At 60.4% G+C, this 56680-nt stretch carries 53 protein-coding genes and 2 tRNA genes; 30 read left to right on the plus strand and 25 right to left on the minus strand.

Annotation, left to right across the window (positions count from 1 at the left end):
* The 8 genes from BS300_RS07830 to BS300_RS07865 all read right to left on the minus strand — a co-directional run.
* The coding region (locus BS300_RS07830; RefSeq protein ID WP_071912430.1) for a metal-dependent hydrolase at positions 1 to 401 on the minus strand (401 nt) is incomplete at its 3' end.
* A gap of 190 nt (positions 402 to 591) precedes the next feature.
* A complete protein-coding gene (locus tag BS300_RS07835) occupies positions 592 to 1803 on the minus strand; it encodes a NupC/NupG family nucleoside CNT transporter (RefSeq protein ID WP_071911985.1) in 1212 nt (403 codons plus the stop codon).
* A gap of 358 nt (positions 1804 to 2161) precedes the next feature.
* Positions 2162 to 2587 carry a glutaredoxin-dependent arsenate reductase gene (gene arsC / locus BS300_RS07840; protein ID WP_081043504.1) on the minus strand — a complete coding sequence of 142 codons (426 nt, stop codon included), beginning with the start codon at positions 2585 to 2587 and terminating at the stop codon, positions 2162 to 2164.
* A gap of 61 nt (positions 2588 to 2648) precedes the next feature.
* Entirely contained in the window at positions 2649 to 3713 is a 1065-nt protein-coding gene (gene arsB / locus BS300_RS07845; RefSeq protein ID WP_071911987.1) for an ACR3 family arsenite efflux transporter, read from the minus strand.
* Positions 3714 to 3821: 108 nt separating this feature from the next.
* Entirely contained in the window at positions 3822 to 5585 is a 1764-nt protein-coding gene (gene arsA / locus BS300_RS07850; RefSeq protein ID WP_071911988.1) for an arsenical pump-driving ATPase, read from the minus strand.
* 27 nt (positions 5586 to 5612) lie between these two features.
* Positions 5613 to 5981, minus strand: a complete 369-nt coding sequence (arsD, locus tag BS300_RS07855) for an arsenite efflux transporter metallochaperone ArsD (RefSeq protein WP_071911990.1) — start codon at positions 5979 to 5981, stop codon at positions 5613 to 5615.
* A gap of 4 nt (positions 5982 to 5985) precedes the next feature.
* Positions 5986 to 6354 (minus strand): helix-turn-helix domain-containing protein, encoded by a 369-nt coding sequence (locus BS300_RS07860; RefSeq protein ID WP_071911992.1) that lies wholly within the window; start codon positions 6352 to 6354, stop codon positions 5986 to 5988.
* 197 nt (positions 6355 to 6551) lie between these two features.
* The gene (locus BS300_RS07865; RefSeq protein WP_071911994.1) at positions 6552 to 6950 is read right to left on the minus strand and encodes an META domain-containing protein; all 399 of its coding nucleotides are present in this window, start codon (positions 6948 to 6950) and stop codon (positions 6552 to 6554) included.
* 168 nt (positions 6951 to 7118) lie between these two features.
* Here BS300_RS07865 and BS300_RS07870 point away from each other — a divergent pair, with 168 nt between their 5' ends.
* Entirely contained in the window at positions 7119 to 7598 is a 480-nt protein-coding gene (locus BS300_RS07870; protein WP_071911996.1) for a hypothetical protein, read from the plus strand.
* A 1-nt stretch (position 7599) separates the two neighbouring features.
* Here BS300_RS07870 and BS300_RS07875 read toward each other — a convergent pair whose 3' ends face one another.
* Both BS300_RS07875 and BS300_RS07880 read right to left on the minus strand, forming a co-directional pair.
* Complete coding sequence (locus tag BS300_RS07875) at positions 7600 to 8079, minus strand: putative 4-hydroxy-4-methyl-2-oxoglutarate aldolase (protein ID WP_071911998.1); 480 nt, start codon at positions 8077 to 8079, stop codon at positions 7600 to 7602.
* Between the two features lie 42 nt (positions 8080 to 8121).
* Positions 8122 to 8529 (minus strand): DUF3293 domain-containing protein, encoded by a 408-nt coding sequence (locus BS300_RS07880; RefSeq protein ID WP_083593455.1) that lies wholly within the window; start codon positions 8527 to 8529, stop codon positions 8122 to 8124.
* Between the two features lie 395 nt (positions 8530 to 8924).
* Between BS300_RS07880 and arcA the strand changes: the two genes are divergently transcribed.
* Positions 8925 to 9644: a two-component system response regulator ArcA gene (gene arcA / locus BS300_RS07885; protein WP_005338193.1), complete on the plus strand. Its 720-nt coding sequence runs from the start codon at positions 8925 to 8927 to the stop codon at positions 9642 to 9644.
* Positions 9645 to 9790: 146 nt separating this feature from the next.
* On the opposite strand, the gene BS300_RS07890 is transcribed toward arcA, so the two are convergent.
* Positions 9791 to 9865, minus strand: a tRNA-Gly gene (locus BS300_RS07890).
* Positions 9866 to 9880: 15 nt separating this feature from the next.
* Positions 9881 to 9954: transfer RNA gene (locus BS300_RS07895), tRNA-Gly, on the minus strand.
* Positions 9955 to 10155: 201 nt separating this feature from the next.
* On the opposite strand from BS300_RS07895, the gene cydD reads away from it, so the two are divergent.
* The 4 genes from cydD to BS300_RS07915 all read left to right on the plus strand — a co-directional run bounded on the left by cydD (position 10156) and on the right by BS300_RS07915 (position 14575).
* Complete coding sequence (cydD, locus tag BS300_RS07900; protein ID WP_071912002.1) at positions 10156 to 11925, plus strand: cysteine/glutathione ABC transporter permease/ATP-binding protein CydD; 1770 nt, start codon at positions 10156 to 10158, stop codon at positions 11923 to 11925.
* Entirely contained in the window at positions 11918 to 13648 is a 1731-nt protein-coding gene (gene cydC, locus BS300_RS07905; protein ID WP_071912004.1) for a cysteine/glutathione ABC transporter ATP-binding protein/permease CydC, read from the plus strand. The genes cydD and cydC overlap by 8 nt, the downstream gene beginning before the upstream one ends.
* Positions 13649 to 13810: 162 nt before the next feature.
* Positions 13811 to 14182 (plus strand): Rcs stress response system protein RcsF, encoded by a 372-nt coding sequence (rcsF, locus tag BS300_RS07910; RefSeq protein ID WP_033113362.1) that lies wholly within the window; start codon positions 13811 to 13813, stop codon positions 14180 to 14182.
* Positions 14183 to 14188: 6 nt separating this feature from the next.
* The gene (locus BS300_RS07915) at positions 14189 to 14575 is read left to right on the plus strand and encodes a DUF488 family protein (protein ID WP_043851406.1); all 387 of its coding nucleotides are present in this window, start codon (positions 14189 to 14191) and stop codon (positions 14573 to 14575) included.
* Between the two features lie 91 nt (positions 14576 to 14666).
* Here the strand turns inward: BS300_RS07915 and BS300_RS07920 are convergent, their stop codons facing one another.
* The gene (locus BS300_RS07920; RefSeq protein WP_071912006.1) at positions 14667 to 15647 is read right to left on the minus strand and encodes an NAD-dependent epimerase/dehydratase family protein; all 981 of its coding nucleotides are present in this window, start codon (positions 15645 to 15647) and stop codon (positions 14667 to 14669) included.
* Positions 15648 to 15874: 227 nt separating this feature from the next.
* Here BS300_RS07920 and tsaA point away from each other — a divergent pair, with 227 nt between their 5' ends.
* Positions 15875 to 16579: a tRNA (N6-threonylcarbamoyladenosine(37)-N6)-methyltransferase TrmO gene (tsaA, locus tag BS300_RS07925; protein WP_043851404.1), complete on the plus strand. Its 705-nt coding sequence runs from the start codon at positions 15875 to 15877 to the stop codon at positions 16577 to 16579.
* Between the two features lie 282 nt (positions 16580 to 16861).
* Positions 16862 to 17410: a cytochrome b gene (locus BS300_RS07930; protein WP_071912008.1), complete on the plus strand. Its 549-nt coding sequence runs from the start codon at positions 16862 to 16864 to the stop codon at positions 17408 to 17410.
* Between the two features lie 60 nt (positions 17411 to 17470).
* Here BS300_RS07930 and BS300_RS07935 read toward each other — a convergent pair whose 3' ends face one another.
* Entirely contained in the window at positions 17471 to 18145 is a 675-nt protein-coding gene (locus BS300_RS07935; protein ID WP_071912010.1) for a polymer-forming cytoskeletal protein, read from the minus strand.
* 212 nt (positions 18146 to 18357) lie between these two features.
* On the opposite strand from BS300_RS07935, the gene BS300_RS07940 reads away from it, so the two are divergent.
* The 3 genes from BS300_RS07940 (at position 18358) to BS300_RS07950 (ending at position 21245) form a co-directional block, all read left to right on the plus strand.
* Positions 18358 to 19032, plus strand: a complete 675-nt coding sequence (locus BS300_RS07940) for a response regulator (RefSeq protein WP_033113361.1) — start codon at positions 18358 to 18360, stop codon at positions 19030 to 19032.
* Complete coding sequence (locus tag BS300_RS07945; RefSeq protein ID WP_071912012.1) at positions 19032 to 20417, plus strand: ATP-binding protein; 1386 nt, start codon at positions 19032 to 19034, stop codon at positions 20415 to 20417. The genes BS300_RS07940 and BS300_RS07945 overlap by 1 nt, the downstream gene beginning before the upstream one ends.
* Positions 20418 to 20564: 147 nt before the next feature.
* Positions 20565 to 21245, plus strand: coding sequence for a hypothetical protein (locus tag BS300_RS07950; protein ID WP_071912014.1), 681 nt, complete (start codon positions 20565 to 20567; stop codon positions 21243 to 21245).
* Between the two features lie 93 nt (positions 21246 to 21338).
* Here the strand turns inward: BS300_RS07950 and BS300_RS07955 are convergent, their stop codons facing one another.
* Positions 21339 to 21683 carry a DUF805 domain-containing protein gene (locus tag BS300_RS07955; RefSeq protein WP_071912016.1) on the minus strand — a complete coding sequence of 115 codons (345 nt, stop codon included), beginning with the start codon at positions 21681 to 21683 and terminating at the stop codon, positions 21339 to 21341.
* A 507-nt stretch (positions 21684 to 22190) separates the two neighbouring features.
* Between BS300_RS07955 and BS300_RS07960 the strand changes: the two genes are divergently transcribed.
* The 4 genes from BS300_RS07960 to BS300_RS07975 all read left to right on the plus strand — a co-directional run bounded on the left by BS300_RS07960 (position 22191) and on the right by BS300_RS07975 (position 23915).
* On the plus strand, positions 22191 to 22649 hold the full coding sequence (locus BS300_RS07960) for a hypothetical protein (RefSeq protein WP_083593437.1): 459 nt from the start codon (positions 22191 to 22193) through the stop codon (positions 22647 to 22649).
* 144 nt (positions 22650 to 22793) lie between these two features.
* A complete protein-coding gene (locus BS300_RS07965; protein ID WP_239693814.1) occupies positions 22794 to 23072 on the plus strand; it encodes an antibiotic biosynthesis monooxygenase in 279 nt (92 codons plus the stop codon).
* 45 nt (positions 23073 to 23117) lie between these two features.
* A complete protein-coding gene (locus BS300_RS07970) occupies positions 23118 to 23549 on the plus strand; it encodes an N-acetyltransferase (protein ID WP_071912018.1) in 432 nt (143 codons plus the stop codon).
* A gap of 117 nt (positions 23550 to 23666) precedes the next feature.
* Positions 23667 to 23915: a DUF3297 family protein gene (locus BS300_RS07975; RefSeq protein WP_005347440.1), complete on the plus strand. Its 249-nt coding sequence runs from the start codon at positions 23667 to 23669 to the stop codon at positions 23913 to 23915.
* Positions 23916 to 24009: 94 nt separating this feature from the next.
* Here the strand turns inward: BS300_RS07975 and BS300_RS07980 are convergent, their stop codons facing one another.
* Both BS300_RS07980 and puuR read right to left on the minus strand, forming a co-directional pair.
* On the minus strand, positions 24010 to 25287 hold the full coding sequence (locus tag BS300_RS07980) for an FAD-binding oxidoreductase (protein WP_071912020.1): 1278 nt from the start codon (positions 25285 to 25287) through the stop codon (positions 24010 to 24012).
* A 45-nt stretch (positions 25288 to 25332) separates the two neighbouring features.
* Entirely contained in the window at positions 25333 to 25935 is a 603-nt protein-coding gene (gene puuR / locus BS300_RS07985) for an HTH-type transcriptional regulator PuuR (RefSeq protein WP_041208438.1), read from the minus strand.
* A gap of 353 nt (positions 25936 to 26288) precedes the next feature.
* Between puuR and BS300_RS07990 the strand changes: the two genes are divergently transcribed.
* The 5 genes from BS300_RS07990 to BS300_RS08005 all read left to right on the plus strand — a co-directional run bounded on the left by BS300_RS07990 (position 26289) and on the right by BS300_RS08005 (position 33269).
* A complete protein-coding gene (locus BS300_RS07990; protein ID WP_071912022.1) occupies positions 26289 to 27752 on the plus strand; it encodes an NAD-dependent succinate-semialdehyde dehydrogenase in 1464 nt (487 codons plus the stop codon).
* Positions 27753 to 28006: 254 nt separating this feature from the next.
* Positions 28007 to 29296 carry a 4-aminobutyrate--2-oxoglutarate transaminase gene (gabT, locus tag BS300_RS07995; RefSeq protein ID WP_042033089.1) on the plus strand — a complete coding sequence of 430 codons (1290 nt, stop codon included), beginning with the start codon at positions 28007 to 28009 and terminating at the stop codon, positions 29294 to 29296.
* Between the two features lie 366 nt (positions 29297 to 29662).
* Positions 29663 to 31006 carry an APC family permease gene (locus BS300_RS08000; protein WP_071912436.1) on the plus strand — a complete coding sequence of 448 codons (1344 nt, stop codon included), beginning with the start codon at positions 29663 to 29665 and terminating at the stop codon, positions 31004 to 31006.
* Positions 31007 to 31782: 776 nt separating this feature from the next.
* Complete coding sequence (locus BS300_RS21370; protein ID WP_167334751.1) at positions 31783 to 31923, plus strand: hypothetical protein; 141 nt, start codon at positions 31783 to 31785, stop codon at positions 31921 to 31923.
* Positions 31923 to 33269, plus strand: a complete 1347-nt coding sequence (locus BS300_RS08005) for an APC family permease (protein WP_041208258.1) — start codon at positions 31923 to 31925, stop codon at positions 33267 to 33269. Before BS300_RS21370 ends, BS300_RS08005 begins: the two co-directional genes overlap by 1 nt.
* Positions 33270 to 33362: 93 nt before the next feature.
* On the opposite strand, the gene BS300_RS08010 is transcribed toward BS300_RS08005, so the two are convergent.
* On the minus strand, positions 33363 to 33737 hold the full coding sequence (locus tag BS300_RS08010) for a hypothetical protein (protein WP_225315422.1): 375 nt from the start codon (positions 33735 to 33737) through the stop codon (positions 33363 to 33365).
* Positions 33738 to 33987: 250 nt separating this feature from the next.
* Here BS300_RS08010 and BS300_RS08015 point away from each other — a divergent pair, with 250 nt between their 5' ends.
* Positions 33988 to 35136, plus strand: coding sequence for a sodium:phosphate symporter (locus tag BS300_RS08015; RefSeq protein ID WP_071912024.1), 1149 nt, complete (start codon positions 33988 to 33990; stop codon positions 35134 to 35136).
* A gap of 172 nt (positions 35137 to 35308) precedes the next feature.
* Entirely contained in the window at positions 35309 to 35779 is a 471-nt protein-coding gene (locus BS300_RS08020; protein ID WP_033113327.1) for an FKBP-type peptidyl-prolyl cis-trans isomerase, read from the plus strand.
* A gap of 154 nt (positions 35780 to 35933) precedes the next feature.
* Here the strand turns inward: BS300_RS08020 and rdgC are convergent, their stop codons facing one another.
* Positions 35934 to 36845: a recombination-associated protein RdgC gene (rdgC, locus tag BS300_RS08025; RefSeq protein ID WP_033113354.1), complete on the minus strand. Its 912-nt coding sequence runs from the start codon at positions 36843 to 36845 to the stop codon at positions 35934 to 35936.
* Positions 36846 to 37025: 180 nt separating this feature from the next.
* On the opposite strand from rdgC, the gene BS300_RS08030 reads away from it, so the two are divergent.
* From BS300_RS08030 to BS300_RS08040, 3 genes are all read left to right on the plus strand, one after another.
* Positions 37026 to 37454: a GNAT family N-acetyltransferase gene (locus BS300_RS08030; protein ID WP_071912026.1), complete on the plus strand. Its 429-nt coding sequence runs from the start codon at positions 37026 to 37028 to the stop codon at positions 37452 to 37454.
* A gap of 103 nt (positions 37455 to 37557) precedes the next feature.
* Complete coding sequence (locus BS300_RS08035) at positions 37558 to 38784, plus strand: exonuclease SbcCD subunit D C-terminal domain-containing protein (protein WP_071912028.1); 1227 nt, start codon at positions 37558 to 37560, stop codon at positions 38782 to 38784.
* Positions 38781 to 42533 carry an AAA family ATPase gene (locus BS300_RS08040; protein ID WP_071912029.1) on the plus strand — a complete coding sequence of 1251 codons (3753 nt, stop codon included), beginning with the start codon at positions 38781 to 38783 and terminating at the stop codon, positions 42531 to 42533. The genes BS300_RS08035 and BS300_RS08040 overlap by 4 nt, the downstream gene beginning before the upstream one ends.
* Before the next feature lie 65 nt (positions 42534 to 42598).
* Here the strand turns inward: BS300_RS08040 and BS300_RS08045 are convergent, their stop codons facing one another.
* Positions 42599 to 43363 carry a class III extradiol ring-cleavage dioxygenase gene (locus tag BS300_RS08045; RefSeq protein WP_071912032.1) on the minus strand — a complete coding sequence of 255 codons (765 nt, stop codon included), beginning with the start codon at positions 43361 to 43363 and terminating at the stop codon, positions 42599 to 42601.
* 218 nt (positions 43364 to 43581) lie between these two features.
* Positions 43582 to 43827 (minus strand): hypothetical protein, encoded by a 246-nt coding sequence (locus BS300_RS08050; RefSeq protein WP_071912034.1) that lies wholly within the window; start codon positions 43825 to 43827, stop codon positions 43582 to 43584.
* 308 nt (positions 43828 to 44135) lie between these two features.
* Here BS300_RS08050 and pykF point away from each other — a divergent pair, with 308 nt between their 5' ends.
* From pykF to BS300_RS08065, 3 genes are all read left to right on the plus strand, one after another.
* Complete coding sequence (gene pykF / locus BS300_RS08055; protein WP_042033075.1) at positions 44136 to 45548, plus strand: pyruvate kinase PykF; 1413 nt, start codon at positions 44136 to 44138, stop codon at positions 45546 to 45548.
* Between the two features lie 150 nt (positions 45549 to 45698).
* Positions 45699 to 49034, plus strand: a complete 3336-nt coding sequence (mscK, locus tag BS300_RS08060; protein ID WP_071912036.1) for a mechanosensitive channel MscK — start codon at positions 45699 to 45701, stop codon at positions 49032 to 49034.
* A 405-nt stretch (positions 49035 to 49439) separates the two neighbouring features.
* The gene (locus BS300_RS08065; RefSeq protein ID WP_071912038.1) at positions 49440 to 50378 is read left to right on the plus strand and encodes a sensor domain-containing diguanylate cyclase; all 939 of its coding nucleotides are present in this window, start codon (positions 49440 to 49442) and stop codon (positions 50376 to 50378) included.
* A gap of 104 nt (positions 50379 to 50482) precedes the next feature.
* Here the strand turns inward: BS300_RS08065 and crr are convergent, their stop codons facing one another.
* The 4 genes from crr to cysK form a co-directional block, all read right to left on the minus strand.
* Entirely contained in the window at positions 50483 to 50992 is a 510-nt protein-coding gene (gene crr, locus BS300_RS08070) for a PTS glucose transporter subunit IIA (protein WP_005303134.1), read from the minus strand.
* Between the two features lie 42 nt (positions 50993 to 51034).
* On the minus strand, positions 51035 to 52762 hold the full coding sequence (gene ptsI / locus BS300_RS08075) for a phosphoenolpyruvate-protein phosphotransferase PtsI (protein ID WP_041208245.1): 1728 nt from the start codon (positions 52760 to 52762) through the stop codon (positions 51035 to 51037).
* A gap of 44 nt (positions 52763 to 52806) precedes the next feature.
* Positions 52807 to 53064 carry an HPr family phosphocarrier protein gene (locus BS300_RS08080; protein ID WP_005303128.1) on the minus strand — a complete coding sequence of 86 codons (258 nt, stop codon included), beginning with the start codon at positions 53062 to 53064 and terminating at the stop codon, positions 52807 to 52809.
* 442 nt (positions 53065 to 53506) lie between these two features.
* Positions 53507 to 54475 (minus strand): cysteine synthase A, encoded by a 969-nt coding sequence (gene cysK / locus BS300_RS08085; RefSeq protein ID WP_005347490.1) that lies wholly within the window; start codon positions 54473 to 54475, stop codon positions 53507 to 53509.
* Positions 54476 to 54634: 159 nt separating this feature from the next.
* On the opposite strand from cysK, the gene BS300_RS08090 reads away from it, so the two are divergent.
* Both BS300_RS08090 and BS300_RS08095 read left to right on the plus strand, forming a co-directional pair.
* The gene (locus tag BS300_RS08090; protein WP_071912040.1) at positions 54635 to 55477 is read left to right on the plus strand and encodes a MoxR family ATPase; all 843 of its coding nucleotides are present in this window, start codon (positions 54635 to 54637) and stop codon (positions 55475 to 55477) included.
* 3 nt (positions 55478 to 55480) lie between these two features.
* Positions 55481 to 56644: a VWA domain-containing protein gene (locus BS300_RS08095; protein ID WP_071912042.1), complete on the plus strand. Its 1164-nt coding sequence runs from the start codon at positions 55481 to 55483 to the stop codon at positions 56642 to 56644.
* Positions 56645 to 56680 lie beyond the last annotated feature (36 nt).

Raw genomic sequence — 56680 nt, forward strand, 5'->3', positions numbered from 1 at the left:
GGGGCGACCCGGATCACCTGCCAGGGGGCGAAGAAGCGCTCGTCACGCCACGGCCAGAGCCAGCCAACCCCCTTGCCGCCGGTGGTGAGGGAATCGAGCAGGCTGTGGGAGAGCAGAGAGACCAGCAGAAACGACCAGACGGTGGCAGCGCTGGCCCTAAACTGGCGGTGAAACAGCATGGCCAGTGTGGGTAGAGCAAAGGCACACAGCAATGAGTGGGTAAAGCCGCGGTGGCCAAAGACATGGCCGTAGGCGACCCCCAGTTTAAAGGCGAGCACGTCGGCATCGGGCAGCATGGCGATGGCGACCCCGGCCAGCAGCAGGCGCGGCGGAATCATCCGGCTGCCAAGCCCCAGTCCAAGACAGAGAGGGACAGCGGCGTGAGTGACTATAGTGGGCATAGGATAAAGCTCCAACTGAAAACATTATCCTACCCTACCCCCACTCGGTGAAGTGAAGGTGAAGTGCACCACCACATCGATAGCGCCCTCTTGTCGCCATCAACCAGCCATAAAAAGACCCCCTCTTGCCAAGCGGCAAGAGGGGGTCTTTTGTTTGAACCGCCGGCTAACCGGCTATTGCCTCACGCTATCAAGCCAGCGAGACAAAGATCCCGGCCAGGGTGGCGCTCATCAGGTTGGCCAGGGTCGCCGCCAACACTGCCTTGAAGCCCATATTGGCCACATCGTGACGGCGTTCCGGCGCCATGGTGCCGATGGAGCCGAGCTGCACCGCAATAGAGCCCAAATTGGCGAAACCGCAGAGCGCGAAGGTTATGATGATCTGGGTGTGGGCGCTCAGATCCGCCTTGATATTGGCAAAATCCAGATAGGCGACGAACTCGTTCATGATCACCTTCTGACCAATCAGGGATCCTGCCGCCATCATCTCGCTGGCGGGCACACCAATCAGCCAGGCCACCGGAGCGAAGAGATAACCCAGCAACTGCTGCAGGGAGAGATCGGCCCAGCCGAACCACTCGCCAACCGTGGTGAGACCGGCGTTGATCATGGTGATAACGCTGACAAAGGCCAGCAGGATAGTGCCGATGGCCACAGCGATCTTCATGCCGCCCATGGCACCGCCCGCCAGTGCGTCGATGGCGTTGCTGTAGTCGCTCTTGTCGAGGGTGATCTCGGTCTGATCGCTCACCTGCTGCTGCTCCGGCACCAGCAGTTTGGCCATCAGCAGGCCACCCGGCGCAGCCATAAAGGAGGCGGCGATGAGGTATTTCAGATCCACACCCAGACCGGCGTAACCGCCCAGTACCGAGCCCGCTACCGAGGCCATGCCGCAGGTCATCACCGCGAAGAGTTCGGAGCGAGTCATACCAGCGAGGAAGGGACGAATAAGCAGCGGCGACTCCCCTTGCGACAGGAAGATATTGCCGGTGGCCACCAGTGACTCGGCGCGGCTGGTGCCGAGCAGACGATGAATGGCGCCGCCCAGTACCCGGATCACCCACTGCATGATGCCGAAGTGGTAGAGCACGGCGATCAGCGCGCTGATAAAGATCACCAGCGGCAGCACCCGCACGGCGAAGATAAAGCCGTTGCTGGCCAGATCGCCAAACACAAAACGGATGCCGCTGTCGGCAAAGCCGAGCAGGGCGGAGACGCCATTGCTCATGGCACCGAGCATGATTTGTCCGGGGGGGAAATAGAGCACCAGAGCAGCAAAACCGGTTTGCAGGGCGAGCGCCCCCAGCACGGTTCGCCAGCGGATGGCTCGGCGGTTTTCACTGGCCAGCCAGGCGATAAACATCAGGGCCAGCATACCGACCAGACTCAATAACAGTGTCATCTTGCACCTATGAAGAGAGGAGTTTCATATGGCAAGTCTGCAGACAGGCGTCGCGGGCGATCCGGCGGGAGAGGTGCCGACCCACGCGACACGCAGACCACAAACCTACAGGTTAGTGGCGGGTCCCATCCTGGGGTCATTCACGTTCCGGGTGACAGCATGTATCGGGTGACGCCAGCGCCATCGCAGGGGGAGATGCGGCTGGGTGGCAGGTCGGGCGGCGATGGTACAGTGATCCTCGTCACAGAAAAAGCGGTAAAACGATTGGCCGCAATAACTTTTTCAACTTGTTCACACAACGAAACAGGGCCAGCGTGAAGCTGGCCCTGTTTCAATCCGTACTTGAGTACTCAGATGATTACTTGAGGCGCTTGCCGCTCGCATCCACCACCTGCTCGCCATCTTCCTTGGCGAAGGCCCCTTTTTGCTGATCGGGCAATATATCGAGCACCACCTCGGATGGGCGGCACAGTTTGGTGCCGAGGGGGGTAACCACGATGGGACGGTTGATGAGGATGGGGTGGGCTAGCATGGCATCGATCAGTTCATCATCGCTGAAACGATCTTCCGCCAGACCGAGCGCCTCGTAGGGTGGCACGTTCTTGCGCAGCAGATCCCGCACCGGCATACCCATGGCAGCGATCAGCACCACCAGCTGGTCGCGGGAGGGTGGCGTCTCCAGATAGTGGATGACAGTGGGTTCCACGCCGCTGTTGCGGATCAGCTCCAGGGTGTTGCGGGAGGTACCACATTCCGGGTTGTGATAGATGGTGATTGCACTCATTTGCGTGTCTCTCATGAATCAAGTGAATAGAAAATCGATAGCATCAGTTGGCGGCCATCAGTTAACGGCTCAGCCCCGCTTCGTACCAGGGTTTGCTGGCGTTGACGATGCGCACCACCAGCAGCATGACCGGCACCTCGATCAGCACCCCGACCACGGTGGCAAGCGCCGCGCCTGAGTGAAAGCCGAACAAGCTGATGGCGGCGGCCACCGCCAGCTCGAAGAAGTTGGAGGCGCCGATCAGGGCGGAAGGACAGGCGACCGAGTGCTTCTCCCCCACCTTGCGGTTGAGCCAGTAAGCCAATCCCGAGTTGAACAGCACCTGGATCAGGATCGGCACCGCCAACAGGGCGATGACCAGCGGCTGCTCGATGATGGCGTTGCCCTGAAAGGCAAACAGCAGCACCAGAGTGAGCAGCAGGGCTGCCACCGACCAGGGCTGGATGCGGGTCATGACGCCGTCAAAATGTGCCTCTCCCTTTTTCAGCAAGGCCTTGCGCAGCAGCTGGGCAATGATGACCGGGATGACGATATAGAGCACCACAGAAGTGAGCAGGGTATCCCACGGCACTATGATGCTGGAGACCCCGAGCAGCAGCGCCACCAGCGGCGCGAAGGCAAACACCATGATGAGGTCATTCACCGCCACCTGCGACAGGGTGAAGTAGGGATCGCCGTTGGTGAGGCGACTCCAGACAAACACCATGGCGGTGCAGGGAGCCGCCGCCAGCAGGATCAGGCCCGCCACATAGCTGTCGAGCTGATCCGCCGGCAGCCAGTCGGCAAACAGCACGCGAATAAAGAGCCAGCCGAGGAAGGCCATGGAGAAGGGCTTGACCAGCCAGTTGATAAAGAGGGTGACCCCAATGCCCTTCAAATGGCCCTTCACCTGATGCAGGGCACCAAAGTCGATCTTGAGCAGCATGGGGATGATCATCACCCAGATCAGCAGCCCCACCGGCAGGTTGACCTTGGCCACCTCCATGGCGCCGATCGCCTTGAAGAGATCCGGTAATCCCTGCCCGAGGCCAATTCCCACCAGAATGCAGAGGGCGACCCAGGCGGTCAGATAACGTTCAAAAAAGCCGATGGCAGGCACGGCCTTGGCATCACATGTTGCAGACATCACAGCTCCCGATACGGCGCAATCCCGCATCTTCTATTGGTTCAAAACAAAGGGTTATAACAATAACGGCATATTCAAACCGCCCCGGCAGCAGGCCGGGGCGGCGACTCAATGGTGCTGGCAGAGGCGGCGCAGGGCATCGGGCCCCACCGGCTCCTCGGCGAGCAGCGGCACCACGGCGTAGCGGCTGGCGTGTTGCTGCTCGACCGCCTCGATATGAGGCAACTGGCGCTCAGCCCGCAGTTGCAGCAGCGGCGAGCTGACCGCGGCTTGCTGCAAGCTGTGGTTGATGAGCCAGCCCCAGGGCTCGATGCCGGCTCGGCGCAGGTCGGCCTGCAGATTGGCAGCCTCCTGCACCGGCGTCGGCTCGGGCAGGGTCACAATCAACACCTTGGTCTGCTTGGGATCCTGCAACTGCATCATGGGGGTGGTGAAGTGCAGCCCCTTGTTTCCCATCTGACGAGCGATCTCCCTGTGGTAGGCGCCGGTGGCGTCGAGCAGCAGCAGGGTGTGGCCGGTGGGGGCAGTATCCATCACCACGAAACGCTTGCCCGCCTCGCGAATAATGCGCGAGAAGGCCTGAAAAACGGCGATCTCCTCGGTACAGGGGGAGCGCAAGTCCTCCTCCAGCAGCGCCCGCCCCTGCTCGTCCAGCGCAGCCCCCTTGGTGGCCAGCACCTGGGCACGGTAACGCTCGGTCTCGGCGTGGGGGTCGATGCGGCTCACCTCCAGATGGGGCAAGCTACCGGCCAGGGTCTCGCTCAGGTGTGCGGCAGGATCCGAGGTGGTGAGGTGCACCGGCAAGCCGCGGCTGGCCAGCTCCACCGCCACGGCGGCCGCCAACGTGGTTTTGCCCACCCCGCCCTTGCCCATCAGCATGATGAGGCCGTGACCGTCGGCGGCCAGCTCGTCCACCAGCGAACTCAACTCGGGCTGGGCAGGCAGATGGGATGACGTTGTCAGTGATACCTGCGCACCAGCATCCTGTGGTTGCAGCAGCTGGCGCAAACTGTCGAGCCCCACCAGATTGGTGGCCAGCAGCGGGATATGATCCTGCGCCAGCCCCTTTATCCCCTGCGGCATCTGGGCGAGAGCCTGTTGCTCGCGCTGCCAGAGCGCTATTGCCAGCGGATCTCCGGCAATGGCGCCTTCGGGGAAGAGGCCATTGATCACCAACTGCTGATTCAACAAGCCGATGGCGGCCAGCTCCTCGTGGGTGCGGGCCACTTCCCGCAGAGTGGAGTGCTGGGCGCGTGCCACCAGCACCAAGCGGGTGCGGGCGGCATCGGCCAAGGCGGCAACCGCCTCGGCATACTGGCTGCGCTGTTTCTCCAGCCCCGCCAGCGGGCCGAGGCAGGAGGCATCCCCCTTGCCTTGCTCCAGAAATTCGCTCCAGGCTCCCGGCAGTTGCAGCAGCCGGATGGTGTGGCCGGTAGGGGCCGTATCAAAGACGATGTGGTCATACTCGGCCAGCAGCGTTTGGTCGGTCAGCAGCGCGGTGAATTCGTCAAAGGCGGCGATCTCGGTGGTACAGGCGCCGGAGAGCTGCTCCTCGATGCTGCGCACCACGCTCTCGGGCAACTTGCCGCGCACCGGCCCGACGATCCGCTCCCGATAGGCTTTGGCCGCCGCGGGGGGATCTATCTCCAGCGCCGACAAACCGGGCACCGCGGCGATGGCGGTGACGCGATTGCCGATCTCGGTGGCAAACACCTGCCCCACGTTGGAGGCAGGATCTGTGCTCACCAGCAGCACCCGCTTGCCGGCGTCACAGAGAGCCATCGCACTGGCGCAGGCCAGCGAGGTCTTGCCCACCCCGCCTTTGCCGGTGAAGAAGAGAAACGGCGGTGGATTGGTCAGAAAGTGGTACATAGTCTCTCCCGAGTGGTACGTCGCGACTCAGCAGCAACCGCTGCCAGAGCAGCAGCCACCCTTGACGATCCCCTTGATGGCCGCTTGCGGCGCAGGCAGCCCGGCATAACGGGCCAGCTCGCTGCGACTCGGATAACGACCGGTCAACACCACCAGCCCTTCCACCAGCACCAGCGGCAACCCCTCCTCCCCGGCGTGGGTCAGAAAAGCGCTGACGGCAGGTGTCTCGGCAAACTGCATCGGCTGCTGTGCCAGATTGAAACGCTCGATGGCTACCCCCTGCGCCTTGGCCCAGGCAAGGTCGGCTGCGAAGGTGACCAGTGCCTGATCAACCTCGGTACCGCAGACACCGCTGGAGCAGCAGAGGGCGGGATCAAAAATCTGAATGGCAGACATGGCATTACTCCTTGGTGCAGCAGGGCTGCGCAGGCAGAACATGGGGGGAGCAGGCTGACTCGGCACGCATCACGCCGCACGCCTCGGGATGACCGGCGCAGCACTCCTCGGTGAGGTAGGCGATCACATCAAGCATCAGGGGAATATTGGCGCGGTAGCGCAGAAAGCGCCCCTCCTGCTCCACTGACAACAGACCGGCATTGAGCATCGCCTTCAGGTGAAACGAGAGGGTATTGGGGGCAATATCGAGCTCGCTGGCTAGTTCACCCGCGACCCGCCCCTCCAGTCCGGCCTTCACCAGCAGCCGCCACACATCGAGCCGGATACCGGATGCCAGCGATTCAAAGACCTTGGTGGCCGTCTCTTTGTTCATAGTTGCCTCTCGTTGGATGCTCTTTTATTTCAACTATACAAGAATTATTGAAATGATCAATTTGCAGACTCTCATTTCGCCATCATCAGAAGTAAGAGCAAAAGTATCGGAAGGAAAAGCAGGAAGGGGATTGCATCGGATGAAACAGAGACGCCCTCCGGCAGGGAGGGCGCCAGCCAAGGGTCTGCAACAGACTCTTACTTGGTCACGGGAATGGCGTTGAAGGTGAGCAGGGCCGCCTTGTTGGCATCGCTCAGGGTCAGCTGGTTGCCGTTGATGGTGTAGGTGGCCACCTTCTCCAGCTTTTGCAGGAACTCGGTCTCTTTGTTCATGGCATCGCCGATGCACATCATGCGAGTGGAGCCCATGGCTCCCAGCGTCAAGACACCGTCACCCTGCTTGGTGATACCGCCAAAATAGCGGTTGCAGCCGCCTTTGCCCGCCACCTTGCCGTCGACAACTTGCAGGGTAAAGGTATCGCCGGTGGCACCTTGCAGTTGCCAGCCGGATGCCTGCAGTTGAGTCATGGTAGAACCGGTCGCCATGGCGCAGCCTCCCAGTGCCAGCGCGGCCAGCAGAGTCAGTTTCTTGTTCATGGATTCACCTCTTAATGATTGGACTCATCAATATGGCAGCCTGTTTAACATGCTCAGCGCCTCAGCCAAAGCGATTTATTGTGATCAGAGTTCACTTAACTCCGCTCTGGCATGTGCCATGCTTGTGCCATGCTTAAGCTCAGTTCCGGACCCAGGGAGGGGAAAAGAATGACCAAGGCGCTTCTCATCACACTGCTCGCATCCTGCACCAGCGTGGCCGCTCAGGCTGCCGACTGGGATCTCTTCAAGCAGCCAGCCGATCCCTCACTCTATGTCAAAAGTTACTCCGGGGTACTGCTCAACAGTCAGAGCCATCACAGCGACAGTTTTGATCTCTGGCTGGTCAACAGCGGCTATCAATATCCGGTGATGGATGATGTCAGCCTCTTTATGGAAGCGGGGCCGGCTGTTGCGGATCAGAACCGCCAATCAGGTTTCAATATGAGCTCGGGGGTACGCTATCAGCTCTCCCCCGCCTTCAATGTCGGCAGCCAGATCCGCCATCTGGAGCTCAATCAGGGCCGCACCCTGCTGGAGCTCAACTCTAGCCTGCTGCTGACGCCCAGACTCTCCCTTACTGCCAATTACGGCGTCAGCACCTTTAAAGCCGATCAGGCGCTGAGCCTGGGTGTTGGTTTCAACTTCTGAATCAGATCAGCGGCGTGGCACTCACCACCACGCCGTTGCGATCCGCGTAGATGTAATCCCCTTCATGAATGGTCACGCCGGCAAAGTTCACTACAGCGCCAAGCTCGCCCTGCCCCCGCTTCTCCGTCTTGACCGGGCAGGCCGCCAGCGCCTTGACCCCGAGCGCCAGCGTGGCCAAAGTGCCCACATCCCGCGCCGCGCCGTGGATCAGGATCCCCTCCCACCCCTGCTCCACCGCCTTGATGGCCAGTTGATCACCAAGCAGTGCCCGGCGCAGTGAACCACCACCGTCGATCACCATCACCTTGCCCTGGCCGGGTCGAGTGACCAGCTCCCGCACCAGACTGTTGTCCTCGTAGCAGGAGAGGGTCACGGCGCGACCGTAGAAGATGGCCTTGCCACCGAAATCGTGAAAACAGGGTTCAGCCACTTGCAGCATATCGCCGTGCTGATCGCAGAGGTCAGGCAGAAGATCCAGCATGATTTGATTCCTTTCAGATGCATGAAGATGTTCATTCTTTCATCAACAATTGGCTCTGACAATCCAGAAAGCAGCGATATCTCCCAGACAAACTGCTGATTTATCGCTTAATACCGGCACCAGCCAGAGTTGTCCCTTTTCGATCCAGTAGATGGCGTTCTGGCCAAAGCGGGCAGCCAGTGCGCAAGCCTCTGGCAGGGGCAGCGCCACAGCGAGCGAGGACTCGCGCCAGCTTTCGTCCGGTGCGGCTCCCCATACAGGGCCAGCCATATTGACGCCCGGCATGGACTCCAGATGACGCCAAAGTGCCAGCTCGCGACGCCGGTTGCGACGATCTCCGACCCATTGGCTGGCAGGATTCCAGGCTGTAACGATGGCAAATTCAGGCCAGGAAGGCATTCCAAATGGCGCTAAAAAGCAAATTTTCTTGTAGTTTTCCCACAAAATCATGTCAATCACATGTTACATTCCATTACATTTTATAGGGGCGAAAACCCGGTTAAGGCCAAGTATGATGCTGTTGTGCCACGGTTTGACCTATATCAAAACAGAGTTAAAAAGTTGCTATCTGACGGCAAAGGGTGTTGTTATGCTCCTGTTAACTGATAAAATGCGGCAACTTCGTAATGGATGACCTTTCCAGGCTTTGCTCGAGTAGTCTTCTCGGGAACCTATAAGTGGCACAGGGATATTTGCCGATACTGATGCCAAATTCACACTATGCCGACCTGACCTTCATACCCAGGATGACGTAATTAATTTTCAGGATCAGTCAGGAAATCGGCTTGAAACGCCAAGAAGTGTTAAATTTAAGATAATTAACTGATAAGAATCTGGGAATACTCATGCAAACACCACACATTCTGATCGTCGAAGACGAACTGGTCACTCGTAATACCCTGAAAAGCATTTTCGAGGCAGAAGGCTACATCGTACTCGAGGCCAACAACGGCGACGAGATGCATCAGGCCCTCACCTCTCACACCATCAATCTGGTGATCATGGACATCAACCTGCCGGGTAAAAACGGCCTGTTGCTGGCCCGCGAGCTGCGCGAGAACGACAACATTGCCCTGATGTTCCTGACCGGTCGCGACAACGAAGTGGACAAGATCCTGGGTCTGGAGATCGGCGCCGATGATTACATCACCAAGCCGTTCAACCCCCGTGAACTGACCATCCGTGCCCGCAACCTGCTGAGCCGCACCATGAATGTGGCTGCCGGTGGCGAAGAGAAGAAGCTGGTCGAACGTTACCTGTTCAACGGCTGGGCGCTGGATATCAACAGCCGCGCACTGGTCAGCCCCACCGGCGACATGTTCAAGCTGCCGCGCTCCGAGTTCCGTGCCATGCTGCATTTCTGCGAAAACCCGGGCCAGATCCAGACCCGTGCCGAACTGCTGAAGAAGATGACCGGCCGCGAGCTCAAGCCCCACGACCGTACCGTCGATGTGACCATCCGTCGTATCCGCAAGCACTTCGAAAGCGTCAACGATACCCCGGAGATCATCGCCACCATCCACGGCGAAGGTTACCGTTTCTGCGGCGAGCTGGAGCAGGAGTAATTCCGCACCGCTTACCCATCCGAAGAGGCGCCTGTGGCGCCTTTTCTTTTTTCCGGATTCCGGTGCGCCATGAAGAGTGGCAAAGAGAAGCAAATTGCGGACAAACAAAAAGCCCACTCGCAGGAGTGGGCTTTTTGCTTTGAAGCTGGAGCGGGCAGCGGGAATCGAACCCGCATCATCAGCTTGGAAGGCTGAGGTAATAGCCATTATACGATGCCCGCCTGGCATCTAAAATTTGGAGCGGGTGATGGGAATCGAACCCACGTATGCAGCTTGGGAAGCTACCGTTCTACCATTGAACTACACCCGCGTCAGGGCTCCTACTATATGCATTTTGCCGGTGAGCGCAATGCCGTCCTTGCCACTTTTTTCAATAAATCAATCTGTTCGGACAAGGATTGAACAGTCGGTTGCTTTTTCAAGCAAACATTTTCAACACAGATAATTTACAAGGTTGCCAAGACCAAACGGCGAGGATAGTCTTGCGCCACTCGACGCGAGGATGGTGGTAATGGATAAAAAAACGCAAAAACGTCTCTATGGCTGGTTGCGCACGCAATCGAGTCACGGTCGCCGCTGGATCACGATTTCCATCGCCTTTGGCCTGGGTCAGGGCATTCTGATGGTAGCGCAAGCCTGGCTGCTGGCGACCCTGCTCCACGGCTTCATCATTGAGGGCAAACAGCCGGAACAATCCATCCCCCTCTTTATTACTCTGCTGCTGGTAACCCTCGGCAAGGCGGCACTCGCCTATGGCCGCGAAGTGGCCAGCTTCAAGGCCGGCAGCGCGGTGCGCCAGACCATCCGCCAGCTGGTACTCACTCGCTTAAGCCGTCTCGGCCCTGCCTATATCCAGCGTCGCCCGGCCGGCAGCTGGGCCAGCCTGCTGCTGGAACAGATTGAAAACATGCAGGATTTCTTCTCCCGCTATCTGCCGCAGATGGCCATCGCGGTCTTTATTCCGGTGGTCATTCTGGTGGCCGTATTCCCGGTCAACTGGGCGGCGGGCCTGATCCTGCTCGGCACAGCACCGCTTATCCCCATCTTCATGATCCTGGTCGGTGTCGGCGCCGCCGATGCCAACCGCCGCAACTTTCAGGCGCTGGCTCGTCTCTCCGGCCACTTCCTCGATCGCCTGAAGGGGCTGCGCACCCTGCAACTCTTTATGCGTACCCAGGCTGAAGGCGATGCCATTCGCGACGCCTCGGAAGATTTTCGCGAGCGCACCATGGAAGTGCTGCGCCTAGCGTTTTTAAGCACCGCCGTACTGGAGTTCTTCGCCGCCATCTCGGTCGCGCTGGTCGCCGTCTACTTCGGCTTCTCCTATATCGATCACCTCGATTTTGGCCACTATGGCAGCAAAGTTACTCTCTTTACCGGCCTGTTCGTGCTCTTCCTTGCCCCCGAGTTCTACGCGCCTCTACGCGAACTGGGCGCCCACTACCATGCCAAGGCACAGGCCATCGGCGCGGCCGAACAGCTGCTCGAATTCCTCGAAGCCGAGGTGAGCGAGCCAGCCGCAGGCAACACCCCTTTCCACGCCGACAGCCCCATCAAGGTTGAAGCCAAAGGTCTGGAAGTGCTGAGCGCCGAGGGCAAGGTGCTGGTCGGCCCCATCGACTTCACTCTTGAAGCAGGCTCACGCACCGCCCTGGTCGGCATCAGTGGCGCAGGCAAAAGCTCGCTGGTCAACGCCCTGCTCGGCTTTGCCCCCTATCGCGGCGAGCTCAAGGTAAATGGTCAGGAGCTGGCCACCCTCGATATGAGTCAGTGGCGCCTGCAACTGGGCTGGCTCTCGCAAAACCCGCAACTGTTCCACGCCTCGCTGCGCGACAACCTGCTGCTGGCCAAGCCAACAGCCAGCGATGCCGAGCTGGAGGAGGCCCTGAAACGGGCGCAGGCATGGGAGTTTGCCATGGAGAAGGGGTTTGACTATCCGGTTGGCGATCAGGCAGGCGGCCTCTCGGTCGGTCAGGCCCAGCGCCTCGCACTGGCACGTACTCTGCTCAAGTCAACCCAGCTGATGGTGCTGGACGAGCCGACGGCCAGTCTGGATCGCCACTCGGAGCGGGCCATCATGGCCACCCTTGAAGAGGCGATGGCCAACCAGACCCTGCTGATGATCACCCACCGCCTCGACCAGCTCGGCCAGATGGATCAGATCCTGGTGCTGGAGCGCGGTCAGCTGGTGGAACAGGGCAACTTCCAGCAACTTTGTCAGGCAGAGGGGCCATTCGCCCGGCTGCTCTCCCAACGTTCCGAGGGCTCTCTCGATGACTGATCTCTTGCCGTTTCTGCGCCTCTACCGTCAGCACTGGCTCAGCCTCTCCCTCGGCCTGCTGCTGGCACTGGTCACCCTGATTGCAGGGATGGGGCTGCTGTCCCTCTCCGGCTGGTTCCTCTCTGCCGCCGCCGTTGCCGGGATGGCAGTCGCCAGTCGCGACAGCTTCAACTACATGACGCCGGCTGGCGGGGTGCGCTTCTTCTCCATCATCCGCACCGCAGGTCGCTGGGGTGAGCGAGTAGTGAGCCACGATGCCACCTTCCGGGTACTGACCCGGCTGCGGGTCTGGTTCTGGCAAAAGCTCTCGCCACTCTCCACCGGTACGCTGGCAGGCTTTCGCCAGGCGGATCTGCTCAACCGGCTGGTGGCAGATATTGACGCCATGGACCACGTCTACCTGCGCCTGCTCACCCCCATTGGTGCCGCGCTGCTGGGCACTGGCGCCATGGTGCTGTTCCTCTCCCTGTTCGACAGCCGTCTCGCCCTGACCCTTGGCGCCATTCTGCTGTTTGGCATGATCGCCCTGCCGCTGGTGTTCTACTTCCTCGGCCGTCGCCCCGGTCAGGCACTGATCGCCGAAAAGGCCAGCCTGCGCACCCGCATGGTGGACTATCTGGATGGTCAGGCCGAGTTGCAGATGTTTGCCGCCGCCCCCAAGGCGCTGGATGAACTACAGCAGGCCGAGCAGGCGCTGCTCACTGCCCAAGCCCGCATGGCCAAAGTGAGCGGGCTGGCCAACTTCTCGGTGCAACTGCTGAGCGGCTGGACCCTGACCCTGATGCTCTGGATGGCAGGCCACGGGGTTGCAGGGGCTGCGCCCGATCCCGTCACCGCCCTGATGGTATTTGCCACGCTGGCGAGCTTCGAAGCGCTGATGCCGCTGGCTGGCTCCTTCCAGCACCTCTCCACCAGCCTCACCTCGGCACGCCGCCTGAACGAGATCCTGCAAGAGGCCAAGGCGCCCGAGTGGGGCAGCGAGCAGGCTCACGCCAGCCAGGGTACCCTGCAGATCAATGACCTCTACTTCGGTTATCCCGGCAATCCGCAGCCGGTGCTGCGCGGCTGCACCCTGCAACTGCACGCTGGCGAGAAGCTGGCACTGCTGGGCCAGACCGGCTGCGGCAAATCGACCCTGATGGGGTTGCTGACCCGCGAGTGGAGCCCGCAAGCGGGCAAGCTCCTGCTGGGTGGCAAGCCGCTGACCGACTACAGCGAAGGGGCACTGCGCGCCTCCATTTCGGTGGTGAGCCAACGGGTACACCTCTTTGCCGATACCCTGCGCGGCAACCTCAAGCTGGCGGCCCCGACCGCCACTGACGAGCAGCTGGTCGAGGTGCTGACCCGGGTTGGCCTTGCCACCCTGCTGGAAGATGAAGCGGGTCTGGATGCCTGGCTCGGCGACGGTGGCCGCCCGCTCTCCGGTGGCGAACGCCGTCGTATCGGCATTGCCCGCGCCCTGCTGCACGATGCGCCGCTCTGGCTGCTCGATGAACCTACCGAGGGGCTCGACAGCCAGACCGAGCGGGAGATCATGGCGCTGCTGTTCACCCTGGGGGCCGACCGCTCCATGCTGCTCATCTCCCACCGTCTGCTGGGACTGGAGCAGATGGATCGCATCGCCCTGATGGAAGAGGGGCAGATCCGCCTCTGCGCCCCTCACGATGAGCTGCTGGCGGATGAGTACTATCGCAGCCTGCATCAGCGGCTGGCGCCGGTCTGATATCCGCCTGATGGCGGTCACACCCTGACATTCGAGGTCAAAACGGGGCTGGCCGCCACAGGCGACTGGCCCCTATAATGGCCCCTCATTATTCAACAAGATGCCGACATGGAGCGCCTGCGCCTTTCTACTGTCCTCATCACCGACACAAGATACGAGATGATGAAACGCCTGATCCTGATGATGCCCCTGATTGCCTCCGGCTGTGCCAACTACGCCTTCAACAGCAATCTGGATAAAGAGAACTTCGACGACTACTTCAAACCGGGTAGCGTGCGGATTTACGAGCAAGCTCAGCTGGCCGATCTCAACTACCTCTACCTCGGCACCGTCGAGGGGGAATCGTGCCAGGCCGATGCCAAGCAACCGGTGCCCAACGCCGGTGAGGCCCGCACCCTGGCTCGCCGCCGCGCTGCCGACATGGGCGGCAACGGCGTCACCTTCGACAAGTGCAGCGAATTCAGCGATACCCCCGGCTGCCTGAAGCAGGTGATCTGCTACGGTCAGGCGCTGAAAGTGGCTGAAGAGAAGTAACGAACCATGGCGCTCGCCATCGTCCGTCTCGGCTCACCCCGCCTCCCCGACGAAGGACTTCGGATCGGCACGGTACGTCGCCCGCCCCGCGGCGTGCCAAAAACCGAGTTTGCCAGCCAGAACTGGTATGACGTCTGGTTCCCCAACCTGGCCCCCAGCAGCGAAACCATGAAGCTGGGGCAGGCCGCGGAGACCCCGGCCCAGTGGGCTGCCTTTGGCAAGGCGTACAAGGCGGAGCTGGCGACCCCGGCAGCCAAACACGATCTGGCACTGCTGGCCGCCCTCTCCCACACCACCAACCTGTCGGTGGGTTGCTACTGCGAGCAGGAGTCCCGCTGCCACCGTGCCATTTTGCGGGAGTTGCTGGCGGCTGCAGGTGCGGACATCCGCTAACACTCACGTGCTATGTCAGTAAAAACAGGAGGGCATCATTACGATGCCCTCCTGTTTTCAGGTATTGCATGGCGCGCCAGTTCGTTATGCGCTATCGCACCTGCTGGCGCAGCAGCATCTCTTGCTCAACGGTCATCCCTTCGGCCACCGCCGCATCCGGCGTCCGTGCCAGCCACTCGGCCAGATCGGCGGCCGTCTCCTCTAGCGGCCGGAAGTTGAGACCATGCACAATGGCCGCCTCGGCGCTGATCCGGCCATAACCGGCATACTCCGGCAACATATTGGGCAGCAGGGTCGGATAGCTCAGCCAAGGCTCGACACCGGCCGCAAGCAGTGCCTGCCAAGGCGCCCAATCAGCCTCTATGGGGGTGGCAACTCCCACTCTCGCCGCCAACCGTTCGACCCAATCTGCCAGCGCAATGCCCGGCTTGACCAGATTGAAAACTCCCGTCAACTGCTGCTCGGCGGCCCGCAGCACAAACTCGGCGCAGTCGCGCACATCCAGATACTGCAGTCGATCCTGCCCCTCCCCCGGCAGCAGCCAGCGCCCGCCCTGCTGCACCCGCTTCACCCACCAGGTCATACGGCCGGTGTGATCATGGGGGCCGCACAATACGCCCGGGCGCAGGATGCAGAGCCGCTCGCCCCAGCGGGCGCGATACACCTCTTCGCACAACACCTTGAGCGGGCCATACTCCTCGGGCTGCTCGCCCGCACCGATGACATGCAGTGGCGCCGATTCATCCATTCCGGGTTGGGCAAAGTCGCGATAGACGCTGATGGTGGAGATAAAGATGAGCCGCTCGCAGCGCCCGAGCAGGGCCGCCGACAGGCTCGCCGCCTGCTCTGGCCGATAGCAGCAGGTATCGATGACCAGATCCCACTGCAGCCCCTCTCCCTGCAGCGCACCCAGATCGCCATTGCGATCGCCGATGAGCAGTACCAGCTCCCGCCAGTCGGGATGCTGGTGATGGCCGCGATTGAACAGGGTCACCTCATGGCCCCAGTCAAGCGCCAGCGCAGTCAGGTGGCGCCCCAAAAATCCGGTGCCACCGATAATCAGCAGTTTCATCCCTCTCCCTCCCCATCCGGCTTACTGTTGCGGTCTTCGCACCGTGGCGAGCCAGCACCGCTCCTCCTGTTTGTCCCACCCTACGCAACTTGGCGCCAAGGCACAGCCCTCGGTATACAGGGATGGGACGGGGATCACGGCAGCCGACGGCGAGGGCGCCGCACGGGGAAGCCTGCGTTTTGGGGCCGCATGTGCTAAATTGCCAGGGTTTTCAGCCAGGATCCGCCATGAAGTTCGAAATCGACACCCTCGGAATTATCCGCTCTCCCTACAAGGAGAAGTTCGCCATTCCGCGCCAGCCCGGCCTGGTCAAATCGGCCCGTGCCCGCCTCGAGCTGCGCCCTCCCTACGATCAGCCGGACGTGCTGCGCGGCATCGAGCAGTTCTCCCATCTGTGGCTCAGCTTCGTCTTTCACCAGACCATGGAGCAGGGGTGGAATCCGACGGTGCGCCCGCCGCGCCTGGGCGGCAACGAGCGGGTCGGGGTCTTTGCTACCCGCTCCACCTTTCGCCCCAATCCGCTCGGCCTCTCGGTGGTCGAGTTGCACGGGGTGGGTCGCGAGCGCGGCAAACTCTGGCTGGAGCTGGGGGCCGTCGACCTGCTCGATGGCACTCCCATCGTCGATATCAAACCCTATATTCCCTATGCCGACAGCCTGCCGGAGGCCCGTGGCGGCTTTGCCCCCGATGCCCCGACCCCGCCGCTGGCGGTGAGCTTCAGCCCGGACGCCGAGTTGCAGCTGCAAACGTGGAGCCAGCGCTACCCCGAGCTGCGCCAGCTGGTGAGCGAAGTGCTGGCACAGGATCCACGCCCTGCCTACAAGAAGGGCAAGCCGGACGAGAAGGAGTACGGCGTGCGGCTGTTCAACTGCAATGTGCGTTTCCGGATCAGCGAGCCCGCCTGTCTGGTCATTGCCATCGAACCGGCCTGACCATCAGGGTCAGGCCAATCTTTTCACGGGCGCTTCACACTGCTCACGGTTTAATTAACCTGTAAATTGTGTGGTATTGATCAGCTCCTCAACGAGCCGGCAGTGATACCATCTCCATGGCAGTATCATGCGGAAAATACAGACGATTTTCCTCTAACGGGCGCTCCGGCCTGCACCAGTGTGTATCCGGCAGGCGTCGCCAATGGAACTGGCCTCCTCCGATCGTTTCGCTCATCGGGAGATGCCACACGGATGTGACTCTTTGACTGAAGGAAACCAACCATGCTGATGAACAGTGAACAACGCTACGGCCCCCTGAGTCTCGGGCTGCACTGGCTGACCCTGTGGGCCATGATCGCCGTCTATGCCCTGATCGAATTTCGCGACATTTTTCCCAAAGGAGACCCGGGCCGGGATCTGATGAAGGAGTGGCACTTCATGCTGGGGCTGCTGATCTTTGCACTGGTCTTTGTCAGACTGGCCCTGCGCTGGATGAGCCCGACGCCGCGTATCGTGCCCGAGCTCTCCCCCCTGATGCACAAGCTGGCCAAGCTGGCCCATATCGCCCTCTACGGCTTCCTCATTCTGACCCCGCTGTGTGGCTGGCTGCTGCTGAGCGCCGCCGGCAAGCCCATCCCCTTCTTCGGGTTTGAGTTGCCTGCGCTGATAGCGCCGAGCCCTGACGCCAAAGGGTTTATCAAGGAGGTGCACGAAACCCTGGGCAACCTGGGTTACGCCCTGATCGCCCTGCACACTGTGGCCGCCCTCTTCCACCACCATGTGCTCAAGGACAACACCCTGACCAATATGCTGCCGCCGCGCCGCAGCTAAGACGTTGCAAACAGACAAAAGAGGGGGCCATCATGGCCCCCTCTTGCTATCCGGCATCCATCACGCCTGCTTGGCCAACGGCTCGCTGCCTTTGCCACGACCCTCTTTGGCCAGCGCCTTCACATTTCCTTTCCCCTCGACGGGCACGCTCTCCAGCTCCTGATTGGCTGGTACCGGTGCGGGAGAGCTGGCAGAACTCTCATCCGGACGAGAGTGACCGATAAAGTTGCCTCCCTTGCTGATGGAGAGGCTGCCGCCCTTGAACGTCCCCTGCATGCGGCCACTCTCGAGTATTTCGACTTCGGCGGCAGAGCAGGTACCATCCAGCAAGCCATTGATGATGACGCGGGGAGCCTTCACCTCTCCCTCGACACGGCCACCCGCCATGATGCGCAGGATCCCGTCACTCAGCACTATGGTGCCGACCAGCACTCCACGCACCTCCAGATCCCCCTCAAGCTGCAACTCCCCCTTGAAGCGGGCACCTGCGGCGATAACCGTTGCCTTTCCCGGCACAGAGCCCTCGCCCTTGGCTTTTCGTCCAAACATTCCGAATCTCTCCCCAAACCAGACAAGCAGAACCAGCGGCATGGGCGCCACTGGCCATAAATAGGCATCCGACCCCAGAACATAGAGCAGCAGTGCCGCTCCCCAGCAGAGCCAGACCAGATAGAGAAGGTCGCTACGCTCCCGCTCCTGCAGGTGGCATCGCCACCTGATGGCCATCTCTCTCATCACCACACCCTTTGCAGCATGGCCAGTCAGCAAACGCCGATGCGATGGCCATCGATAACAACATGCTCGGGATAGACGACCAATTGGAGGAAACTCTGAAGCCCGGGTGATTCAGTCCCGATACAGGCGGGAGGCATTAGGATACGGATTGACTCCGCATAGCGAACATCTTCTAATTGACTGCTTGGATCCCTATGACCGCCGCACACACCATGAAAATTCTCCTGGTCGAAGACGACAAGCTGCTCAATCACCACCTCTCCTCTCTGCTGACCGAAGCAGACAATCAGGTCTACAGCACCGATCAGGCAGGGATTGCGCAGCACTATGCAACGGATTACCCCATCGACGTGGCCATCATCGATCTCGGTCTGCCCGATATGGATGGCCTGCAACTGATCCGCGAACTGCGCGAGAAGCAGATCCCCTTCCCCATCATCGTCCTCACCGCCCGTGGCAACTGGCAGGACAAGGTGGAAGGGCTGGAAGCGGGTGCCGATGACTATCTGGTCAAACCGTTTCAGAAGGATGAGCTGCTGGCTCGCCTCAACGCGCTGGTGCGCCGCAGTGCCGGCTTTATCTCGCCGCGAGTAAAAGCGGGCGACTATGAGCTCGATCTCTCCCGCAAGGAGCTGACCATCGCCGGTGAAGTGGCCGTGCTGACCAGCTTCGAATACCTCATTCTGGAGTACCTGATGCGCAACGCCCGTCAGGTGGTCTCCAAGCAGCAGCTGCTCGACCAGCTCTACGGCGATGGGGAAGGGGATCCTAACACCATCGAGGTTATGGTCAGCCGCCTGCGCAAGAAACTGGATCCGGAGGGGACAATTCAACCCATCTCCACCATCCGCCGTCAGGGTTACATCTTCAACCTGTCGTGCAACTGATGCGATTCTGCCCGCTACTGCGGATGGTGCGGGTGCTGCGCCGCTCGCTGCACATCAAGCTGCTGCTCAGCTCTCTGCTGGTGATCGCCCTCAGCATGGGCTTTGCCGTTTATGCCCTCTACCTCGGCCATGTCGAGGAGCAGACCCAGAAGGCGAGCGCCCGGATGCAGGAGAACCTGGCCAAGCTCTTCTCATCGACCGAGCCGAGCAATGGCGGCCCGACCGATCTCAGCCACATCTCCCGCAATGCCGGGGATGCCGACCTCGATACCCTGATTTGCCGCGCCGATGGTGAACGGATCTGGTCGAGCCTGCACATGCCGGAGGTGATCAAGGCCAAAGAGAGTATCTGTGGCGACCTGATGCAGTATCTGGGGGGGATGGATCTCGACTACTTCTTCAAGAAGCACACCATCAAGAACGGCGAAAGCTACTTCGTCTACAGCCTGCGTTTTATCCGCAACCCCGGCACTGGCACCACCGCCTACTACGTGGTGATGATCGATTCGGCCAAGCGCTATCACGCCGAATCCCTCGCCTATCTCGGCCATATCGCCCGGCAGGCGGTGCTCGCCTACATGCTGCTGGCCAGCCTGCTGCTGCTCACCACCTACTGGAGCCTCGGCTCCCTGCGCACCATAGCCCGCCAGATCGATGACATTCGCTCCGGCAAGCTCGACTCTCTCTCCAGCGATTTTGAACAGGAGCTCACCCCGCTCACCGAGTCGGTCAACCAGCTGCTGGAGAACGAACGGCAGCAAACCCAGCGCTACCAGCACGCATTGAACGATCTCGCCCACAGCCTGAAAACCCGGCTGGCGCTGATCCAGATGACCACCCGCGAGCTGGAGCTGGGCCGGGAGATCCACGACAACATCAACGAGCAGATCCTCACCATGGATCAGATGATCCAGTACCAGCTCAGACGCGCCGTCACCGGCCGCCAGCGCCTTGCCAGCAAGGGCACCGAGCCGGTACCGCTTATCGAGAAGCTGCTCGCCAGCCTGACCAAGGTCTACCGTCACAAGAAGCTGCAAACCCAGTTTCACTTTGACGACGACGCCCTGTTCCACGGCGAGCAGGGGGACTTGATGGAATTGATGGGCAACCTGCTCGACAACGCCTGCAAGTTTGCCATCAGCGAGGTGCGGGTGACCCTGCGTCGCCATCTCGAGCGCCTGCGCATCGAGGTGGAAGATGATGGCCCCGGCATCGACGAGGCCAAATCCGAACAGATCTTCCAGCGCGGTGTGCGCGCCGACAGCTCCCCTGGCCAAGGCATCGGTCTGGCGGTAGTGACCGAAATCGTCCACAGCTACGGCGGCCAGATCCGGGTGGATGAATCTCCTCTTGGCGGTGCCCGTTTTACCCTGGATCTCCCCTGACAGCACGCCTGTCTCCCCCCTTGAAATTTCTCCGTTGCGGGCCCTTTAGCGGCCCGCAGCCCTTTGCTCATCAGACCACATATTGGTCGCATTCATGTCCCTCGATGTTACAATCCCGTCACAAAAATCGGGAAAGGTAATGAAAACATGAAGATCCGAATGCTATTGCTGGCCGCCCTGCTCTGCCACGGCGCCGTACAGGCGCAAGAGAAGGCCCCCGATGGCTGGCAAGATGGCCCCATAACCCGCCTCAAGGCACAGGCCCTGCTGCAAACCCTCAACGCCACCTTGCTGAGCAACCCGAGTGCTACCGTCACCCTGCAAAACTGGTGCGCCGACCACAAGATGGCGGGCGAACCGCGCATTCGCGCCCTGCGTGACCAGACAACACGCAAACCAGGCGATGCCGCCACCCGTGAGCTGTTCAAGATCGGCGCCGATGAGCCGGTGGGCTATCGCCGGGTGCAGCTAACTTGCGGCGATCATATCTTCTCGGAAGCGGACAACTGGTATGTCAAAAGCCGCCTCACTCCGGAGATGAACCAGCTGCTCGACAGCAGCGACACCCCGTTCGGGCTCGCGGTCAAGGCGCTCAACTTCAGCCGCAAGACCCTCTCCTCCACCTTGCTCTGGTCGCCCCTGCCGGCTGGCTGGGAGATGAAGATGCCCGTCATTGCCACCAGCACGGCGCCGCTGACCATCCCCGAGCAGGTATTGCAGCACCGCGCCCTGCTTTCACGGGAGGATGGCACGCCGTTCAGTCTGGTGGTCGAGACCTACCGCCGGGATCTGTTCGCCTTCCCGCTGGATGCGGGCAACGGTCAATGATCCAGCGCTGTTAAGGGGCCAATAAAAGAGGCCGGACTATCTCATTTCGTCCGGCCTGCTTGCTACACGGGAGAGCTTTCTGTCGGTGTTTATTCAGATAAAGGGGACGGCACCATAGCGATTTGAATAGGGATTGCCGCGCTTTGCCTTGAAAAAAAGCACCAGCAGCGGGCCGATAATCGGGATTAATCCCAGCAGCAAAAACCAGCCATTGCGACCAATGTCGTGCAGACGGCGCACGCTCAATGCCCAGCAGGGCACAATAATAAAGAGACCATATACGCCCATCAGTTTGTAGCCATAATCCAGCTGTTTGGTCAGCAGCGATAGGATGACACAAATAACGGTATTGATAAGAACGAACATCCAATATTCTTTGCGCGAGGCCCGTCCTTTGAAATCAGCAAATTTCTGAAATGCACGAAAATACCAGTTCATAAAAACTCCAGCTTCTGCGTCTATGTTGTTTTTGCACGAATGAGACAGAAATAAGCGATAGCAAAACCATCGGTATTGGTGTTGGTCGCTTGTCATAACCTGCTGCAGCCAGACAAAGATAATTGGACACTGTGATATTCAGCAAGGCAATTTGAATTATAAAATATAAAAGAGAATGCCCCGTTAATCGCCAATATGGCCAATGAGTGCCGCCAGCGGTGCCAGCTCTGGCTTTGCGCAGTGTGACAGGCCGCGGATTTTAAAGATTTTTGATATTTTTTGATAACTTTTCATCGTGCAAACGCGCACAATAAGGGCTTTGCAGCAGAACCATAGCCGGTGTTTCCGGCCAATGCTGACCCCTAAAGCCGCAAAGGGAGTTACGGGTAACGAGTGGCAGCGGAAGAATGGAAGCTGGATAACGGTAGCCAACAGTGCGGTAACTGGATAAACGCTACGTTGGCAAGCCAGGCTCAATAACAGCGCATGGATATCAGGGATGACCAGATGAACAAGACAGCGGCTATATTCTCCATTCTCTTCAGCATGAACCTCCATGCAGGCCAGACCATTAACAGCGATGCCCATCCGGTTATCGGGGTATGGCGCCTCAATTTTGCCGATACCAGCTGTTATGAAGAGTACGACTTCAGGGCGGATGGTCGTCTCTATACCTCGTCAAATCAACAACAGATCGAATCATCCTATATTATTGAGCGCGAGCCGTCCGCTTCCGGATTTTACAAGCTGGAAGAACATATTCTCAAAGAAAATGGTGGCAAAGACTGCCTGGATATGTCCCAGAATGAGGATACTGACTACGTCTACTATCTGAAATTTTCACCGTCGGAAGATCAGTTTTTAATCTGTCTTGATGAGAGCGATGAAGAGTGCATTGGTTATTTTATTCGCCAGTCCAGTCCGCGCCAACAAAAACTCCAGCAGATATCGGCAACCACCATGTAGCCCTTTCTTTATGGATTCCATTTTATTTTTTTGCTGGCCAGATATTTACAATATAAAGAGAGCCTGGATGATTTCATAATAAATAAAAAATCCGACCTTGATTCGATAATAAATCTAACAATGTTGCCCACCAAAGAGATAAATATGGTTATGCTAACCGGTTATATCATTGTGCCTGCCTCCGATTTACCAGCCGTCATGGGGGAGCTTGATAACCATATCCAGCTGACCCGACAGGAACATGGCTGCCTGCAGTTCGAGGTGACGCAAAGCAGACTCAACCCCTGCCGCTTCGAGGTCTGCGAGACCTTTCGCGATCCCGCCGCCTTTGCCGCCCATCAGGCCCGGGTCAAAGCCTCCCGCTGGGGGGAGATCACGGTCAATGTCGAGAGACACTATACCGTGACGGGACTTGGCGAATAGCCGTGGCACCTCGCCTATTTTCCACCTTCAACGATTGAGAGACTTATGATCCGCCCATTATCCAAATCCGATCTCGATGCCGCAGTCGAGCTCTGGTATCAGGCCTCGGTCAAGGCACACGGCTTTATTCCCGCCGACTTCTGGCATGCGCAGCGTGCAGCGATGCGGGATATCTATCTGCCCGCCAGCGAGAGCTGGGTTTATGAGGAGCAGGGGCAGCTGGCAGGATTTATCTCCTGGCATCAGGGCTCTGTTGCCGCCCTCTTTATCGCCCCGCGCTTGCAATCACAGGGGCTGGGTCGACAGCTGCTAGACCACCTCAAGTCACGGCATGAGCAACTTGAGCTCACCGTCTACGCCGAGAATGAGCCGGCGCGGCGCTTTTACACCCGCAACGGCTTTCACGAGGGGGAGCAGAGAATATGCGAGCATAGCGGCCACGCCGAGATCATCATGCAGTGGCAGCGGGGCATCTGAAGTCAAGAACACTCGCAGATTGCTGACATGCTGCGGCAGGGCGGGCAGGCGTTGCCTTGAATGCCATGACGCCATTCTCTACAATGCCCCACTTTATATCCATTTCGGGTCATAGCCATGAGCGATACCAGCACCAAGCCGGCACTGCCGGATCACCTCTCCTGCAATCCCCGCAGCCCCCACTATGTGGCGGCCTGCTTCGAGCATCCGATCGGTATTCGCCTGAACGGCAAAGAGCGCACCGACGTCGAAGAGTACTGCATCAGCGAAGGCTGGGTGAAGATCCCCTCCCCCAAGGCGCTGGATCGCCGCGGCCAGCCCATCCTGATCAAGCTCAAGGGCACCGTCGAAGCCTATTACAGCTAATTGCAGCTACCCGCTTCGGTTAAAAACAAGGCCACCCTCGCGGTGGCCTTGTGGTTTGCGTCGTTCAGCCCTGACAACGGGCTGAACCGGTTTTTTATACCCCCAGCCGATCGCGCAGGGTGTACCAGGCGGCGCCGGCGGCGGTGAAGGGGATGCGGAACAACCGGCCACCAGGGAAGGGGTAGTGGGGCAGTTTGGCAAAGGCATCGAAGCGCTCCGCCTGACCGCTCAGCACCTCGGAGAGCAGCTTGCCCGCCAGATGGGTGCAGGTGACACCATGGCCGCTGTAACCCTGCATGTAGTAGATGTTGGGGCCGATGCGGCCAAACTGCGGCAAGCGCGACAGGGTGAGCAGGAAGTTGCCGGTCCAGGTGTACTCCACCTTGACGTCAGCCAACTGCGGGAAGGTCTTGAGCATCTTGGGGATGATCAGCCTCTCGATATCCGCCGGATCCCGCGCGCCATAGACCACGCCGCCGCCATAGATCAACCGGTGATCGCCGGAGGTGCGGTAGTAGTCGAGCAGGTAGTTGCAATCCTCCAGACAGTAGTTCTGCGGCAAGAGTGAACGGGCCCGCTCCTCTCCCAGCACTTCGGTGGCGATCACCTGGGTGCCGCAAGGCATGCTCTTGCTGGCCAGTTCCGGCACCAGATTGCCGAGGTAAGCGTTGCCAGCCACCACGATAAAGCGCGCCTTTACCGCTCCTTTGGCAGTCTTGACCAGCGCCGGCTGACCCGGAGTAATACTGGTGACGGCGGACTGCTCGAAAATCTGCCCCCCCTGGATGCGGATCGCTTCCGCCTCCCCCAGCGCCAGATTGAGAGGGTGAATATGGCCACCGCTCTTGTCGAGCAGGGCGCCGACGTAGCGATCGCTCGCCACCACCTCGCGCACCCCCTTGGCATCGAGCAGCTCCAGCTGCTCATTGCCCCACTTCTCCCAGCGCGCCTTCTGCGCCTTGAGCTCGTGGAACTGCTTCTCGGTCTCGGCGGCAAAGACGCCCCCCTCCTGCAGATCGCACTGGATGTTGTAGCGCTTGATCCGCTCGCGGATGATCTGGCCCCCCTCAAACAGCATGGAACCGAGCAGCCTGGCCTGATCCGGCGGGCAGTTCGCTTCTATGGTGTCAATGTCGCGGCTGTAGGAGTTGACGATCTGGCCACCGTTACGGCCGCTGGCGCCAAAGCCGACTCGCGCGGCCTCCAGCACCACCACCTTATAGCCCTTCTCTACCAGATGCAGGGCGCTGGAGAGGCCGGTATAACCCGCCCCGATGACGCAGACATCACACTCCAGCTGTTCGGTCAATGTCGGGTAGGGCGCGTGTTTATTGGCGCTGGCTGCGTAGTAACTGTTTACATGTTCGGTCATGATCCCTGTTTCCTTACCGGTTCTGTTGCCAAACTACTGTCAGGATTAAAAGCTCGCCGGGGTGTGGGCACTGACGATGCGGCAGGTCTGCCCCGACGGATTGCTGAAACTGTGGGGCTCGCCGGTGTCGATCACATAGCTGTCGCCCGCTTCGAGTTGATAGCTCTGGCCTGCCACCGTCAGGGTCACCGACCCCTCCAGCACAGTGCCGACCTCCTCCCCCTGATGCTTGACCTGCCCGCCGGTGTCGGTGCCGGGGGGATAGGTCTCCAGCATAAAGCCGAGCTGGCGGCGGTTGTTGCCGTTGTGCACCAACTTCATCGAGACCCCCTGACTGCCCAGCTCGATAAGCTGTTCAGCCTTGATCACCACGCTGCAGGGGCGGCTCTCCTCCTCGGCGAAAAAGCGCGACAGCGGCAGGCCATAGACGGTGAGCAGCTTTTGCAACGACGCCACCGAGGGGCTCACCTTGTCCTGCTCTATCATGCAGATGGCGCCGTGGGTCAGGCCGCTCAGCTCCGCAGCCCGCCGCTGGGAGAGCCCCAGCTGGTGGCGCACTGCCGCCAACCGCTCGCCCATGGTACGGGCACCACTCTGCGGCACCAGCTGCAGACGAGCCTCGCTCTCACTGCTCTGTGGCCCACTCATGGCAGGCCCCCTCTCATCTTCTGCCTGCACTCCCGCAACATGGGTCATCTCCCTCTTCCCTCTGGTTAAAATAGCGGACCAGCACCATCCCTGGCTGTTTGCAATGCTACACACACATCGTTAATTATTTTGCACACCCCAACCATCACACCAAGCCACCGGATCGGGGTAAACTGCGCTACACAGCCCATTTTCTAGCACGCAGCACACCAACAATTCAAATATATTTAACACTTGAAAAACATTTCAGCTCAATTTATGGTCTCCATGTGCTTATTATTTTATACGGCAGCACCACAGGATGAGCCGCATCATCGCCACCTTGCTGCCAGGTTTCACCATTGAGGCTTGCCATGTCCGCTACCAGCTCCAATCAAAACTTGATCAAATCCCGCGCCTATATAGATGGTCAGTGGTGCGAGGCCGCCAGCGGCCGCACCTTCGAGGTCACCAATCCGGCTACCGGTGCCGTGATCACTCAGGTGCCCGACATGAATGAAGAGGATACCCGCCGCGCCATCGCGGCCGCCCACGCGGCGCAACCCGCCTGGGCAGCCCTCACCGCCAAGGAGCGCAGCAACAAGCTCTACGCCTGGTTTGCCGCCATCACCGCCCACAGCGACGAGCTGGCCCGCATCATGACCTGCGAGCAGGGCAAGCCGCTGGCGGAAGCCAAGGGGGAAGTGACCTACGGCGCCAGTTTTATCCAGTGGTTCGCCGAAGAGGGCAAGCGCGCCTATGGCCGCACCATCCCGGGCTTTAGCGGCGATCGCCGGCTGGCCACCATCAAGCAGCCGGTCGGGGTCGTCGCCGCCATCACCCCGTGGAACTTCCCGATTGCCATGATCACCCGCAAGGCCGGCCCGGCGCTGGCCGCCGGTTGCACCATCGTCATCAAACCGGCCGCCGAAACACCGCTCTGCGCACTGGCGCTGGTGGTACTGGCCGAGCAGGCGGGGATCCCCGCCGGGGTCATCAATATCGTCACCAGCCACCAGCCGAGCGCGGTGGGCAACGAGCTGTGCAACAACCCGACTGTGCGCAAGCTCTCCTTCACCGGCTCGACCCGCATCGGCAAGCTGCTGATGCGCCAGTGCGCCGACACCATGAAGCGCCTCTCGCTGGAGCTGGGCGGCAACGCCCCCTTTATCGTCTTTGACGATGCCGATCTCGACGCCGCCGTGGTCGGGGCGCTCGCCTCCAAATACCGCAACGCCGGGCAGACCTGCGTCTGCGCCAACCGCATTCTGGTGCAGGCCAGCATCTATGACGCCTTCGCCGAGAAGCTGACTGCCGCCGTTGCCGCCTTCAAGGTGGGGGATGGCATGAGTGAAGGCACCCAGATCGGCCCGCTCATCAATCCGGCCGCCGCCAGCAAGGTTGCCGAACTGGTGCAACAATCTGTTGCCGCCGGTGCCGAAGTGCTGCTGGGTGGCGAGCCCCACCCCGCCGGCCCCCTCTTCTACCGCCCCACCATTCTCGGCAAGGTCGCCAGGGACAACCCCATCCTGCAGGAGGAGATCTTCGGCCCGGTCGCGCCGCTGGTGCGTTTCGAGAGCGAAGCCGAGGCCATCGCGCTGGCCAACGATACCCCCTATGGTCTGGCCGCCTACTTCTATGGCCGCGACATCGCCCGGGTATGGCGCGTCGCCGAGCAGCTCGAATACGGGATGGTCGGCATCAACGAGGGGATCATCTCGACCGAATTGGCCCCCTTTGGCGGCATCAAGGAGTCGGGTCTGGGTCGGGAGGGGGCAGCCGAGGGGCTGGAGGAGTATCTGGAGACCAAATACCTCTGCTTTGGCGCCATTCGCTAGGGCAGCAGAGGGCTAAAGCATCGCATTCATCGATGCTTTAGCCGCAAGATTCATCGCTTTTACAGATAGATGCAGACGTTTACCCGAGGCGGCAAGGGGCATAATTTGGCCTGCGCTGCCTCGCAAGAGGGCTTCTGCAACACACACCACACGCCGCCGATCTGACCCGATGGGCTAATTGGCTGTGATGGGCGCCAAAACGCCCGCCACATTTTCAGGGAATATCCGGGGCTGCGGCCCCTCAGGGAGGAAAGATGAGTCAGTCAGAATCAAACAAGGCGTGGCAAGCGCGCCGCGAAGCGGCCGTGGTCAACGGCGTTGGCACCCTGCTGCCGGTCTTTATCGACCGGGCGCAAAACGCCGAGCTGTGGGATGTGGAGGGCAACCGCTACATCGACTTTGCCTCCGGCATCGCCGTGCTCAACACCGGCCACAACCATCCGAAAGTGGTGGCGGCGGTGCGCGAGCAGCTGGAAAAGTTCAGCCACACCTGTTTTCAGGTCACCCCCTACCCGGGCTATATCGAGCTTGCCGAAAAGCTCAACGCCCTGGTGCCCGGCCCGACCCCGAAACGCACCCTGTTTCTCTCCACCGGCGCCGAGGCGGTCGAGAACGCCATCAAGATTGCCCGCGCCCACACCGGTCGCAGCGGCACCATCGCCTTCAAGGGGGGCTTTCACGGCCGCACCATGATGGGGATGGCGCTCACCGGCAAGGTGGTTCCCTACAAGACCGGCTTTGGCCCCTTCCCGGGCGAGGTCTACCACATCCCCTTCCCCGCCGACTATCTGGGGGTGAGTGAAGAGGATGCCCTGCACGCCCTCGACCTCTGCTTCAGCGCCGACATCGAGCCGAGCCGGGTGGCCGCCATCATTATCGAGCCGGTACAGGGCGAAGGTGGCTTCTATCCCGCCTCCCCGAGCTTTATGCAGAAGCTGCGCAGCATCTGCGATCAGCACGGCATTCTGCTCATCTGCGACGAGATCCAGAGCGGCTTCTGTCGCACCGGCAAGACCTTCGCCACCGAATATGCCGGCATCGAGCCGGACATCATGACGTTGGCCAAGAGTCTGGCTGGCGGCTTCCCCCTCTCCGCCGTGGTGGGCAAGGCAGAGATCATGAACGCGGCCAAGCCGGGTGGCCTTGGCGGCACCTATGCCGGTTCCCCCATCGCCTGTGCCGCCGCGCTGGCGGTATTGCAGGTGATCGAAGAGGAAAAACTCAACCAGAAAGCGCTGGATCAGGGTGAGCAGATCAAGGCGGGGCTGCAACGCATAGCCGAGCGTTTTGACTGCATAGGTCAAATTCGCGGACCCGGTGCCATGGTGGCCATGGAGCTGGTGAAACAGCGCAATGCCGACCAGCCCGATCCCGACCTCACCAAACGTCTGGTAGCCGAGGCGGGCAAACGCGGTCTGGTCCTGCTCTCATGCGGGGTGCGCGCAAATGTCATCCGTTTTCTCGCCCCGCTGACCGCCCCGGCGGCAGTGATTGACGAAGGGATGCAAATCCTTGAAAAATCACTGGAGGCCGCGCTGGCCTGACCAGCAGGAAAGTAACCGCTAACCTGTGCAAAAAAATGCAGTTTTGCCCCCTTTTTTTCTTGTCAAGGGGGCCCTGCAAATGCACAATGCGCCGCCACTGCAAGGACCGGTATTACCACATCTAGCCGGTCCTTTTTTGTACAGTGAACAAACCCATAAACGAGGCCGGATCACCCCCGGAAAAGATAGCGAGATTGGCAGCAATCTCCCGACACCACAATCAGTGAGGAACAACATGGGGCATCTCAATGCTTTCCGACCGGCTCTGCCCGGTGCGCGCCACCCCGGCGCCCTTGATTCCCGGGCCTCTTTCCCGGTTTCGTTGATGGAGTGTGCCGCCCCGGCACCGCGTGAGGAACAGGCATGATGAACGCCCAACCGGTTGGTCTGAAAAAGACCCTGAAACTGTGGCAGGTCGTGGTCATGGGTCTTGCCTACCTCACCCCCATGGCTGTGTTCGACACCTTCGGCATCGTTACCGAGATCACCGAAGGCCATGTCCCTACCGCCTACCTCTTTGCCCTGATCGGCATGCTGTTCACCGCCCTGAGCTACGGCCATCTGGTGCGCAAGTTCCCGTCGGCAGGCTCCGCCTATACCTATGCCCAGAAGGTGTTCCACCCCTATGTCGGCTTTATGGTGGGTTGGACCTCCCTGCTCGACTATATGTTCATGCCGATGATCAACATGCTGCTGGCCAAGATCTATCTGCAGGCGCTCTTCCCCGAGGTGGAGCCCTGGACCTATATCTTCGGTCTGGCGGCGGTGATGACCGCCCTCAACCTGCGCGGCATCAAGCTGGTGGCCAACTTCAACAGCGTCATCGTCATCATGCAGTTCAGCATCATCGCCGTCTTTATCGGCCTGATCGCCTGGGGCGTGCACAATGGCGAGGGGCTGGGCACCGTGGCCAGCAGCCGGCCCTTCTTCTCCGAGCAGATCAACATCTCGCCGCTGCTGATGGGGGCCTCGATCCTCTGTCTGTCGTTCCTCGGCTTTGATGCCATCAGCACCCTGTCGGAAGAGACGCCGGATGCGGATCGGGTTATCCCCCGCGCCATCGTGCTGACGGCGCTGATCGGCGGTGTGCTGTTTGTCACCACCTCCTACTTCCTGCAGCTCTTCTTCCCGGACATCTCACGCTTCCAGCATCCGGATGCGGTGTTGCCGGAGATCGCCCTCTATGTGGGCGGCAAGCTGTTCCAGGCGGTAGTGCTGGTCTGCACCACAGTGGCGGTACTCGCCTCAGGGCTCGCCTCCCACGCCGGCGTATCGCGCCTGCTCTACGTGATGGGACGGGATCGCGCCCTGCCGAGCCGCTTCTTCTCCTACGTGCATCCGAAGTGGCAGACCCCGGCCTGCAATGTGCTGCTGGTCGGCCTGCTCGCCCTCTCCGCCGTTTCGTTCGATCTGGAGATGGCGCTGGCCCTGATCAACTTCGGCGCACTGGTGGCCTTCACCTTCGTCAATCTGGCGGTGATTGCCCACTTCTATGTGAAGCTCGGTCGCAACAAGAGTCTCAAGGATCATCTGATCTATCTGCTGCTGCCGCTCTGTGGCGCCGCCTGCATCGGGGTGCTGTGGCTCAACCTTGAGCCCTCCTCCTTCGAGCTGGGGCTGATCTGGGCTGCGCTCGGTGCCATCTACCTCTTCCTGCGCCTGACGGTGTTCCGCATTCCGCTGCGCACCAGCGAGGAGCTGGCGCAATAAGCCAGCCGCGCGGATAAAACGATAAAGGAGCCTGCGGGCTCCTTTGTTTTTACTCTGTCATGCTGATTGTTTAGCGCGTTGCTCTCCGTTTTAACGCTTTGCGCTTACTCTCCTTCACCGCGCTGGCGATCCCCTGATCTGCTGTATGTGATGCGGTTATGGCCGCCACCTTATTGGCCACCCCGCATGTTTTGCCATTGCGCTTTTTGCTGAAAATGTGACTGATTTCAAATCGGCACCCGCCACTATCGCCCTCCGTGACGTGGCACTGACCAGGAAAACCATTTAACTTAGTCATTTTTGTGACTAAACATGCAATCGCTATTTTCCCCCGCCAACCCCCTGATTCCCGCCAGCAACGCCTCCGGGAGGTTGAGCAACAGCCCGGGGGATGGCGGCAAATATGATCAGGATCAATCTTGAGGCGCAATGCGCCCTGCAGGGACAATCAGGACAAATTTCGCACAGCAGGAAAATAGTGCGTAGCCCCCCTCTATGCCCCCGTAAAGAGGGGGGCGGCACGGGGTCGGCCACAGGGGGCGAGTGACCACTTACCTTCGCTGCGCTTATGCAAAAAAATGCGATATTGAGCCGATTATTGCTTGTCAAGGGGGAATCCCGAATGCACAATATGCCGCCAATAAAGGACCGATGTTCACTGCGACATCGGTTTTTGTATTTTGAAGAGCAGTGCAAACCCACTACAAGAGGCCGGAAACGTTCCGGAAGTGATACCCGAGATTGCCAACAATCTCCCGACGTTAATGAGGAAAAACATGGGGCGTTTCAATGCTTTCCTGCCGGCTAATACCGGTTTGCGCCTCCCCGGCGCCTTTGATCTGCAGGCCTGCGAATCCACCGCAATCCTGTACTCGTTGCAAGCACGTGCTGCGGCACTGATTGAGGAGAAAGCGTAATGGCATCTCAAGGCGCCAAGCTGCTCAAAACCCTGACCCTGACCCAAGTGATCGTCATGGGTTTGGCCTACCTGACCCCCATGGCTGTATTCGATACCTTCGCCATCGTCGGTGACATCACCGAAGGCCGGGTCGCCACTGCCTATCTGCTGGCCCTCGGCGGCATCCTGCTGACTGCCTTCAGCTACGGCCATCTGGTGCGCAAGTTCCCCTCTGCGGGCTCTGCCTATACCTACGCCCAGAAAGTGTTCAACCCCTACATCGGTTTCATGGTCGGCTGGTCCTCCCTGCTCGACTACATGTTCATGCCGATGATCAACATCCTGCTGGCCAAGATCTACCTGACTGCCATGTTCCCGGGTGTCGAGCCCTGGGTCTTCATCTTCGGTCTGGTGACCGTGATGACCTTCCTCAACCTGCGCGGCATCAACCTGGTGGCCAACTTCAATGGCCTCATCGTGGTGATCCAGCTGGCCATCATCACCATCTTCATCGGTCTGATGGCATGGGGTATCTACCACGGTGAAGGCGCCGGCACCCTGATGAGCAGCCGTCCGTTCCACTTCGAGTCAGCACAGCTGGTACCGCTCTTCACCGGTGCAACCATCCTCTGCTTCTCGTTCCTGGGCTTTGACGGGCTGAGCTCTCTCTCCGAAGAGACCCCTAACGCCGGCAAGGTGATCCCCAAGGCGATCGTGCTGACAGCCCTTATCGGCGGCATCATCTTCGTGGTGGTCTCCTACTGCCTGCAGCTCTACTTCCCGAGCCTCTCCCGCTTCCAGCATCCGGATGCGGTACTGCCGGAGATCGCCCTCTACGTCGGCGGCACCTTCTTCCAGTCAGTGGTACTGGTCTGCACCACGGTCGCGGTACTGGCCTCCGGCATGGCGGCTCACGCCGGTGTGTCGCGCATCCTCTACGTGATGGGTCGTGACCACATGATCCCGGAGCGGGTATTTGGGTACATCCACCCGAAATACCGCACTCCGGCCATCAACGTGCTGATGGTCGGTGCGCTGGCTCTCTCCGCCGTGTCGTTTGATCTGGATACCGCGCTGGCGCTGGTCAACTTCGGTGCGCTGGTGGCATTCAGCTTCGTCAACCTGTCGGTGATCGGTCAGTTCTGGGTGCGCGAGAAGCGCAACAAGACCCTCAAGGACCACATCGTCTATCTGCTGATGCCGCTGCTCGGTGCCGCCACCATCGGCGCCCTCTGGATCAACCTGGAGCAGAGCTCCCTCGAGCTTGGCCTGATCTGGGCTGGCCTCGGCGTGACCTATCTGTTCTTGCGTCTGGCGGTGTTCCGTATCCCGTTCCGTCAGTACGAAGAGGCGGCCGACGCCTGATCGCCTGCGGATAGCGCATAACAAAAGGGGAGCCATGGCTCCCCTTTTTGCTGCCGGTCTGTTGCCGGTCACACGGGCTTGGGCCCGGTCTGCTTACTGCTTATCCAGCACGGCGGTCGCCGCAGCCTTGAGCGGATCGCGAGCGATGGTCTTGGCATCCTGTTCCGCCTTGTGCAGCTGCTGGTTTGCCTTGTCCATCTTCTGCTGCATACCGTTACCGCTCTCCTTGAGGTCGGCGCGCTTCTCGCCCAGCAGGTCGGTGCGGCCTTTTTGCACCTCGGCTTTCACCTTCTCTTTCTCCTGCTTCACCAGCTTGCTGGTATCACAGTTGCCCTTGACCCCCAGTGTGGCGTTCACCGCTTCGTTTTTGAGGGCCTTGTCGAGGTTGCAATCTGTTTTCAACAGGCTGGCCTGTGCCCCTGCCGAGAGCAGCCCCAGCGACAGAGAGAGGATCCATGCACGCATCATCTTGTTTACTCCTGCTTGCCAATAAAGGGGCGCAGTGTAGCGATCACCTCCCAGCTGGCAAGGCGGCAGTGCCTTCGTCCCCCCCTTTTGCCACCCCAGAGCCAACCGGCTCGGTCAGCGCTTGTCGCCGCAGCTTGTCGTCATAAAAACATCATCGAAATGTCACGTTGTCATATTTCTGTCATTAACCACTGATTAAATGCGCGGGTCATCAACAACCCAAGACGGCACGGCCGTCCCAAGAGGCTTTATGCAACAGAGTGACTCCCAACAGCAGCAGTCAGCGACCCGCGCCCTGTTCAACTGGATGAGTGTCATCGCCCTGGTTTACCTGATCCTGGTAGCCGTCGGCGCAGTCTCCCACGGTTTCAAAGGTTTCTCCGGCGGCGCCGAGGGCGCAGCCCAGATCTTCGCGTTTGCCAACAACCCCTTCGTCGCCCTGCTGCTCGGCATCCTGGCGACCGCGCTGGTACAATCCTCCAGCACTGTGACCTCGGTCATCGTCGGTCTGGTTGCCGGCGGCCTGCCCATCGGCATGGCCATCCCCATGGTCATGGGTGCCAACCTCGGCACTACCATCACCAACACCATCGTTTCGCTGGGCCATGTCCGCGACCGTACCGAATTCCGCCGCGCCTTCGCCGCCGCCACCGTACACGACTTCTTCAACCTGCTGGCCGTGGTCATCTTCCTGCCGCTGGAGCTGATGTTCGGTCTGCTGCAACATAGCGCCGAATGGCTGGCCAACATGCTGGTGGGCTCTGCCAACATGTCGATGAAGGGCATGGATTTCATGAAGCCGCTGACCGCACCGGCCCAGCAGCTGATCGACAGTGCCGTATCCTTCCTGCCGGGCAAGGGTGCCGCCATCGCCACCATCGTCATCGGTATCCTGCTGATCCTGGCCAGCGTCACTTATCTGGGCAAAGTGCTGCAGAAGGTGCTGGTTGGCCGCGCCAAAGAGGTACTGCACAAGGCATTGGGCCGTGGCCCGCTGAGCGGCATCACCTCCGGTGCGCTGGTGACCATCATGGTGCAGTCCTCTTCCACCACCACCAGCCTGATGATCCCGCTGGCCGGCGGCGGTGTGTTCAGCACTCGCCAGCTCTACCCCTTCACTCTGGGCGCCAATATCGGTACCACCATCACCGCCCTGCTGGCTGCCACCGCCATCAGCGGAGCCGGTGCCCAGCTGGCCCTGACCATTGCGCTGGTCCACGTGTTGTTCAACGTCTTCGCCGTGGTGTTCATCTATGGCCTGCCGTTCCTGCGTGACCTGCCGGTGCGCGCCGCCGAGGGCTTGGCCCGGGTAGGCAGCGAGAACAAGCTGCTGGCACTCGGTTATGTGGCGGGTCTCTTCTTCGCCCTGCCAGCTCTGATGATGGTGGCCGCCAAGTAAGCGCTGCCGCCATAAAAAGGGGCGAGTCACCGACTCGCCCCTTTTTACGTCTGCGCCACCCTGCTTTGCCTGCCCGCTCACATCCTCCCGCCCTGTGGCTCGCCATCAGGGGCGGTGCGCGATAAGATGGCCCCTCATTGCACTCTTTGTCTTTCTTGGAATAGGAAAACCGATGAAATTCATACTGATCGCGCTGCTGGTTGCCGGTGTCGCCTACTACTTCTACTCCAGCAGCAACAACAAGAAGCTGGCCGAAGATAATGTTCGCAAGGGGGCCGAGTTCCTCGCCAGCAACAAGGAGAAACCGCTGGTGACCACCACCGCCTCCGGCCTGCAGTACGAAGTGCTGACTCCGGGCACCGGCACCGTTCACCCGACTGCCACCAGCAAGGTGAAGGTGCACTACGAGGGCAAGCTGCTGGACGGCACCGTCTTTGACAGCTCGGTCGCCCGTGGCGAGCCCATCGAGTTTGGCCTCAATCAGGTGATCAAGGGGTGGACTGAAGGAGTTCAGCTGATGGTGGAAGGGGAGAAGACCCGCTTCTATATCCCGGCCAACCTCGCCTACGGTGACCGCGCCGCCGGCAAAATTCCGCCGGGATCCGTGCTGATCTTTGATGTGGAGCTGCTGGGTATCAAATAATCCCCTGTGGCGAACCCCCACGCCCGAGCTGAGCTTCGACGTCTAGGAGAGGGCCGACCACCAGTCGGCCCTCTCTGTTCGGGATTGCCTCCGGCCATCAGCGCCCATAAAAAAACCGCCCTCGGGCGGTTTTTTGCAATCAGGCTGAATCAGTTCAGATGGACTGCTCTTCGCCACCCAGGGCGGCAAACAGCGCCGGGATAAACTGGGAGAGCTCGGCGGTCACCAGCGCGAAGTCGGCATCCAGACGGGCGGCCGGATCTTCGCTGGTCACATCGTCGTTCTGCTCGCGCAGCTCTTCGCTGAACTTCAGGCGCTTGATGGAGAGATCATCCCCCAGCACGAAGCTGACGGTCTCGCCCCAGTTGAGAGCCAGCTTGGTCACCAGCTTGTCGTTGGCCAGGTGGTTTTTGATTTCATCCGTCATCAGATCCTGCTGCTTGCAGCGGATGATGCCACCATGCTCCATGGCACTGCGCAGCTCGGCTTCATCTTCAAGGGTGAAGGAGGCAGGCAGATTGCCCTCGTTCAGCCACTCGGTCATGGTGATTTCGGGCGGGTTCTTGAGGGCCACCGGCACTACCGGCAGGGAGCCGATGGATTTGCGCAACAGAGCCAGCAGGTCGTCCGCCTTCTTGGCAGAGCCCGCATCCACCACCATCAGGTTGTCGGCCGGATTGATCCAGGCGAAGGTCTGGCTGGTACGGCTGAAGGCACGCGGCAGCAGGGTGTGGAGGATCTCCTCTTTCAGCGCTTCCTTCTCTTTCTTCTTGAGGGCGCGGCCCTGCTCGAACTCGATCGCCTCTACTTTCTCCGCCAGCATCTCCTTGACCACGGTACCGGGCAGCATCTTCTCCTCCTTGCGGGCGCAGATGAGGATATGGCCGGAGGCGCTGTGGGTCAGGGTTGAGCCGAATTTGCCAAGGGGCTTGACCCACCCGAACCGGGAGATGTCCTGACTACCGCAAGGGGTGAAGGCACAGGCCTCCAGCTGGGTTTCCAGCTGCTCAACGGTCAGGTCGAAGGGGCGGGTAAAGCGATAAATCTGCAGGTTTTTAAACCACATGGCGTCCTCGGTCTCGATAGATTGTCCGGCGGGCATTGTACTAGAGCGGCGCTTTGTGATCAGCCAATCATTCTTGCTAAATAAAGGGCGATCGACTTCACAGGGTGCCATACCGGTTACCGGAACTGTCATCAAGTTCCCCTAGACTGCGAAGGTGAAGTTGTTAACAAGGATGAAGATATGTTGCGGCCCAGTCGCCCCGAAGACATGGACGAGATCGTCGAAATCTGGTTGCTGGCCTCCCTGCAGGCCCACGATTTCGTCGATGCCTCCTGCTGGTGGCAGGCTCAGGAGGATCTGCGCACCCGCTACCTCGATCACGCCTACATCTGGGTGTTCGAGGAGCGCGGCGACCTGCTCGGATTTATGGCGCTGGTAGACAACTACCTTGCCGCCCTCTTTGTGCGCCCCGACCGACAGGGACGCGGCGTCGGCCATGCCCTCTTGCAGGAGGCCAAGCGTCAGGGTGCGTCGCTCCACGCCAGAGTCTTCGTGGAAAACTCTCAGGCGGTGCGCTTCTACCGCCGCCACGGCTTTGTCATCGAGGCAGAGGAGTCCGATCCCCTTACCGGCCACCCCCAGTACAAGATGTGCTGCGAACCCGCATGAACTGACGGCAGCCCCTTGTTTTACTTGAAAAAAGCACGGGGCATCCTCATCTTGTCACCATCGGGTGCCACCGGCACCGTCCCAGGATCCGGGTTGCTTTCTCATGAAAATCCTCCATACCGCCGACTGGCATCTTGGCCATCAACTCCATGGTCACGACCGCCGTTTCGAACACGATGCCTTCCTCGACTGGCTGACCGACACCCTCAAGGCGCGCGAGATCGACGCCCTGCTGGTAGCGGGCGATCTGTTTGATACCGCCAATCCGCCCGCCAGCGCCTGGCAGCAGCTCTACCGCTTTCTGGCGCGGCTGCGCGCCGAGCTGCCTCACCTCAACATGGTGCTGATCGGCGGCAACCACGACTCCCCCTCCAAGCTGGATGCCCCCCACGAGCTGTTGCGGGCCTTTGATCTGCATCTGGTAGGCAGCATCAGCCGCGACAGTGAGGGCAAACTCGACACCGACCGTCTGCTGGTACCGCTGCAAGACCGGGAGGGCAAGATTGCCGCCTGGTGCGCCGCCGTGCCGTTCCTGCGCAGCAGCGACTTGCGGGTGGAGCAGTTGGCAGAGGGGCAGGACAGGTTGATCGAAGGGGTACGCCAAATCTACGCCGAGGTGCTGGCCGAAGGGCGCTCCCGCTGCGGCGAGGATCTGCCGCTCATCGCCATGGGCCACGCCTATCTGGCGGCGGGCCAGCTCTCCGAGCTTTCAGAGCGGCGGGTGCTCGGCGGCAACCAGCACGCCCTGCCTGCCGAACTCTTTGCCGGTGCCGACTACACGGCACTCGGTCACCTCCATCTGGCCCAGAGCCCGGCCGAGGGGGTGCACTACAGCGGCTCGCCGCTGCCGCTTTCGCTCGCCGAAGCCAACTACAACCATCAGGTGCTGGAAGTGACCTTTGCAGAGGGCAAACTGGCCGGGCTGGAGCGAATCCCGGTGCCCCGCGCAGTGGAGATGATCCGCCTGCCCCAGAGCCCTCTCGACGAGGCACTCGAAGCCATCGAGGCACTGACGCTCCCCCCTTGTCCACAAGAGGCACAGCCCTTCCTCGAAGTGCGGCTGCTGCTGCCCAAGCCAGAAGCCCGCATTCGCGAGCGGATTCTCGCTACCATCGCCGACAAACCGGTGCGGCTGGCCCGTATCAGCACCCAATATCAGGGCTCTGGCGAAGGACTGGCCGATGGTCGCGAGCGGCGCAGGCTGGATGAGCTCTCCCCCACCGAGGTGTTTCGCCTCTGCTATCAGCGCCAGTTCGAGGGGGAACCCGAGGCACAGCTGGTCGCCTCGTTTGAAGAGATCCTGGAGCAGGTGAAGGAGTCAAACCAATGAAAATCTTGTCTCTGTCTGGTGAGAATCTGGCCAGTCTGACCGGCACCTTCACCATCGACTTTACCCGCGGGGCACTCGGTGCCGCAGGATTGTTTGCCATCACCGGCAATACCGGCGCCGGCAAGAGCACACTGCTCGACGCCATTTGTCTCGCCCTCTACGACGAGATGCCGCGCTTTATCGCCAATCGCAAGAACGTGGCCGAAGTGGGCCGCATGGATGACGAGGAGAAGCTCAAGGCCAACGACGTGCGCGGCATCCTCAGTCGCGGTCACGCCAGCGGCTTTGCCGAGGTGCAATTTCGTGGCTGCGATGGCCGCATCTGGCTGGCCCGCTGGGCGGTGCGCCGTGCCCGCAACCGCGCCGAGGGGCGCTTTCAGGCGCAGGAGCGCACCCTGACCGATGTCGAGTCGGGGCAAGTTTTCAGTGGCAGCAAGCGGGAGCTGCAGGATCGCATCGATGAACTGGTGGGGCTCTCCTGGGAGCAGTTCCGCCGTGCGGTGATCCTGCCGCAGGGGGAGTTTGCCGCCTTCCTCAAATCGGACGCCAACGAGCGCTCCGCCCTGCTCGAACGGATGACCGGCACCGAGCTCTACTCCGCCATCTCCATCCAGACCTATGAGCGGGCGCGGGAGGAGCAGCAGAAGATGGCCGCCATCACCCAGCGCCTCGGCGACGTGGCGCTGATGGACGAGGCGACCCGCGAGCAGTGGGTAAGCCGGCAGGTGAGCCTCGCCACCACCCTCAAGCATGAACAGCAACAGCAGCAGCTGATGCAGGATCTGCGTGACCTCAACGGTCGCATCGCCACCCAGCAGCAAGGTTGCAGCGAGGGTGAAGCCGCGCTGGAGGCCGCTCTGCAGGCCCACGGCGCCGCCGCTCCCGAGCGCGAGGAGTTCGCCCGCGCCGAGCAGGCACAGGTGGCCCGCGCCGATCACGACGAGCTGGCCCGCCTCACTCTTGAGGTGCAGCAGCAGGAGAAGGTGATCGCCGAGCTGGGGCCGGAGCTGGCCAAACTCGAGGAGCAGACCCAGCAGAGCGCCCTCACCGAACAGCAGCTGCTGGCAGAGAAGATCGCCGCCGAGCGCGAATGGGGCGCCCTGCAACCCGAACTCAAGCGGGCGCAGGAGCTGGACACCCGCATTCGGGAAAAGCAGCAGCAGTTACAGAAGATCCAGCAGGAGGGAACCCAGGAGCGGGAAGTGCAGCTCACCCTCGAGCAGGGGTGGCGCGAACAGAGTCAGCAGGTGGAACAGCTCAGGCGCCAGCACCAGCAGTGGAGCCTCTGGCTGGAAGAGAACAAGGAGCTGGCACCGGTCGCCCGCCAGTGGCAGCCCCTGCTCACCGCCATGCAGGATTGGGCCGGGGATGCCGACAAGCTGCAGCAACTGCTCACCCTGCGCGATCACAAGCTGCGCGCCCTGCAGCAGCTGCAACGCCAGCTGGAACAGGGCCAGCAGGAGCGCGACTACTGGCAACATGAACAGACGCGGCTACAACAGCAACAGAACGAGCTGCAGGAGCAGCAGTGGGAGAGCCGCCTCGCCAAAGCGCAGGAGCAGTGGCAGCAACAGACCGAACAGCTGGGCCAGCTGCGCCAGCTGCTGGAGCTGGCCGACTATGGCCGCAATCACGGCGAGCAACATACCCGCTTGCAACAGGAGATTGCCCAGCTGGAGCAGGCGCTCGGCAAACTCGCCACCCTTGGCGACGAGCTGGCGCCAGCCCGCGAGCGGCTCGCCCTGCAGCGGGACGAGGCGCGCCACGCGCTGGAGCAGTCCCGGGCAGTGGCCACGTTCGAGCAGTATCGCCATATCCTGAGCGATGGCACCCCATGCCCGCTCTGCGGCGCCGAGGAGCACCCCTACAGCCAGAGCCAGCCGCAGGTGGCGGGTATTCTCGGTCAACTGGCGGAGCGGGCCCGCAGCCTCGAACTGGAGTGGGAACGGCTCAACCACCAATACATTCAGTGCGAGAGCGAGCGTCAGGAGCTGGCTCGCCAGCTGGCAGTGCGCCAGCAGCACCTGCCGGAGCTGGAGGCGCGCGCCGAACAGCTGACCCAGCGCTGGCTGCAGCTGGGAGGCGATACCCTGCTGGGCCATCCGCTGCCGCTGCGCCAGAGCCCCATCGAGTGGAACGAACTGATGAGCACCCTGCTCGGCCACGGCCAGACGCTGGAGCAGGGACTGGCCCACAGCCAGCAGCTGCTGCGTCAGGCCCAGCTAGGCCAGCAGCAGTTGCAGGGGGTGCGTCAGCAGCTGAGCCAGCTGGGCGCCCAGCACCAGCAGTTCGAGCAGCAGTGGCAGGAGGCCGACCGTCATCGCATCGCGCTGGAAGGGGAAGTGAAGGCAATGGGCGAACAGGAAGCGACCCTGCGCCAGCGCCTCGAACAGGGGGGCAACCGTCTCGATGAACAGATGGCTGGCCAACCCTGGCGCCAGTGGCTCGGCAGCCAGCAGTGGCGCGAGTGGCAGCGGGCCTGCGAGGCCTGGCTGCATGGCCAGAGCGAGTGGGAGCGGCTGGCCAGCGAGATCGCCAGCCTCACCCCGGCCCTGAGTGCCCAGGAAACGCGCCTGCAGACCCAGCGCGAACTGTTGCACAAGCTGGAGCGGGACTACAAGGAGCACGAGCAGCAGCGGCAGGGACTGCTCACCAGCCGCGCCGCCTGTCTGGGTGGCGAGGAGATCGCACTGGTCGAGAATCGCTGGCAGCAACGACTGCAGCAGCTCGCCAGCGAACTGGAGGCGATGCAACAGAGTGCCCGCACCCTGCGCGAGCGGCAGACCGAGCTCAAGACCCGCCTCAGCCATGTGGAGCAGGAGAAGCAGGTGAGCAGCCGCCGCAAACGGGAGGTGCTGGGTCGCTGGGCTGCCCACGCCAGTACCCTCGGCATCGTCGAATATGACCTGCGCCGCCTGCTGGCCATCAGCCCCGATGAGCTCAAGGCGCGCCGCGCCGCCCTGCAAGGGCTGGAGGATGCGGTTGGCGAGGCGCGCACCCGCCTTGCCGAGCGGCAGCGGGCGCTGGCGCTGGAGGAGAGCAAGCGCGAACGCTATCGCGAGCATCACCCCGAGCTGGCTGCCCTGCCGCAGGAGGAGCTGCTGCTGCGGCTCACGGCGCTGGAAACCCACTGCCGCGAGCTAGACGAGCAACTGTTCGAGTGCAAGAGCACGCTGGCGCAAGCCGAAGCGGCCGCCCTCAAGGCGGGCAGCCTGCAGCAGGAGCTGGCCGCCCAGCAGGCGGTGGCCGACCACTGGCAGCAGCTGTGCGATCTGATCGGGCAGGCCAACGGCGCCAAGTTCCGCACCTTCGCCCAGAGCCTCACCCTCGAACGTCTGTTGCTGGAGGCCAACGCCCAGCTCGCCGAGCTCTCGCCGCGCTACCGGCTGGAGCGGGTGCCCGGCACCGATCTGGCGCTGCAGGTGGTGGATCTCGATATGGGGGACGAGGTGCGCTCGGTGGACTCCCTCTCCGGCGGCGAGAGTTTTCTGGTGTCGCTGGCACTGGCGCTGGCCCTCTCCAGCCTCTCGTCGCGGCAGACCCAGGTCGAATCGCTGTTTATCGACGAGGGGTTCGGCACGCTCGATCCGGACAGTCTGGATCTGGCGCTCGCCAGCCTCGACTCCCTGCAGGCCGCCGGCCGCCAGATCGGGGTCATCTCCCACGTCCAGACCCTGGTGGAGCGGATTGGCGTACAAGTCAGGGTGGAAGCCCTCGGTGGCGGCGAAAGCCGGGTTATCGTCCCCTGACCATAGCCAATCCCCAAAACGACAAGAGCCCGCCAATTGGCGGGCTCTTGTTTGCACGGCGCTCGTTAATCGAAGCGGTAGGCCCCCATGTAGAGGCTGCCGCCATCCCAGCTCTCGTGCAGCAGGGTCGGTGCCTTGCCCTGCGCGGCCCCCAGCGCCACAAAGAGCGGGCGCAGGTGATCGTCGTGGGGATGGGACTCCACCGCTCCGGGGGCCAGCCGACGGTAATCGAGCAATGCCTCTCGCTCCCCTGCCGCCATCGCCCCTTCCAGCCAGTCGACAAACTGGCTCGCCCAGCGCGGCACCGGCGACCCCTCGGGCCCCAAGGCCCGCAGGTTGTGGGTGATGGCGCCGGAGGCGAGGATACCAATCCCCTGACTGCGCAATTCGGCAAGTGCCTCCCCCAGCTGCCAGAGCTGGGTCGGGGTGAAGCTGGCAGGGATGGAGATCTGCACCAGCGGGATCTCGCTGTCCGGGTCGATCAGGGAGAGCGGTGACCAGACCCCGTGGTCCAGTTCGCGCCGCACCGGGGTAGTTGCCAGCCCCGCCAGCGTCAGCTGATCGCCCACCGCCTGCTGTAACCATTCAGGGCTGCTGGCTGGCCAGCGCATCCGGTAGAGCGGCTCGGGGAAACCATAGAAGTCGTACATCAGCGCCGGTTTGGGCTCGACGTTGATCTGCAGCTCGCGACTGAACCAGTGAGCGGAGATGACCACCAATCCCTTGAGCTCCCCCAGCCGCAGGGTGCTCAGAAATCGGGTGGCAGGTTGATCACGCAACACCAGATCCGGTGCGCCGTGGGAGATAAACCAGACGGGGGCGAGGGACATAACAGTGACTCCAGCAAGGGTTTGGATGGCGATTTTTGCCGCGAGGCAACGCCGCTGAATTCATTATCAGCCCGCCTCAACGGGTTAACAATCAGGCTGAATGGATAAGCACTATCAACCCATTATTGATAATCAGGCACCCAGCCCAACCATTGTCAAAAGAGATCAACCCGTCTGGTTAACCCGTTTTGCGGTTGCCCCCGCAACCTGATGACCGTTCAATGCCTCTCGCCGGAAAGGGCTACGCGGGTCGCCGCCCCCTGCGCCAGCCACTCCTGCAACAGCAATCGCTCTGCGGCCACCTCTGCCGAGACCGGTGCCGCTCCTTCGGCCAAGTGTTTGCCGGTAAAGGCTGAGCGCCAGTGGTGATTGCCCGGCCAGCTGGCGTCAGGCATGGCATGGGCCAGCAGCAGTGCCCCCGCCAGCAAAAGCAGAACCGGGCCACCCCATGGGCTGTTTTCCATCTGTTTCCCCTTCACAAGCGCGCCAATGGGCTAACATCTTTGCGCAAGCTGGTGACAAGACGGTGACAGTGAGCAGGTGGTCATTTTACAACATCTGAACCTTCTCTCCGCCAATAAGACACAGATGGCAACATTTGTCGTCAATCAGCTCAGACCAGTGGATGCATGCTCTAAAAAGTGACCAACAGGAAAACGTTATCCCTGAAAAGAAAACGTTATCTGGTCAAAACGTTGTTTCTGGATCATAAAAAGAATCCAAAAACTGGTGTATATTGCTCGGCGGAAACTCCTTAACCATGAAGACTGACATGAAAAAGACCAAAATCGTCTGCACCATCGGTCCCAAGACCGAATCCAAAGAAATGCTGGCAAAAATGCTGGACGCCGGCATGAACGTCATGCGCCTGAACTTCTCTCACGGTGATTACGAAGAGCACGGCACCCGTATCCGCAACCTGCGCGAAGTGATGGCCGAGACCGGCAAGCGCGCAGCTATCCTGCTGGATACCAAGGGTCCGGAAATCCGTACCATGAAGCTGGAAGGTGGCAATGACGTCGCACTGGTTGCTGGCCAGACCTTCACCTTCACCACCGACCAGACCGTGGTTGGCAACAAAGACAAAGTGGCCGTGACCTATGCAGGTTTCGCCAACGACCTGCGCGTCGGCAACCGCATCCTGGTTGACGACGGCCTGATCGGTCTGGACGTCATCGAAATCACCGAGCGCGAAGTTGTTTGTAAAGTACTGAACAACGGCGATCTGGGCGAGAACAAGGGCGTCAACCTGCCGGGCGTCTCCATCAAGCTGCCGGCCCTGGCCGAGAAAGACAAGCGCGACCTGATCTTCGGCTGCGAGCAGAGCGTTGATTTCGTTGCTGCTTCCTTCATCCGCAAGAAAGAAGACGTGCTGGAAATCCGTGAGCACCTGAAAGCCCACGGTGGCGAGAACATCCAGATCATCTCCAAGATCGAAAACCAGGAAGGTCTGGACAACTTCGACGAAATCCTGGCTGTGTCCGACGGCATCATGGTTGCTCGTGGCGACATGGGTGTCGAGATCCCGGTTGAAGAGGTTATCTTCGCCCAGAAGATGATCATCGCCAAGTGCAACAAGGCCCGCAAAGTGGTTATCACTGCCACCCAGATGCTGGACTCCATGATCAAGAACCCGCGTCCGACCCGCGCCGAAGCCGGCGACGTGGCCAACGCCATCCTGGACGGTACCGACGCAGTCATGCTGTCCGGTGAGTCCGCCAAGGGTAAGTACCCGCTGGAAGCCGTGACCATCATGGCCACCATCTGCGAGCGTACCGATGCCGTGATGCCGTCCAACCTGTCTGCTTCTAACGACAGCAACAAGCTGCGCATCACCGAAGCCGTATGTAAAGGCGCGGTCGAGACCTCCGAGAAGCTGGACGCCCCGCTGATCGTGGTTGCCACCGAAGGCGGCAAGTCTGCCAAGGCTATCCGCAAGTACTTCCCGAAAGCCTGGATCCTGGCGATCACCACCAACAAGAAGACCGCTGCCCAGCTGGTTCTGACCAAGGGTGTGGTTGCTCACGTGGTTGACAGCATCGCCTCTACCGACGATTTCTATCGCATCGGTAAAGAAGCCGCGCTGGAAATCGGCATGGGCCAGAAAGGTGACGTGGTTGTGATGGTCTCCGGTGCTCTGGTACCGAGCGGCACCACCAACACCGCTTCTGTTCACGTTCTTTAATCGGAACTGAACAAGCTGAAAACGGCGCCTGCGGGCGCCGTTTTTTTTATCCCTCCCCCCTGCTTACCAACGGATGCCGGTGTTAGAATCCCCGCGGATTTAATCCAGGTGGGAAATTTCCCAATTACCGCGCAATAACCCGGAAGTTATATGCAATCAACACCCTTCAAGAGAGCATCGGCCATCCTGTTGCCGCTGCTCTGCCTACTCGTCAGCCTCTGCGGTGCCCCGCAAGCCATGGCGCAGGATGTTCCATCCCGCGCTTCCGTCCAGCGGGCGCTGGACAATCTGGGCAAATCCGAGACCCTGACCGTCAGCCAGCAGGCCGACCAGAAGTTTCTGACTGAAACCCTCACCCTGCTCGACAGCATCGACAAGGAGGAGGCGAAAGCCAAGGCGCAGGCCCAGCGCATTCGCAATCTGCCGGGTGAGCTGCGCGACATCAGCGCCAAGCTCAACGACCTGACCCAGGGCAAGAGCCCGGAGCAGATCAAGAGCGAATACGCCAGCATGAGTCTGGCCGAGCTCGACAACCGCCAGCCCGATGTGCTGGCCAACATGCAGGCCGCCCAGGAGGCGCTCGGCGCCATCGGCAGCCAGCTCACCAACCTGCAGACCCTGCCGGAGCGCGCCCAGAGCAGCATGAGCCGCGCCTACCAGCGCAGTCAGGAGATCCGCAGCCGCCTTAATGCCGGCGAGAGCGTCAGCAGCGCCGAGAAGATGAAGCTCAATACCGAGCTGGCACTGCTCGACCTGCAACTTTCCCAGCTGCAAAAGGATCTGGACAACCGTACCAGCATGCAGGATCTGGCGGTCAAACAGCGCGACTACCAGAACGCCCGCCTCACCAGTGAAGAGCAGAAGCTGCAACTGCTGCAGGAGCAGAGCAGCGCCAAGCGCCTCGGCGACACCGAGAAAACCGCCGAGCAGACCGGCGAGCTGGTAGCGACCGAAGACAGCCCGCTGGTACAAAAAGAGCAGGTTCTCAACCACCAGCTCAGCCAGCAACTCATCAGCGCCACCACCAACCTCAACTCGCTGGTCCAGAAAAACCTGCAGGCCAAGAGCTGGCTGGAGCGCGGCACCCAGACCGAGCGCAACCTCAACGAACAGGTGCAGATGCTCAAGGGCAATCTGCTGCTGTCACGCATCCTCTATCAGCTCTATCAACAGCTGGAAGCGGCGCCCACCATCGCCGTGAAAAACCTGGAAGAGCAGATCGCCGATCTGCATCTGGCCCAGTTCGAGCTGAGTCAGCAGCGTGACCAGCTGTTCCAGAAGAACCTCTATCTGGATAACCTGATCGCGAGCAGCAAGGAGCCGGTCAGCGATGAAGACAAGGAGAGCCTGGCCAAACTCATCGATACCCGCATCAACCTGCTCGATCAGCTCAACCGCCAGCTCGACAGCCAGCTCACCAACGCCATCAGCCTGCAGCTGACCCAGCAGCAGCTGGCGCGGGTCTATGCCTCTATCGAATTTACCCTGCAACAGCACATCTTCTGGGTAAGCAGCAACAAACCGATCGACTTCAAGTGGTTTATCAGCTGGCCCGCCCAGGCCTACAAACAGGCCTCCGACTGGGTGCTAAAACCGGACTGGAGCCAGTGGCGCGAAGAGCTGCTGGGGATCTCCCTGCTCGCCTTCCCGCTGCTGCTGATCGGCGGCCTGCTGATGTGGAAGCGTCCGGCACTGGCCGAACGCCAGAAAAAGATTGCCAAGGATCTGGGCCGCTTCCGTCAGGACAGCCAGTGGCACACCCCGCGCGCACTCTTCTTTACCCTGTTGCAGCGCCTGCCGGGCAGCCTGTTCATTCTGGCGGGCGGCCTGCTGCTCACCTACTGTGGTCTGCTGAGCCCCAAGCTCATCTTCCAGATCACTCTGAACCTGGCCCTCAGCTATCTGGTCTTCAGCATCTACATGGCGGTGATGCGCCCGGGCGGACTCGGTGAATCCCACTTCCGCATCCCGCGCGCCGAGTTGCAGGCCAAGCGCAACAGCATGCGCTACCTCTGGTTGCCGCTGCTGCCCCTCATCATGCTGTCGACCAAGGCGGTGGTAGAACCCTCCTCTCTGGGCAACGACGTGATTGGTCAGGCTCTCACCCTGATCCTGCTGGCGCTGGCCGCCTATCTGGTGTTTCCCATCTCCCGCGCCCGCATCAAGGGCGAGGCGAGCATGGCCCAGACCATGACTGCCATTGCGCTGGCCCTGGCCCCGGTGGCGCTGATCGTGCTGGCGGTACTCGGCTACTACTACACCGCGCTCAAGCTCACCGGTCGCCTGATCGAATCCTTCTATCTGCTGATCATCTGGAGCCTGGTCTACCGCACCGCCCTGCGCGGGCTGGAGCTGGCGGCCCGTCGTCTGGCCTACCGCCGCGCGGTGGCCAAACGTGAGCACAAATCTTCGGAAGATGCGGAAGGTGGCGAGTCCATCGAAGAGCAGCCGATGGATCTGGAGGATGTCAGCCAGCAGTCCCTGCGTCTGACCCGTACCGTGCTGATGCTGATCTTCGGCGTCGCCTTCTACTGGCTCTGGTCCGATCTGGTCGCGGTATTCTCCTATCTCGACAGCATGGTGCTGTGGCACCGCACTGAAGGCACCGGTGCCAATGCCGTGCTCTTCCCCATCAGCCTGAGTGACGTGCTGATCGGCCTCCTGATGCTCGGTGGCGCCTGGTCGCTGGCACGCAACCTGCCGGGCTTGCTGGAGGTGCTGGTGCTCTCCAAGCTCAATCTGGCTCAGGGGACGGCCTACGCCATCACCACCATGCTCAACTACGTACTGATCGGCTTCGGCTCCCTCACCGCCCTCTCCATGATGGGCGTGCAGTGGGACAAGCTGCAGTGGGTAGCGGGTGGTCTGTCAGTCGGTATCGGTTTTGGCATGAAGGAGATCCTCTCCAACTTCGTCTCCGGCATCATCATCCTGTTCGAGCGTCCGGTGCGGATCGGTGACACCGTCACCATCGGCTCCTTCTCGGGTACCGTCTCGCGGATCCGCATTCGCGCCACCACCCTGACCGACTTCGACCGCAAAGAGGTGATCATCCCCAACCAGCAGCTGATGACCGAGCGGCTGATCAACTGGTCGCTGAGTGACACCGTGACCCGGGTCATCGTGCGGGTAGGCGTGGCATACGGTTCCGATCTGGAGCTGACCCGCACCCTGCTCAAACAGGCGGCGGACGAGAACAGCCGCGTGCTGAAAGACCCGGCGCCCATCGTCTACTTCCTCACCTTCGGTGCCAGCACCCTGGATCACGAGCTGCGCTTCTTCGTGAGCGAGCTGGGGGATCGCAACCCGGCGGTGGACGAGTTGAACCGCAAGATCGACCAGCTGTTCCGCGAGAACGGCATCGAGATCGCCTTCAACCAGATGGATGTCTACATCAAGAACATGCAGGGGGAGGAGCAGAAGGTCGAATCCAACTCCGGCGCCCTGCCGCCACCTCCCGCTGACGAGGGCAAACAGCCCGCTTAAGGGAAGAGAAACCAGCAAAGCCGCTCACCTGTGTGAGCGGCTTTTTTATTGCGTTCACATGATCGGTCAGCGGATCGGAGAAGGCTCGGCAAGCCCTGGGGAGGTGGCCACCCGGCAAGTGTTGCCCTCTGTGGCGCCAGAATACCGTTATTTTATAAACAAAATTGTTTATAAAATAAGCCGCTAAACGCGTTGAATCATTGCCGCAAGCCGCTCTGGTGACATCGGCAGACACCCAGCGACCCCCTCCGAACCGGTGCAACATGCTGCTCCAGCCCCCTTTTCCCCTGCTTTCAGATGAGACGATAGCTCTCCCCCGCCGCGCCCCAGAAATCCATTTACCACCTGCGCTGGCTAACCTATGTTAGAGAAAGTGACAAAAGGATCAGGGAGCACCACGTGACGATGGAAGAGAGAGAACTGCAGCAGATCCTGTTTCGTTCCTTTGACGTGATACCGCTCCCCATTCTGGTGTCAGAATCGGTGGCGCGCCGCGAGGGTCTGCCCGATACCGGTGACAGCATCCCTGTGCGTCGCCATCGCTTTCTCAACCGCGCCTTTCGCGAGCAGCTCGGGTATGACCTGGCCGATCTGCCCGATATGGCCAGCTGGTTCCGCCTCGCCTATCCGGATGCAACCTACCGCAGCGCGATCATTCAGGCCTGGCACACCGAGGTAGAGCGCTCTTTGCAAGAGGGGCGAGAAGTGGCGGAGATGCCCGCCCTGATCCGCTGCAAGAATGGCCAGCACCGCTGGTTCGTGGTAACGGCCCAGCTGGGGGCCGATGCCATCCCGAATGGCCATATCGTCACCTTCCGCGACATTCACGACCTGCAGTGCATGGTGGAAGAGGTGAGCCGCCTCTCCTGTACCGACCCCCTCACCGAGCTGTGCAACCGTCGTGGTGCCGAGCAGCAGCTGCAATCCCACCGGATGCAGGGCGATGCCTTTGCCCTGGTGCTGGGCGATATCGACCACTTCAAGCAGATCAACGACCGCTACGGTCACCCTGCGGGGGATGCGGCGCTCTGCGCCGTTGCCGAAACCATGACAGAACTGCTGCAACCGGGGGAGTGCCTGGCCCGCTGGGGCGGCGAGGAGTTTCTGCTGATCTTGCCGGATCACACGCTGGAGCAGGCCACCTGCCGGGCCGAACGGCTGCGCCAGCAGGTCAGCGAGCTGATCATGCCATGGCAGGGACAGAGTATCACTCTCACCATCAGCCTTGGCTGCGCCGCTACCCGGGGCGATCAGAGCATCGACTACCTGCTGATGATGGCGGATCGGGCACTTTACCTCGCCAAGGAGCAGGGGCGTAACCGGGTGGTGGTCGCGAAAGAGTAAGGGAGGAGAGGAAAGGGGTTCTGGACCGGATCGCAGCCATAAAAAAACCGAAGCACAAGGCTTCGGTTTTTTGTTGCAGTAACAGGCGCTTGGCCTGTCACGGCTTATTTCTTGATGCGGATCACCGGGGTCTCGCCCACAGTCACGGCACCAGTCATCTTCACCAGCTCTTTGATCTCGTCCATGTTGGAGATGACCACCGGAGTCAGGGTAGACTTGGCTTTCGCTTCCAGAACGGCCAAATCGAACTCGATGATGGTGTCGCCACGCTTGACCTGCTGGCCTTCCTGAGCGATACGCTTGAAGCCTTCGCCTTTCAGCTCAACGGTGTCGATACCGAAGTGAACGAACAGCTCGATGCCAGAGTCAGATTCCAGAGAGAACGCGTGGTTGGTCTCGAAAATCTTGCCGATGGTACCGTCGCACGGAGCAACCATCTTGTTGCCAGCCGGCTTGATGGCGATACCGTCACCAACGATTTTCTCGGCGAAGACGACATCAGGCACATCTTCGATCGGCACGATTTCGCCAGACAGCGGAGCAAAGATTTCGATGCCACCGGTGTCAGAGCTATCGTCGGAAACCAGTTTCTTCAGTTTGTCGAACAGACCCATATAAAGCTCCTAGAGATGATTTTTCGCTGTTTGCAGCCGATCTTAGCAGACTGCCTTCTGCTTAATAAAGTTATCTACGCATGCTTCGATTTCAGCAGCGGTGGCAAAGCTCAGTGCTTGATCAGCCATTGCCTTCACATCTTCGAAGTTGGTGTTGCGGATAAGCTTCTTGATACGCGGTACAGAGATGGCGCTCATGGAGAACTCATCCAGACCCATACCCAGCAGCAGCAGGGTGGCACGCTCGTCACCAGCCAGTTCACCACACATACCGGTCCACTTGCCTTCGGCATGGGATGCATCGATAACCATCTTGATCAGGGTCAGGACGGAGGGTGACAGCGGGTTGTACATCGCGGAGATCATCTCGTTACCACGGTCGACAGCCAGGGTGTACTGGGTCAGGTCGTTGGTACCGATACTGAAGAAATCCACTTCCTTGGCAAGATGATGAGCCATGACGGCAGCAGCCGGGGTCTCGATCATGATACCCACTTCGATGGATTCATCAAAGGCTTTGCCTTCGGCGCGCAGTTCAGCTTTCAGCGTCTCTACGGTAGCTTTCAGGCTACGGAACTCTTCGACAGAGATGATCATCGGGAACATGATGCGCAGTTTGCCAAAGGCAGACGCACGCAGAATGGCCCGCAGCTGAGCGTGCATGATGTCTTCGCGGTCGAAGAAAATACGCACTGCACGCCAGCCCAGGAAGGGGTTCATCTCTTTCGGGAAATTCATGTACGGCAGCTCTTTGTCGCCGCCAATGTCCATGGTACGCACGATGATCGGCTGATCCGGCATCGCTTCGGCCACTTCTTTGTAGGCTTTGAACTGCTCGTCTTCGGTAGGCAGCGCGTCACGGTCCATGAACAGGAACTCGGTACGGTACAGACCCACGCCTTCGGCGCCATTGCGGATGGCACCTTCGGTATCCTTGACGGTACCGATGTTGGCACACACTTCGACCTGATGACCATCCAGAGTGATGGCAGGCAGATCTTTCAGCTTGGCGAGCTCGTCTTTCTCAGCCTGATAACGGGCCTGAGTCTCTTTGAACTGGGTCAGCTCGGCTTCGCTCGGGTTGATCACAACTTTGTTGTTGATGGCGTCGAGCAGGATCATCTCACCGTTCTTGACGCGATCGGTGATGTCGTTGGTGCCCACGATGGCCGGCAGCTCCAGAGAGCGGGCCATGATGGAGGTGTGGGAGGTACGGCCACCGATGTCGGTAACGAAACCCAGCACATATTTCAGGTTGATCTGAGCAGTTTCGGACGGGGTCAGGTCTTTGGCGACCAGGATCACCTCTTCGTCGATGGTGCTCAGGTTGACAACGGCGATGCCCAGTACGTTCTTGACCAGACGGGTACCGATGTCACGGAAGTCGGTTGCGCGCTCGCGCAGATAGGGGTCGTCCAGCTCGGCCATCATCTTGGCGTACTGTTCGATCACCTCGTAGATGGCTTTGTCGGCGGATGCCTTGTTATCTTTGATGAAGGATTTGATATCCCCTTCCAGCTCTTCATCTTCGAGCAACATGATGTGGCCTTCGAAGATGGCCTCTTTTTCTTCGCCGAAGGTGCGACCGGCCATCTCTTTGATGGCTTCCAGCTGTGCAGCTGACTTGGTGCGGGCTTCGAGGAAGCGGTTGATCTCGGCATCAATCTGGTCAGCAGAGATCTTGCCCTGATTGATAACGATTTCATCTTCTTTCAGAAGAAGCGCCTTACCGAATGCGATACCGGGGGACGCAAGAATGCCAGATATCATAATCCTTCCTATTAAAACGACTGTGGGGGAGGAGTAAAGCTGGATTACTCCAGCTCGTCCATCAGGGCAACCAGCTTCTCAACGGCTTTCTGAGCGTCCGGGCCGTCGGCCTGGATGGTCACGTTGGTGCCTTTGGTCAGACCCAGAGTCTGCAGCTTGAACAGGCTCTTGGCGCTGGCGGATTTGCCACCGGAGACCACAGTGATCTCGCTTTGGAATTCTTTGGCTTCTTTCACGAACTGAGCTGCCGGACGGGTGTGCAGGCCGTTTTCAGCAGTAATAACAACAGACTTCTCGTACATGGTTTCACCCCATATTATTGATATTTTTTAGTGAGCTGGTCGCTTTTCAGACAACCTGACCCACCGTGTCAGTATGGATATGTTGTAAAGTAACGAAAGCAGACCCGCAATGGTTTAATCCAGGTCAATTTTCTGTGCAGTATTTCGGTGTCTTGGTCGGGATTTTTCCGTTATTGGGCTACAAGCCGCATCAGGACTGGCCTGAAATTATTTTATAACGAAAAATAACACTTTGTTACTTTGTGATACCTGACCATCAGACACCGCGTGACGCCGCACAGGATATGAGATTTATCACAGAATGTCTGCTTTTTTTCTCGCTCCGGAGCTTGTTATTTTACCCCAAAAAATAAGGGCCCGACTGGCGCTGGGCGATGCAGAGTCTAGCCCATAAAGAAACGGCGCTCCTGGGAGCGCCGTCTGGTCAGTGCAATCTTGTGGTTTACTGCTGCAGTTCTTGCTCGCTGAATACGCCAGCAAACAGGGCACTGGAGAGGTAGCGCTCCGCGGCGCTCGGCAGGATGACGACTATCGTTTTTCCTTCAAACTCCGGCAGCTCGGCCAGACGGCTGGCAGCCACCACAGCAGCACCGGAGCTGATACCTGCCAGGATCCCCTCCTCCTCCATCAGGCGGCGAGCCATCTCGATAGCTTCGTCACTGGTCACCTGCTCGACACGGTCAATCAGGGAGAGGTCGAGGTTGCCCGGAATAAAGCCGGCACCAATACCCTGGATCTTGTGGGGGCCCGGTTTGATCTCTTCACCGGCCAGCTTCTGGCTGATGACCGGCGACTCGGCAGGCTCAACGGCGACAGAGACCACCGCCTTGCCCTGAGTCTTTTTCAGGTAGCGGGAGACACCGGTAATGGTGCCACCGGTACCGACCCCGGCCACGAACACATCCACCTCACCGTCAGTGGCATCCCAAATCTCGGGGCCAGTGGTCTTTTCGTGGATCTCCGGGTTGGCCGGGTTTTCAAACTGTTGCAACAGCACATACTTGCCCGGCTCGGACTCGAGGATCTCGTTGGCCTTGGCAATGGCCCCTTTCATGCCGAGCGGCCCTTCGGTCAGCACCAGATTGGCCCCGAGCGCCTTGAGCAGCTTGCGGCGCTCCAGACTCATGGTGGCTGGCATGGTCAGGGTGATGGGATAGCCACGAGCAGCCGCGACGAAGGCCAGAGCAATACCCGTGTTGCCGCTGGTGGGCTCGATGATCTCCTTACCCTTGGTCAGGATGCCGCGCTTCTCGGCATCCCAAATCAGGTTGGCACCGATACGGCACTTGACGCTGAAGCTGGGGTTGCGGCTCTCGATCTTGGCCAGTACGCGGCCTTTGGTAACACGGTTGAGACGAACCAGCGGGGTGTGACCGATAGTCTGGCTATTGTCCTCAAAAATTTTGCTCATGGTGCTATCCCTGTGTTTGTTACGACGATGAAACAAGATTACCCTGTGGTTTCTGAATGAGAAGTGACTATTCGTTATAACCATATGGTATTACAACATATAGAGCTTATTCTCTCTGGCCCCTGACTCCGGGAGCCAATCGTCAAAGGAACCGACGTTATGGGATTTTCAGGAAGCAGCCAGTATCTCGCCTCCGATGCATTGAAGATGGCGGTCAATGCCGCCATCACCCTCGAAAAACCGCTGCTGATCAAAGGGGAGCCAGGCACCGGCAAGACGGTGCTGGCGGAAGCGGTCGCCGACCATCTCGGCACCGATCTCATTGCCTGGCATATCAAGTCCACCACCAAAGCCCAGCAGGGACTCTACGAATATGATGCGGTGGCCCGGCTGCGCGATTCCCAGCTCGGCGACCCCAGAGTGGCCGATATCAGCCACTACATTCGCCAGGGCAAGCTGTGGCAGGCTTTCAGCGCCGAGCAGCGACCGGTGCTGCTGATCGACGAGATCGACAAGGCCGACATCGAATTCCCCAACGATCTGCTGCTGGAGCTGGATCGGATGGAGTTCGACGTCTACGAGACCGGCGAGCGAGTCAAGGCACGCCAGCGGCCGGTGGTCATCATCACCTCCAACAATGAAAAAGAGCTGCCGGATGCCTTCCTGCGTCGCTGTTTCTTCCACTACATTCGCTTTCCTGACAAGGCCGAGATGCAGGCCATCGTCAAACTCCACTACCCCGACCTCAAGGAGAGCCTGCTTGGCGAGGCAATGGATCTCTTCTTCGAGCTGCGCGAGGTAGAGGAACTGCGCAAGAAGCCCTCCACCTCGGAGCTGCTAGACTGGATCCGCCTGCTCCTGGCCGACGATATCGCCCCCGAGGCGATGCGCGCCCGCGAGCCCGGCAAGCTGGTGCCCGCGCTATATGGCGCCCTGCTCAAGACCGAGCAGGATTTGCATCTCTTCGAGAAGCTCGCCTTTTTGGCCCGACGCGGCAGCTGACCCATGTTGATCGACTTTTTTACCCACCTGCGCCGCCACAAGCTCCCCTGCAGCCTGCGCGAACTGCTGGACTTGCACGCCGCGCTGGCGGCCCGGCTGGTCACCATCGATATGGACGAGTTCTACCAACTCTCCCGCTGCCTGCTGGTAAAAGACGAGGCTCACTACGATCGCTTCGATCGCGCCTTCGCCGAATACTACGAGGGACTGGAAGCCATCCCCCTGCTGCCGGAGAACCTGCCCGAGGAGTGGCTGCGCAAGGAGTTCGAACGGCTGTTGAGCCCAGAGGAGAAGGCGCTGCTCAAATCCCTCGGCGGACTCGACAAGCTGCTGGAGACCCTCAACCAGCGGTTAAGCGAACAGAAAGAGCGCCACGCCGGCGGCAACAAGTGGGTGGGGACCGGTGGCAGTAGCCCGTTTGGCCACGGTGGTTTTCACCCCGAGGGCGTCCGCATGGGTGGAGAGGGGCAGCACGGCAAGGCGACCAAGGTGTGGGAGGCCCGCCACTATCGCAACTTCAGCGACGACTCGCCGCTCGGCCAGCGCGCCATCCAGCTGGCACTGCGCAAGCTCAGACGCTGGGTGCGCAAAGGCAATCCCGACGAGCTGGATCTCGACGACACCATAAAAAGTTCTGCCCGCCAGGGCTGGCTCGATGTGAAGCTGCGGCCCGAGCGCCACAACGGGGTCAAGCTGTTGGTTTTCTTCGATGTCGGAGGCTCCATGGATGCCCACGTGGCCGAGGTGCAGCGCCTCTTCTCCGCCCTGCGCCACGAATTCAAGCATCTGGAGTACTTCTATTTTCACAACTGCCTCTACGACTTCGTCTGGAAGGATAACGCCCGCCGCTTTGAGGAGCGGTTCGATACCCTGCGCCTGCTGCGCACCTACGGCAGCGACTACCGGGTGATCCTGGTGGGGGATGCCACCATGGGCCCCTACGAGATCACCTGGCCGGGTGGCAGTGTCGAGCAGTGGAATGAAGAGTCGGGTCAGGTGTGGCTTACCCGCTTGCAGCAACACTTTCCCAAACTGGTGTGGATCAACCCCACACCGCGCCGGGAGTGGCTCTGGCACCCCTCGATAAAATTGATGAATGACGTGGTTGGCGGGCGGATGCATCCGCTGACCCTGGCGGGTCTCGCTGCGGCGATCGACCAGCTGTAACCCTCTCTACCCTATAAACCGACAAGCCGGGAACGC

This window comes from Aeromonas sp. SCS5 (assembly GCF_001887375.1).
GTDB classification, from domain to species: domain Bacteria; phylum Pseudomonadota; class Gammaproteobacteria; order Enterobacterales; family Aeromonadaceae; genus Aeromonas; species Aeromonas jandaei.

Coding starts and splice junctions, on each gene's coding strand:
- BS300_RS07835 (WP_071911985.1), bottom strand. CDS start 1,803: ATGACACTGTTATTGAGTCTGGTCGGTATGCTGGCCCTGATGTTTATC.
- arsC (WP_081043504.1), bottom strand. CDS start 2,587: ATGAGTGCAATCACCATCTATCACAACCCGGAATGTGGTACCTCCCGC.
- arsB (WP_071911987.1), bottom strand. CDS start 3,713: ATGTCTGCAACATGTGATGCCAAGGCCGTGCCTGCCATCGGCTTTTTT.
- arsA (WP_071911988.1), bottom strand. CDS start 5,585: ATGTACCACTTTCTGACCAATCCACCGCCGTTTCTCTTCTTCACCGGC.
- arsD (WP_071911990.1), bottom strand. CDS start 5,981: ATGTCTGCCATTCAGATTTTTGATCCCGCCCTCTGCTGCTCCAGCGGT.
- BS300_RS07860 (WP_071911992.1), bottom strand. CDS start 6,354: ATGAACAAAGAGACGGCCACCAAGGTCTTTGAATCGCTGGCATCCGGT.
- BS300_RS07865 (WP_071911994.1), bottom strand. CDS start 6,950: ATGAACAAGAAACTGACTCTGCTGGCCGCGCTGGCACTGGGAGGCTGC.
- BS300_RS07870 (WP_071911996.1), top strand. CDS start 7,119: ATGACCAAGGCGCTTCTCATCACACTGCTCGCATCCTGCACCAGCGTG.
- BS300_RS07875 (WP_071911998.1), bottom strand. CDS start 8,079: ATGCTGGATCTTCTGCCTGACCTCTGCGATCAGCACGGCGATATGCTG.
- BS300_RS07880 (WP_083593455.1), bottom strand. CDS start 8,529: ATGATTTTGTGGGAAAACTACAAGAAAATTTGCTTTTTAGCGCCATTT.
- arcA (WP_005338193.1), top strand. CDS start 8,925: ATGCAAACACCACACATTCTGATCGTCGAAGACGAACTGGTCACTCGT.
- cydD (WP_071912002.1), top strand. CDS start 10,156: ATGGATAAAAAAACGCAAAAACGTCTCTATGGCTGGTTGCGCACGCAA.
- cydC (WP_071912004.1), top strand. CDS start 11,918: ATGACTGATCTCTTGCCGTTTCTGCGCCTCTACCGTCAGCACTGGCTC.
- rcsF (WP_033113362.1), top strand. CDS start 13,811: ATGAAACGCCTGATCCTGATGATGCCCCTGATTGCCTCCGGCTGTGCC.
- BS300_RS07915 (WP_043851406.1), top strand. CDS start 14,189: ATGGCGCTCGCCATCGTCCGTCTCGGCTCACCCCGCCTCCCCGACGAA.
- BS300_RS07920 (WP_071912006.1), bottom strand. CDS start 15,647: ATGAAACTGCTGATTATCGGTGGCACCGGATTTTTGGGGCGCCACCTG.
- tsaA (WP_043851404.1), top strand. CDS start 15,875: ATGAAGTTCGAAATCGACACCCTCGGAATTATCCGCTCTCCCTACAAG.
- BS300_RS07930 (WP_071912008.1), top strand. CDS start 16,862: ATGCTGATGAACAGTGAACAACGCTACGGCCCCCTGAGTCTCGGGCTG.
- BS300_RS07935 (WP_071912010.1), bottom strand. CDS start 18,145: ATGAGAGAGATGGCCATCAGGTGGCGATGCCACCTGCAGGAGCGGGAG.
- BS300_RS07940 (WP_033113361.1), top strand. CDS start 18,358: ATGAAAATTCTCCTGGTCGAAGACGACAAGCTGCTCAATCACCACCTC.
- BS300_RS07945 (WP_071912012.1), top strand. CDS start 19,032: ATGCGATTCTGCCCGCTACTGCGGATGGTGCGGGTGCTGCGCCGCTCG.
- BS300_RS07950 (WP_071912014.1), top strand. CDS start 20,565: ATGAAGATCCGAATGCTATTGCTGGCCGCCCTGCTCTGCCACGGCGCC.
- BS300_RS07955 (WP_071912016.1), bottom strand. CDS start 21,683: ATGAACTGGTATTTTCGTGCATTTCAGAAATTTGCTGATTTCAAAGGA.
- BS300_RS07960 (WP_083593437.1), top strand. CDS start 22,191: ATGAACAAGACAGCGGCTATATTCTCCATTCTCTTCAGCATGAACCTC.
- BS300_RS07965 (WP_239693814.1), top strand. CDS start 22,794: ATGGTTATGCTAACCGGTTATATCATTGTGCCTGCCTCCGATTTACCA.
- BS300_RS07970 (WP_071912018.1), top strand. CDS start 23,118: ATGATCCGCCCATTATCCAAATCCGATCTCGATGCCGCAGTCGAGCTC.
- BS300_RS07975 (WP_005347440.1), top strand. CDS start 23,667: ATGAGCGATACCAGCACCAAGCCGGCACTGCCGGATCACCTCTCCTGC.
- BS300_RS07980 (WP_071912020.1), bottom strand. CDS start 25,287: ATGACCGAACATGTAAACAGTTACTACGCAGCCAGCGCCAATAAACAC.
- puuR (WP_041208438.1), bottom strand. CDS start 25,935: ATGAGTGGGCCACAGAGCAGTGAGAGCGAGGCTCGTCTGCAGCTGGTG.
- BS300_RS07990 (WP_071912022.1), top strand. CDS start 26,289: ATGTCCGCTACCAGCTCCAATCAAAACTTGATCAAATCCCGCGCCTAT.
- gabT (WP_042033089.1), top strand. CDS start 28,007: ATGAGTCAGTCAGAATCAAACAAGGCGTGGCAAGCGCGCCGCGAAGCG.
- BS300_RS08000 (WP_071912436.1), top strand. CDS start 29,663: ATGAACGCCCAACCGGTTGGTCTGAAAAAGACCCTGAAACTGTGGCAG.
- BS300_RS21370 (WP_167334751.1), top strand. CDS start 31,783: ATGGGGCGTTTCAATGCTTTCCTGCCGGCTAATACCGGTTTGCGCCTC.
- BS300_RS08005 (WP_041208258.1), top strand. CDS start 31,923: ATGGCATCTCAAGGCGCCAAGCTGCTCAAAACCCTGACCCTGACCCAA.
- BS300_RS08010 (WP_225315422.1), bottom strand. CDS start 33,737: ATGATGCGTGCATGGATCCTCTCTCTGTCGCTGGGGCTGCTCTCGGCA.
- BS300_RS08015 (WP_071912024.1), top strand. CDS start 33,988: ATGCAACAGAGTGACTCCCAACAGCAGCAGTCAGCGACCCGCGCCCTG.
- BS300_RS08020 (WP_033113327.1), top strand. CDS start 35,309: ATGAAATTCATACTGATCGCGCTGCTGGTTGCCGGTGTCGCCTACTAC.
- rdgC (WP_033113354.1), bottom strand. CDS start 36,845: ATGTGGTTTAAAAACCTGCAGATTTATCGCTTTACCCGCCCCTTCGAC.
- BS300_RS08030 (WP_071912026.1), top strand. CDS start 37,026: ATGTTGCGGCCCAGTCGCCCCGAAGACATGGACGAGATCGTCGAAATC.
- BS300_RS08035 (WP_071912028.1), top strand. CDS start 37,558: ATGAAAATCCTCCATACCGCCGACTGGCATCTTGGCCATCAACTCCAT.
- BS300_RS08040 (WP_071912029.1), top strand. CDS start 38,781: ATGAAAATCTTGTCTCTGTCTGGTGAGAATCTGGCCAGTCTGACCGGC.
- BS300_RS08045 (WP_071912032.1), bottom strand. CDS start 43,363: ATGTCCCTCGCCCCCGTCTGGTTTATCTCCCACGGCGCACCGGATCTG.
- BS300_RS08050 (WP_071912034.1), bottom strand. CDS start 43,827: ATGGAAAACAGCCCATGGGGTGGCCCGGTTCTGCTTTTGCTGGCGGGG.
- pykF (WP_042033075.1), top strand. CDS start 44,136: ATGAAAAAGACCAAAATCGTCTGCACCATCGGTCCCAAGACCGAATCC.
- mscK (WP_071912036.1), top strand. CDS start 45,699: ATGCAATCAACACCCTTCAAGAGAGCATCGGCCATCCTGTTGCCGCTG.
- BS300_RS08065 (WP_071912038.1), top strand. CDS start 49,440: ATGGAAGAGAGAGAACTGCAGCAGATCCTGTTTCGTTCCTTTGACGTG.
- crr (WP_005303134.1), bottom strand. CDS start 50,992: ATGGGTCTGTTCGACAAACTGAAGAAACTGGTTTCCGACGATAGCTCT.
- ptsI (WP_041208245.1), bottom strand. CDS start 52,762: ATGATATCTGGCATTCTTGCGTCCCCCGGTATCGCATTCGGTAAGGCG.
- BS300_RS08080 (WP_005303128.1), bottom strand. CDS start 53,064: ATGTACGAGAAGTCTGTTGTTATTACTGCTGAAAACGGCCTGCACACC.
- cysK (WP_005347490.1), bottom strand. CDS start 54,475: ATGAGCAAAATTTTTGAGGACAATAGCCAGACTATCGGTCACACCCCG.
- BS300_RS08090 (WP_071912040.1), top strand. CDS start 54,635: ATGGGATTTTCAGGAAGCAGCCAGTATCTCGCCTCCGATGCATTGAAG.
- BS300_RS08095 (WP_071912042.1), top strand. CDS start 55,481: ATGTTGATCGACTTTTTTACCCACCTGCGCCGCCACAAGCTCCCCTGC.